The following is a 55,152-nucleotide window of genomic DNA, read 5'->3' on the forward strand; positions in this document are numbered from 1 at the left end:
CCCCCCCCCCCCCCCCCCCCCCCCCCCCCCCCCCCCCCCCCCCCCCCCCCCCCCCCCCCCCCCCCCCCCCCCCCCCCCCCCCCCCCGTCACGCGTTCGGTGCATCCCTGCCGTCGGATGGCGGACGGCGGGTCGTGGCGCCTTGCCAGTTCCCCGACCGGGGGGTTCCCTTCGAGGACCACCCACGGGCCGATGGCGAGGAGAGCCATGGACTTCCTGCAACCGACGACGTGGGCCGGGGCCCTGGCGCTGCGGGCCGAGCGGCCCGATGCGCTGCCGATCGCCGGGGGCACCGACGTCATGGTCGAGCTGAACTTCGACCGGCGCCGGCCGGGAGCCCTGCTCGACCTCGGCCGGGTGGCCGAGCTGCGGGAGTGGTCGACCGACGGCGCGCGGGTGCGGCTCGGCGCAGGGGTGACCTACGCGCGGGTGATCTCCGAGCTCGGCGGGCAGCTGCCCGGGCTGGCCATGGCGTCGCGGACGGTGGGCTCGCCGCAGATCCGCATGCGCGGCACCGTCGGCGGCAACCTGGGCGCGGCCTCCCCGGCCGGCGACTCGCATCCGCCGCTGCTGGCCGCCGACGCCGTGGTCGAGGTGGCCTCGGCCGCGCGCGGCAACCGAGAGGTGCCGGCCGCGGAGTTCTACACCGGCGTGAAGCGCAACGCGCTCGAGGCCGACGAGCTGATCGCCGCGGTGCTGGTGCCCCTCGCCGCCGGTCCGCAGCAGTTCTCCAAGATCGGCACCCGCAACGCGATGGTCATCGCGGTGACGGCGTTCGCGCTGGCGCTGCACCCCGACCGGCGCGCCGTGGGCACCGGCATCGGCTCGGCCGCGCCGACCCCCCGGCGGGCGGCCGAGGCCGAGCAGTTCCTCGCCGGTGAGCTCGACGCCGCCGGCCTGTGGGAGTCGCGCGGGCCGCTGCCGGAGTCGCTGCCCCGCGCGTTCGGCGAGCGCGTCGCCGCGGCGGCCGCCCCCATCGACGACGTCCGCGGCAGCGCGGCCTACCGGCGGCACGCGCTGTCGGTGATGGCCCGGCGCACCGCCACCTGGGCGTGGGACCAGTACCGAGAGGCGGCCTGAGCATGCGCGTCACCACCACCGTCAACGGCACCGAGCAGACCGTCGACGACGTCTGGCCCGGCGAGAGCCTGCTCTACGTGCTGCGCGAGCGGCTCGGCCTGCCCGGCTCGAAGAACGCCTGCGAGCAGGGCGAGTGCGGCTCCTGCACCGTCTACCTCGACGGCGAGCCGGTGTGCTCGTGCCTGGTCGCGGCCGGCCAGGCCATCGGCCGGGACGTCGTCACCGTCGAGGGGCTGGCGTCGGAGGAGGGTCTGCACCCGGTCCAGGAGGCGTTCGTCGAGGCCGGCGCCGTCCAGTGCGGCTTCTGCACACCCGGGCTCGTCGTCGCCGCGCACGACCTGCTGGCGCGGGTGCCGCAGCCCGACGACCTGGAGATCCGCGAGGCCCTGGCCGGCAACCTGTGCCGTTGCACCGGCTACGAGAAGATCCTCGACGCCGTGCGGCTCGCCGCGCGGAAGCAGGTGCCGGGGTGACCGAGCTCGCGAGGTCACGAGGAGATGGAGCACCGCCGGGCATCTGGCCGACGAGCGCCAGCGAGGAGGACTGATGACCGAGACCCGCACCCGCCCCGCGCCGCCGACCACCACCACCGGCCGGATCGGCGACAGCCCGCTCCGCCCCGACGGCACGCTCAAGGTCACCGGGGAGTTCGCCTACGCCAGCGACCTGTGGCACGACGACATGGTCTGGGGCGTCACGCTGCGCAGCCCGCACCCGCACGCGCGGATCAAGGGCATCGACGTCACCGAGGCGCTGGCGGTGCCGGGGGTCTCCGCCGTCCTCACCGCCGACGACGTCCCGGGGGAGAACGCCTACGGCCTCGAGCACGCCGACTCCCCGGTGCTCGCCGCCGACGTCGTCCGCTACGAGGGCGAGCCGGTGGCGCTCGTCGCCGCCGACCACCCGGAGACCGCCCGCCGCGCGGCCCGCCGGATCCGGGTCGACTACGAGCCGCTGCCGGCGGTCACCGACCCCCGGCGGGCCCTGGACGACGACGCCCCGCTGGTCAACCCGGCCGGCAACCTGGTGCGGCACCTGACGCTGCGCCGCGGCGACCCGGAGGCCACCGCGCCGGTCGTGGTGTCGCTGGACTTCGAGGTCGGCATGCAGGACCAGGCCTTCCTCGGCCCGGAGTCGGGGCTGGCCGTGCCGGGGGAGGACGGCGGCGTCGACCTCTACGTCGCCACCCAGTGGCTGCACGTCGACCAGCGCCAGATGTGCACGGCGCTGGCGCTGCCGCCGGAGAAGGTGCGGCTGACCCTGGCTGGGGTCGGCGGCGCCTTCGGCGGCCGCGAGGACCTGTCGGTGCACATCCACGCCTGCATGCTGGCGCTGCGCACGGGCCGGCCGGTGAAGATGGTCTACGGCCGCGAGGAGTCCTTCTACGGCCACGTGCACCGCCACCCCGCCTGGCTGCACTACGAGTTCGGCGCCGAGCGCGACGGCACGCTGGTCTACGCCAAGTCCGACGTCCTGCTCGACGGCGGCGCCTACGCGTCCTCGACGCCGGCCGTGGTCGGCAACGCCGGCACGCTGGGGCTGGGGCCCTACCGCATCCCGAACGTGTCGGTCGACGCCCGCGGCGTCTTCACGCACAACCCGCCGTGCGGCGCGATGCGCGGGTTCGGCTGCGTGCAGGCGGCGTTCGCGCACGAGGCGCTGATGGACGAGCTCGCCGACGTCCTCGGCATGGACCCGGTCGAGATCCGGCAGAAGAACGGCATGCGCGAGGGCGACCGCAACATCACCGGCCAGCTCATCGACTCGGCCGCGCCGGTCGCCGAGCTGCTGCAGAAGGTGAAGGACATGCCGCTCCCGCCCGAGCCGGAGGGGGAGCGGGACCTGCTCACCCTGCCCGGCGCGGTCAGCAACACCACGCACGGCGAGGGGGTGCGGCGCGGCGTCGGCTACTCGGTGACCTACAAGAACATCGGCTTCTCCGAGGGCTTCGACGACTACTCGACCGCCCGGGTGCGGCTGCAGGTGACCGGCGGCGAGGCGGTGGCCACCGTGCACACCGCGGCCGCCGAGGTCGGCCAGGGGCTGGTCACCGTGCAGCAGCAGATCTGCCGCACCGAGCTGGGGGTGGAGCGGGTCGTCGTCGTCCCGGCCGACACCGGGGTGGGCTCGGCGGGCTCCACGTCGGCGTCACGGCAGACCTACGTGACCGGCGGCGCGGTCAAGGCCGCCTGCGAGGCGGTGCGGGCACGCGTGCTGCAGCGCGCGGCGACCGCGCTCGACCTGCCGGTCGGGTCGCTGGTGCTCGACGGCGAGAAGGTCGTCGGCGTCTCCGGCGAGGTGCTGACCGGGCTGGCCGAGGTCCTCGGCGCGGACGCGGTCGAGGAGACCGTCGAGTGGCGGCACCGGCCCACCCACGCGATCGACCCCAGGACGGGGCAGGGCGACGCGCACGTGCAGTTCGCGTTCTCCGCGCACCGGGCGGTGGTCGACGTCGACACCGAGCTCGGCCTGGTCAAGGTGGTGGCGCTGGACACCGCGCAGGACGTCGGCAAGGCGCTCAACCCCGACGCCGTGATCGGCCAGATCCAGGGCGGCAGCACCCAGGGCATGGGGCTGGCGCTCATGGAGGAGGTCGTCGTCGCCGACGGGCACGTGCGCAACCCGTCGTTCACCGACTACCTGATCCCGACCATCCTCGACACCCCGCCGATGCGCATCGAGGTGCTCGAGTACGCCGACCCGCACGCGCCCTACGGCGTGCGCGGGGTGGGCGAGCCGCCCACCATCTCGTCGGGCCCGGCGGTGGCGGCGGCCGTGCGGGCGGCGACGGGGAAGAAGCTGCGCCGGGTGCCGATCCGCCCGGAGCACATCACGGAGACCTGAGTTCCACCGATGATCATCGTCATGTGGTTGCCCCCGCCGGTGTGTCGACCAGCCACGCGCCGATGATCAACGCCGACGTGCCCGTGCCGACGCTGGTCGGGCAGAGCGTGGTGGTGGAGGCGGACGCCGTCCGCATCCTCGACCGACGCGTGTTCCCGTTCGAGCGGGTGTGGGTGACCTGCCGCAGCGTCGAGGACGTGGCGAAGGCGATCGAGGACATGGTCACGCAGAGCCTCGGCCCGCCGTTCGCCGCCGCCGGCGGGATGGTGCTGGCCGCCCGCAGCGGCCGGCTCGAGGCCGTCCGCGAGGCCGCGCGGCGGCTGGTCGCCACCCGGCCGACGAACAACGGCATCCGGGACGTCGTCGCCGAGCTGCTCGCGGTCGCCGAGGCCGGTGGGGACGTCGAGCGCGCGGCCGCCGCGCTGGCCGACCGCGCCCGCGCCGGCTACCGGGCGCTCGGCGAGCACGCCGCGGCGCTGGTCCCCGACGGCGCCACCGTGCTCACCCACTGCTGGGCCGACGCCTACCTGACCGAGACGGTCGCCGCGGTGCTGCGCGCCGGGAAGCGGATCGACGCGGTGTGCACCGAGACGCGCCCCTACCTGCAGGGCGCCCGCCTGACCGCGGAGAGCCTGGCCGAGATGGGGGTGCCCACCCGCCTGGTCACCGACGGCATGCCCGCCCACCTCATGAGCCGCGGGGAGGTCACCGTGTTCATCAGCGGCGCCGACCGGGTGACGATGGACGGCGCCGTCGTCAACAAGATCGGCACCCTGTCCATCGCGGTCGCGGCGCAGGCCTTCGGGGTGCCGTTCGTCGCGCTGGTGCAGGCGCCGGACCGGCAGGCGCCCACCGCCGCCGACGTCGAGCTGGAGGACCGCGGCGGCGACGAGGTGCTGCACACCCTCGGCCGCCGCACCGCCTCGCACCGGGTGACCGGCGTCTACCCGGCCTTCGACGTCACGCCGCCGCGGTTCGTCAGCGCCGTCGTCACCGACCGCGGGCGGTTCGCGCCGATCGACGTCGCCTCCTACTGGTCGGCATGAGGACGGCGACCACCCGCGCCGAGGCGGTCGAGCAGCTGGTCGAGGTCGGCCGCCTCGCCGTGGAAGGCGGCCTGGTGCTGGCCAGCGGCGGCAACCTCTCGGCGCGGCTGCCGGGGGAGACCGGGTTCGTGGTGACCGCGGCCGGCACGTGGCTGGACCGGCTGACCCCCGGCGACTTCAGCGTGGTCGCCCTGGACGGCGAGGTCGTCGGCGGGGCGGCTCGGCCGTCGAGCGAGTGGAAGCTGCACCAGCGCACCTACCTCGCCCGCCCGGACGCCGGCGCCGTCGTCCACCTGCACCCGCAGCACACCGTGCTGGTCGACGCCCTCGGCCACCCCATCCGGCTGCTCACCCTCGACCACGCCGTGTACGTCCGCTCGGTCGGCACCGTGCCGTTCCACCCCAACGGCTCCGACGCGCTGGCCGACGCCGCCGCCGAACAGGCCCGGACCCACGACTGCGTCGTGCTCTCGCACCACGGCTGCTCGGCGCTCGGCCCGGACGTCGGCATGGCGTTCCGGAGGGCGGCGAACCTGGAGGAGGCGGCGACCGCCACCTACCGGATGCTGCTCCTCGGCGACACCACCACCGCCTTCCCCGCCGGGGTTGCCCACCACGCCGACGATTCACCGTGACGCTCCGAGAGACTTGACCGCGAGCGGGCGTCGGCCCCGGCGGAACGGAGTGCGCTCCGGCCGGGATCTCGCGATCAGAACCCCGCTCGAGCGCACTCCGACGCGGTTCCGGGAGCGATGTGCGCATCAGGTGCATCCGATCGCCTGAACTGCGCCGCGGGTGCACATCACCGGCCGTTGCCAGACGCCACCGGCGGCGCGATCCTGCGGGTGCTCCAGCGGGACGTCCCGGCCCCCAGCAGGTGGAGTTGAAGATGAACGAGAACAGGACTACCCCGACGCGAATGGGCAAGCTCGTCGCCGGCGACCTCCTCGTCCGGCAGGACATCGGAACCGTCAGGGTCATCCGGACCAGCAAGGTCGGCGAGGGGCGCCTGCTGCTCGAGTACGAGGACGTCGACGGTCGCGTCGGCAGGTACGAGACATGGCCGGCGACTCACGCGCGCGTCGTTCCGCGGCCCGAAGGTTGGGTGTTCTGCCGGGGTTGACCCGATATCACCCCCAACGACGGCCCCCGCGCTCTACCGCCCCCCGGGAGACCGCTCACCGCCCCAACTCCCGCACGGTCGACCACCGCGCGACCGATGACTTCACCCCCGTCCGGCGGTCCGGTAGGCAGGGACCCACCCGCGGAGGAGGAGCGATGGACTGGAAGCTGGAAGTGCTGGTCGTGCCGGTGAGCGACGTCGACCGGGCCAAGGAGTTCTACGGCGGGAAGCTGGGGTTCGCCGTCGACACGGACTTCGCGCCGAACGAGCACTTCCGGGTGGTGCAGGTGACTCCGCCCGGGTCGGCGTGCTCGATCGTGTTCGGCACGGGCATCCCGCAGAGCGCCGCCGGCTCGATGAAGGGGAACCAGTTCGTGGTCGGTGACATCACCGCCGCCGCCGAGCAGCTGGACGCGGCCGGGGTGGCGCACAGCGGCGTCGTCCACTTCGAGGACGGAGAGCAGAAGCCGGGCCGCGACCCGCAGGACGCCGACTTCAACTCCTTCCTCTTCTTCGACGACCCCGACGGCAACACCTGGGCGGTGCAGCAGGGCAAGCGCTGACCGCTCGCGCGGAACGGCGGGGTCGGCCAAGCTCGAGCCATGACCGACCGATCCGGCCCCCCGTTCCGCGCCGACCACGTCGGCAGCCTGCTGCGCCCGCAGGGCCTGCTCGAGGCCCGGGCACGGCACGCCGCGGGGGAGATCGACGACGCCGAGCTGCGCGGGATCGAGGACGAGGCGATCACCGACGTCGTCCGCATGCAGCGCGACGTCGGCCTGCAGACGGCGACCGACGGCGAGTTCCGCCGCGCGTCGTGGCACATGGACTTCATCTACCGGATCGACGGGATCACCAAGGTCACCGACCAGAACATCGTCGTCCACTTCAAGAACGCCGACGGCACGATCGACTTCACCCCGGCCGGGCTGCACGTCGACGGCCCGCTGGCGATCCCCGAGCCGATCTTCGGCGAGGACTTCGCCTACCTGCAGGGCGTGGTCTCGCCGGAGCAGACGGCGAAGCTGACCATCCCCTCGCCGTCGATGGTCCACTACCGCGGCGGCGCCGCGGCGATCGACCCGGCGGTCTACCCCGACGAGGACTCGTTCTGGGAGGCGCTGTCGGCGGCCTACGCCGCGCAGGTCCGGGGCATCGCCGCGCAGGGCTGCACCTACCTGCAGTTCGACGACACCAGCCTGGCCTACCTCAACGACCCGGCGCAGCGCGCGGAGATCGCCGCGCAGGGCCGCGACGCCGAGCACCTGCACGAGCGCTACATCCGGCAGATCAACGCCGCGCTGGCCGGCCGGCCCGAAGGGCTCACGGTCACCACGCACATGTGCCGGGGCAACTTCCGCTCCTCGTGGGTCGCCGAGGGCGGCTACGACTTCGTCGCCGAGGCGCTGTTCGGCGGGCTGGAGGTCGACGGGTTCTTCCTGGAGTACGACGACGCCCGCTCCGGGGGGTTCGAGCCGCTGCGGTTCGTGCCGCCGGGGAAGCGCGTCGTACTGGGCCTGGTGACGACGAAGCGGCCCGAGCTGGAGAGCAAGGACCACCTCAAACGGCGGATCGACGAGGCGGCGAAGTACGTCCCCCTCGACCAGCTCGCCCTCTCGGGTCAGTGCGGCTTCTCCTCGACGGTCGAGGGCAACGCGCTCACCCGCGACGAGCAGATCGCCAAGCTCGCGCTCATCGTCGAGACCGCCGAGGAGGTTTGGGGCTGATCTGTTCCGCTAGGTAGTGCATTCCGGCGCGCGGAGGAGCACTCTCCCCCGGGGGAACCTTGCTCAGCCCGGGGGACGTCATGCTCCACCAGCACGGTCGGCACCGACGCCGGTCCAGGCACATCGGTCTCGTGCTGCTCGTCGTCGTACTCGTGGCGTTGGTGGCGACCGGCGTCGCGGTGGGACTGGCACGGGGCGGGGACCCGGCCCCGGCCGCGGACCCGACCGCCGCCTCCGCCTCCACTTCCGCCCACCGGCACGGTGCGGACGACGACGGTCGACGATCGGCCAGGAGCACCAGCGCCCCACCCCCGGAGACCAGCGTCGCCACACCGGTGGTCGCCGCATCGCTCCCGCTCGGGGGCGCACCGCACCACGTCCAGGTCGCCCCCGACGGCTCCTACGCGTACGTCGCCGATCCCGCGGCGAGCCGCCTCGTCCGCATCGACAACGTCACCGGGCGGGTCACCGCGACCATCCCCGTACCGGACGCACCCCCTGAGCTGGTCACGTTCTCCCGGGACGGCGAGCGCGCCTACGTCAGCGCCTACACCGAGGACTTCACCACCAACGTCGTCGTGGTCGTGGACACCGCGACCGACCTGGTGGTCGGCCGGGTCCCGGTCGGCCGCGGGCCGTACGCGGTCGCCGAGGGCCCGGACGGCCGGGTCTACGTGCCGCTGTACGACGACGACCACCTCGAGGTCGTCGACCCGGACGCGATGGCGGTGGTCGCGCGTGTCCCCATGGCGGCGAGCCCGCACTGGATCGCGTTCAGCGCCGACGGGCGCACCGGCTACGTGACCAACCACTTCTCCGACCTGGTCTCCGTGCTCGACCTGGCGACCCAGCAGGTCACCGCGACGATCCCGGTCGGGGACGGTCCGCACGCCATCGCGATGTCGCCCGACGGCACGCGCGCAGCCCTCGTCAACTACATCAGCGGCGACGTCACGATCCTGGACCCGGCCACGAACACCGTGGTCGCGACGGTGCCCACCGTCGGGGTGGAGCCGCAGGACATCGTGTTCGCGCCCGACGGCCGCCACCTCTACACGGCCAACTCCGGCGACGGCACCGTGTCCGCCGTCGACGTGGCCGCCGGCACGGTGACGGCGCGGGTGCCGACGGGGACCACCCCGACCGGCCTCGCGGTCCTGCCCAGCGGCAACTCGGTCCTCGTCACCGACTTCGGGGCGGGCACGCTCACCATGCTGCGGACGTCCGCGTGACGGGTTCCGCTCAACCGCGGGCGGCGCGCGCCGAAAACCCAGGGGACACCGACCAGACCTGGAGTCCCCATGTACGTCGACGTTCCCGTCCCGGAGCAACTGCGCACCGCCATCGCCCTCCTCGGCAGCGCGGCATCCGACCTCGGCTGGGGCAACGGAGAGGTCATCCGGGTGCGCTCCGGCGGTCTGCAGATCGGCGACGAGCCGGCGCTGGTCGACGCGGCGACGGTCTACATGGCCGCGCGCGGGCTGGTCGCGGCGCTCGTCGACGACCTGGTGGCGGCCAGCGGCCGGGACATGGACGACGTCGTCGCGCCGTGGCTGCTCTCCCTCGAGCTGCGGTCCGCGCTGGCCGGGGTCGAGGAGGACGACGCCGCCTGAGCACGCCGGTGCGCCGACCTGCCGCGCGGGCGAGCGGAGCGGTTACGGTCCGCTGGTGACCAGCAAGCGGACCGCGCTGCCCGCCGTCGTCCTCGCGGCGGGGGTGCTCACCGGGTGCGGCCAGTCCGAGTGGATCGACCAGGTCGGCGGCGGGGCGCCGCCGACCGACGCCGCCGGCCTCGCCGAGCACCTGCGCGAGGGCGCGGCGGACATCGAGTCGGCGCACATCGAGCTGGAGGTCTCGGCGGCCGGCACGGAGATCACCGGCAGCGGCGACCAGCTGCTCGAGGACGGGCGCGCCGAGGCGTTCGACCTCACCCAGACCGTGCCCGGCGTCGGGGACATCCGCGTCGTCCAGGTCGACGAGCAGACCTACGTGCAGCTGCCCGAGGGCATCAACCCCTCCGACCGGCCGTGGCTGCTCGTCAGCGCCGACAGCAGCAACCCGCTGATCCGCGAGCTGGCCGCGTCGCTGGAGTCGACGCGGTCGAGCAGCGACCTCGCGCAGTACACCGCGTTCGCCGAGTCCTCGACCGTGGAGGTGGTCGGCGAGGAGGAGGTGGCCGGCGCGCCGGCGACGCACTACCGGCTCACCGTCGACGTCCTCCGGCTGCCCAACGACACCCCCGGGCGGGCGGACCTGCTCAGCTCCGGCCTGACGCGGCTGCCGGTGGACCTGTGGGTGGACGCCGAGGGCCGGCCGGTGCGGGTGCTCCAGGAGTTCACCGTGCAGGGCCAGGACGTCCGCACCCTCGTCGAGCTGAGCGACTTCGACGAGCCGGTCGAGATCAGCGCACCGCCGGCCGACGAGGTCGCCACCGAGTAGCGCGCCGGTTCCGGTCGGCGACCGTTCGGGTGAACTTCGCCGGAGCGTTCCCCCAGGTCTGGCCCGTGGACCGGTGGGGTCGCTCTACTCGACCCGTGACTTCCCCGCACGAGCCGCCCGAGCGCACCCAGCCGCCGGTTCCCCGTCCCTGGACGACCCGGCGCCGGGTCGTCGTCGTGCGCGAGGTCCGCTCCTAGGCCCTGCGGAACTGGCCCACCGGCACGTCGTCCTCGCGGGCCTCGAGCCCCGTCGCCGTCTCGACGACGTAGCTCACGGCGGCGCGCCAGCCGGAGCCGTCGTCGTACATCCGCCAGCCGCGCTGCACGCCGGGCCACCACCGGCCGTCGACCAGGATCTCAACCTGCCGCTGCGGGTCCACGAGGCGCTCGACCAGGTAGGGGGACGCGGTCACGTCTGCGCAGCGTAGGACGTGCGGGCGGTCGCCGTGCCGGGGAGTGGTCGGCCGGCTGCGTGTGGACCGGACACGCGGTGCGGCCGTCCGCCCGTCCCCGGCACCCGGCGTGGCGGGGCCGGCGTCCGGGGGCCGCTGCGCACGATCGGTCCGCCAGCCGGGCGCCAGGCTGCACTCCCGTGACGGACCGAGACGATCGGACGGTGCTCCATGCGACAGCCGCTCCCCACCCGTTCCCAGCCGGAACCGCGTCTGCGGCCGCTGACGAGGGACCTGCCCACCCCCCGCCGGGTGCCGCGGGACGGTTCGCGCGCCGAGCAGTACAGCCGCTGAACCGGACGGGCCGTGGCTCTCGACCTCGACCTGAGGTCGAGGGCCACGGTCAGCCCACGGAGGCGACGACGCGCGCGGCGGCATCCGCCGGGATCCGCCGGCCGACGAGCACCAGCTCGCGGGACACCGGCGAGGCCGGGCGGAGGGCGCGGACCGGCGCCCGCTGGTCGGCGGGGACCAGCTCGATCCCGCAGAGGGCGAGCGCGTCGGCGACCTGGCGGAGGGTGAGCGCGTCCGTGGTGGGTGCCGCGAGCCCGTGGATCCGCCAGCCCGGCGTCTGCGTGGCGAGCAGCTGCGCCCCGGCAGCGCCGGTGCGGAACGACCGGCGGGCACCCCGCGGGACGAACACGGCGGCACCGGGGCCGAGGTCGCGGTAGTCCTCGCACCCCGCCACGCTGAACGTCACCGTGCCGCTGAGCACGACGAACGCCTCGTCGGCCGCGTGGTGGACCCAGTCGGGCCGCCCGTCGCCCGGGGATGCGTCGACCAGGAAGGTCGAGAACGCGCCCGTGGTGAGGTTGGCCGGCACCACCTCGCGGAAGCGGTCGCCCCACGGCGTGACGGCACCGGTCGCCGGGTCGTCGGGGATGCACACCGGCTGCCTGCTCGTCGGCGTCACCGGAACTCCTTCCACTGCGGTGGCGGTACGACGTCGACTCTCCGGTGCGCACCCCGCGCGCGGAACGGTCAGCACCCACACACCACCCACACACCTGCTGGTGCGGGCGCCCGCGGCCGCCCCGCCGAGCGGCCTAGCATCGGGCCGTGTCGGGAACGGGGGCGGCAGAACCGGGAGATCCTCCCTTCGGGGAGCGGTTGCGGGCGCTGCGCGAGGCGGCCCGCATGACCCAGGCCGAGCTGGCCGCCCGGGCGGAGCTGAGCGTCAACGGGATCAGCGCGCTCGAGCGCGGCGTGCGGCGGCGGCCCTACCCGCACACGGTGCGCACGCTGGCCACCGCCCTCGGCCTCTCCGACGCCGACCGGGAGTGGCTGTTCGACGGGGAGCCCGCCGCGCACGAGGCCGCCGCGCCGCCGGCGCCCGCGGCACGCGGCCTGCCGACCCCGGCGACGTCCCTCGTCGGCCGCGGCGGCGACCTGACCGAGATCCTCACCCTGCTGACCGCACCGTGGCCGCGGCTGCTCACGCTCACCGGCCCCGGCGGTGTCGGCAAGACCCGGCTGGCCGTCGAGGCGGCGCGGCAGGCCGCGGCCGCCTTCCGGGACGGCGTCGCGTTCGTCCCGCTGGCCCCGGTGGCCGAGGCCGGCGCCGTCCCGGCGGCGGTGGCGCGGGCGCTGGGCGTGCGCGAGCTGCGGACGGGGGAGCCCGGCGACGGCAGCGCCGTGCCGGCGCTCATCGACGTCCTGCGCCCGCTCCAGCTGCTGCTCGTCCTCGACAACTTCGAGCACCTCACCGAGGCGGCCGGCACGGTCGCCGAGATCCTCGCGGGCTGTCCCGACGTGACCGTGCTGGTCACCAGCCGTGCCGCGCTCCGGGTGCGCGGCGAGCAGGAGCGCGTGGTGGAGCCGCTGCGGCTGCCGGCGTCCACCCAGGGGCCGGCCCCGGACGAGGTGACGTCGTCGGCCGCCGGCGAGCTGTTCGTCTCCCGCGCCCGTGCGGTGGTGCCGTCCTTCGCGGTCACGCCGGCCACCGCCGGCGACGTCGCGGCCATCTGCTGGCGGCTGTCGGGCCTGCCCCTGGCCCTGGAGCTCGCGGCCGCGAACGTCAAGCTGCTGTCCCCGTCGGCCCTGCTGCAGCGGCTGGACCAGGCGCTCGCGACCGGCTGGACGCTGGACCTGCCGGCCCGCCAGCGCGGCCTGCGCACCACGCTCGACTGGAGCTTCGACCTCCTGACGCCGGCCGCGCGGGCGCTGCTGCCCCGGCTGGCCGTGTTCGCCGGCGGCTTCGACCTCGAGGGCGCGGAGGCGGTCGCGCCGCCGTCCATTCCGCCCGCCGAGGTGCTGCCGGCCCTGGGCACCCTGGTGGACCACTCCCTCGTCGTCACGTCGCACGGCGCCGGGGGCGAGGTCCGCTACGGCATGCTCGAGCCGATCCGGCAGTACGCCGACTCCCTGCTCCCCGCCGGGGAGCGGCCGGCGGTGACGGCCGCCCACGCCGCCCGGTACCTGCGGCTGGTCGAGGAGGCGGAGCCGGCGCTGCAGACGGCGGCCGCCGTCGAGTGGCTGGACCGGCTCGCGACCGAGGACGGCAACGTCCGGCACGCGATCGCCGAGTCGCTGCGCGCGGGGGACGGCGAGACCGCGGCCCGCATGTGCTGGGCGGTGTGGCTGGCCTGGTGGCTGCGCGGTGGCGACCGCCAGGGACGGGAGTGGGTCGAGGCCGCGCTGGGCCTCGAGCTCTCCGACGCGGTGCGCGCCCGCGCCGCGACGACGGCGGCCTGCCTCGCCTACGTCGAGAGCGACTACGCCGCCGCCGCGGCCCGGTGGGCCGAGGGGCTCGCCCTCTCGCAGCGGACCGGCGACATCCAGATGCAGGCCAACGGTCACGGCGGCCTCGGCCTGGTGGCCATGGCGACCGGGGAGCTCGGCGAGGCCGAGGGGCACCTGCAGCGGGCGCTCGACCTCGCCGAGGAGGCCGACGCCGACTGGCTGCGCTCGCTCGGGCTCGTCTGGCTCGGCACCGTCCGCCTGGTCACCGGCGACACGGCCGCGGCGAGCGCCCTGTTCGAGCGGGGGCTCGCCGCGGCCCGGCGGCGCGGGGACCGGCTGGTCACCTACGTCGCCCTCTACAACCTGGCCCAGGCCGCCACCAGCGAGGGGCGGTTCGACGCCGCCCGCGACCTGCTGCACGAGGGCGTCGTCCTGTCCGGCGAGACCGGCGACCGGGCGAACACCGCCTACTTCCTCGACGCCCTCGCCGTCCTGGAGGGGCAGGACGGCCGGTGGGAACGGGCGGCGGTGCTGCTGGGCGCCGCCGAGGCCGCGCTCGGCAGCTCGTGGGGCAGTGGCTACAACTACTACCTGCCCGACCCGGAGCTGAAGGCCCGGACGCAGGACGGCGCCCGTGCGGCGCTCGGGTCGGCGTTCGACGACGCCGTCCGGCGCGGGCGGGAGCTCCCGGCCGATCTCGTGACCGACCTGGCGCTCGCCGGGGTCCTCGACGAGGTGCCCGCCGGGGACGTGCGGCCGTCGTAGCTCACCAGGCGCCGTCCAGCAGCCCGAGCCGCTCCAGGACCCCGACCAGGTAGAGCCGGCGCGGCCGGATCAGACCCGGCACGTTGCACCACCCGGCGCCGGCCACCTGCGCCATCCGGCCCAGGGCGGAGTCGACCGCTCCCCGCGCGTCCTCCGACAACCCGGCGTACACCGCGACGAGATCCTCGCCGGTCAGCTCTGGGAGGCTCGGGCCGGCCGGGGCCTGGACCGCCGCGGGACGGGCGGCCTCCGGCTCCGGCACGGCGGGCCGGACGACCGGGCGAGCCGCCGGGACCGACGGAGCCGGCGGGGCGGGCAGCGGGGGAGGGACGGCGGCGGCGCGGTCGCGCGGCGGGGTCGGCCCGCCGGTGGCCAGCAGCCGGCGCAGGTAGGCACCGGGGTTCTTGATCTCGCCGAAGCGCCCGGAGATCTCGCGCAGGGCCGCGTCGAGCGCCGCGGGGTCGGCGGTGCGGACGACGGACTCGGCGTCGAACACGCCCCACTGCTCGAGCAGGGCGACGACGTCGGCCACCGGCAGCCCGGCGACGACCGACGGCGGCGTCAGCCGCGCGTCGGGTGCCGGGGGAGATGGATGGTCTTCATCCATCCCATCTCCATGACGGTGACTGCGCACCCCGCCGTCGGAGAACCTGCCACCGGTGCGACCTGCGGGTCCGTCGCCGGTGTCAGGTCGGCTGACAGCGGTCGGCGTGGTGTCAGCTTCCGTGACACCGGTTCCCCGCGAACCGGTGTCAGCTCCCGTGACACCGGCGGGCGAGCCACCGAGCGGGCGCTCACTGTGCGTGAGGGACTGGCGGCGCTCCACCGCGCGGTACAGGTCGGGGCAGAGGACGTACCGGCCGCGGCCGAACCGGTCGGCACGGCCGCCGATGCCGCGGGCCTGCTGGCGGTCGAGGAACCCGGCCTGCTCCAGCTGGGTGACCATCTCGCCGGCCTTCTGGCGGCTGCAGCCGAGCTGCTCGGCGAGCTTCGAGGCGTTGGTGTCGACCACCAGGCGGGAGCCGTCGTCGCCGGCCATGCAGATCAGCGTGAACAGCGCCGAGAACAGCTTGACGCCGAGGGCCCGCTGCAGCTGCAGGGCGGCCTCGGGCACCACCGTCACCTTCAGCCCACCGCCGGGCGCGATGCCGTCGGTGGTGTAGGCGGCGATGGTCTTGGTGACCTCGAAGACGAGCGCCGGCCGGGCGGTGGTCGGCGTACCGGCCCCGACGGGCGGGGGAGGGGAAGCGGTCATGGTTCGGCAGCTCTCCGGGCGCAGGACGCGGACACCGGTGTCGCGAAACCTGACACCGGCGCCGAGGGAACAGCACGACAACCCGGCGGACCGCTGCTAGCCTTGTGGCGTCCATTCCGGAGGCTTTCGCAGGCCGTCGGGCGTGTACGTGGCATCGGCTGGCAGGCCGGTGCCACGTTGCGTTTCTGGGGTCGGTCAGCGCACGGCGCGCCTCCCCGGGGCGACGGGCCCGCTCACGCGGCAGCGTCCGTGACGATTTCCGGCACGCTCAGGGCGGTCACCAGCAGCGAGGCCACCGGCACGGGGTAGCGGCGGAGGTAGTCGCCGAGGCCGCCGGCGTCGTCGAGCAGCTCCACGTCCCCGTCGCCGTCGACGACGACCAGGCCGCTCCAGCCCGGCTGCAGCCGTTTGCGCTTGAGCCGCAGCGCGTCGCTGAGCCGGCGCAGCTGCTCGCCGCGGACACCGAGGCGGTGCGCGGCCATCGCGAAGCGGGCGACGGCGAGGTCGCTGGTCGAGTAGAGGACCGGGCGGGTGTCCCCGCGGCGGCGGCGCTGCTCGGCCCCCAGCACGCCGGCGCGCTCGAAGGTGTCCAGCTCGGTCGCCGTCAGCCCGAGGTCCTCCTCGACCTGCGCCCGGGTGTAGAAGCCGGGCTCTCGCGAGGTGCGGCGGGCGCGGGTGGGCGCCGCGGAGCTGGTCGGCACGTGGTCCTCCTCGAGTTGCACGCTGGTCATTTCGACGCCTGGATCCTGTCACGGCGCCGACGCCCGCCCGACGCGACTCGCGGGGTGCGTCCCGGGAGTCCTGGGCCCGCCGTCCCACTCGTCCCACTCGGGGGGTTCGCCCCGGGAGCGGGGCGACCGCGCGTGCGCAACTACGGGTGGGGTCACCGCAAGCCAGCCGATGCTCCACGTTTGCGCAACGACTCCCGTACTGCGGTACCCGAGTTGCGCAAACACGCCCAGCATCCATGTGCCCGGACGCTGAACCCGCCGGGAGGCGGCGATGTCGCTGCGAAACGCATTGCGCAAGCAGTCGGGGACGTAAGGTTGCGCAACATGACCGGTCCGCCGTTCGACGAGCTCGAGGACGACTTCCTCACCGTCGAGCAGCTGGCCCAGCTGCGCCAGGTCACCCCGGCGGCGATCCGGGCGCAGCTGCGCGCCGGCAACCTGGCGGGGGAGCAGGTCCTCCAGGGGCAGCGGACGGTGTGGCGGATCCCCGTCGAGGTGGCCCGGCGGTACCTGGAGCGCTCGGGCAATCCGTCACCGGCGGCAACGGGTGGCCGGGTCGTCCCGCCCGACGACGCCCGCCCGCCCGCCGCGGGACCCGCACCGGCACCCGAGCCCGTGCGGGCGCTCGCCGTCGGGCCGTCGGCCGCCGCGCCGCCCGGGCGGGTGGAGGCGCTCGAGGAGGAGGTGCGACGGCTGCGCCGGCAGCTGGCGGCCCTGGCCGATGCCCACCGCCGGTTGCTCGACGCGCTGACCGCGGACGGGGTCGACGACCGGGCGCCGTGACGGCGCCCGGTCGTCGGTGGGGTCAGGCCGGCAGCGGGACGGCGGTCCCGGTGACGCGGATGCCCGTGGCTCCCGCGGGGACGTCGACCTCGAGGACGCCGGGGCGGCCCATGTCGGCGCCCTGGTGGACGGTGAGCGTGACCGGCGCCGGGACGTGCCCGCCCTCGCGCAGGTAGCCGCCCAGGGCGGCCGCGGCCGCGCCGGTGGCCGGGTCCTCGACCACCCCGCCCGGTGGGAAGGGGTTGCGCGCGTGGAAGGTCGTGGCGTCCTCGCGCCACACGAGGTCGACGGTGGTCCAGTCGCGGGCGGCCATCAGGGCGCCGAGCGCGTCGAAGTCGTAGTCGAGGTCCCGCAGCCGGTCCCGGCCGGTCACCGCGAGAACCGGGTGCCAGGCGCCCGCGTACGCCACGCGGGGCGGCAGCGAGGCGTCGAGGTCGTCCTCCGACCAGCGCAGCGCGGCCAGCAGGGCCCGCCGGTCGGCGTCGGCGAGCGGCGCCGTCCTCGGCGGGACGCTGGTCAGGGTGGCCCGGACGGTCCCGTCGTCCGCGCGCCGGGTGACGACCTCCACCTCGCCGGCGGGCGTGTCGAACAGCAGCCGGCCGGGGCCGTGCCGCTCGGCCCACGCCACCGCCGAGGCGATGGTCGCGTGCCCGCAGAAGGAGACCTCGGCGCGGGGGCTGAAGTACCGGACGTCGAAGCGGCCGTCCCGCGGGGCGAGGAAGGCGGTCTCGGAGAAGCCGACCTGCGCCGCGGTGGCCAGCATCTCCTCCGCGGACATGCCACCGGCGTCGAGCACCACCCCCGCGGGGTTGCCGCCGTCCGGGGACGTGCTGAACGCGGTGTACCGGAGTACCTCGCGGTCGGTCGTCGGCACTGCTGCTGCTCCTCCCGCGCCGGGGGCGCCGTCCTGGTGGGACTCGATCCAGTACTCGGTGATCCGGCCGTGCCGGACGCGGTAGCCGGCCCGGCCGTGCTCGACCACGCGGCCGGTCTGCCGCCAGGTGGCCTCGACCAGCCCCGCCCGCCGCGTCAAGCCCAGCACCTCGAAGGTCCAGGGCCCGACGGCGGACAGCATCTCGCGCACGTGCTCGGCGTACTGCTCGGGGTCGCGGGTCACGACCGCGCGCGCCGTGCCGGGCCGGCCCTGGTGCGCGCGCACGCGCGGGGCCAGGTAGGTCCCCGCGCGGTGCGGGCGGTGCCCCGAGCGGACGTCGAGCAGGAAGCCGAGCACGACCTCCTCGGGCGAGCGCGCCATCAGAACTTCGCCGCCAGCCGGCGGGCCTCCTCGTGCGCCCGCTCGCGTCCGGCCGCGGCGTCGGCCGTGGCGAGGTTGGGGCGGAACGTGACCTCCTCGACGTCGAGCACGCCGGCCCAGTTCAGCCAGTCGCGCAGGTACGGCGACTGGAAGTCCGAGCCGAAGGTGGCCGGCCTCCCCACGCCGTAGACCGCGCTGGTGAGCAGCAGGACCGCCTTCTTGCCCCGCAGCAGGCCGGTGTACCCGGCGACCGGGTCGAACCCGAAGACCATGCCGGGCTGGCTGACCACGTCGATGAACTGCTTGAGGACGTACGGGATGCCGGCGTTCCACATCGGGACGCTGAACACGTAGCGGTCGTAGGCGTCGAACCGCTCGAACGTGGCGCGGGCGGCGGCCCACGCCTGCGCCTCGGCGCCCTCGGGCTGCCCGCCGCCGAAGATCGTCATCTTCGCCCCGGCGGCGGCCGGCCCGAACTCGGGCAGCGTGCCGTCCCAGAGGTCGTAGGTGTCGACGGTGTCGAGCGGGTTCAGCTCGCGGTAGGTGGCGAGGAACGTCGCCGCGAGGGCCAGCGACTCGGAGCGGGCGCCGCGCGGGGAGGCGGAGACGTGCAGCAGGCGGGACATCGGGGACTCCTGGGGATCGGCCGCGGCCCTTCGCCGCGTCTGGCCCCACCGTCGGCCGCGGTCGTGTCGCCGCCCTGTCGCGCGGCTGTCACCAGCCGCGGCGGCGCCACTCCGCCAGCGACGGGCGCTCCCGGCCGACCGTGGTGCCGGGCCCGTGCCCCGGGTGGACGCGGACCGCGTCGGGGAGCGCGAACAGCCGGCTCTCGATCGACGCCAGGATCGTGCCGAAGTCCGACAGCGGCCAGCCCGTGAGGCCGGGACCCCCGGGGAACAGCGTGTCGCCGGTGAGCAGGTCGGCGCCGAGCCGCAGGCAGACCGAGCCCAGGGTGTGGCCCGGGGTGTGCAGCACCTCGAGGTCCAGCTGCCCGATCCGCAGGTGGTCGGCGAGGCGGTGGTCGACCCGCCCGTCCCACCGCGGCACCGGTGCCGCCGCGCCGGCGGGCGGGTGCTCGAGCCCCCAGTCCCACTGCCCGTGAGCGCGCAGGTGGGCGAGCTCGTGCGCCCACACCGCGTCCTCCGCCGGGTGGGCGAGCACGGGGCACCCGTGCCGGGCGCGGACGGCGTCGGCGGCCTGCACGTGGTCCCAGTGCGCGTGGGTCAGCACCACGGCGACGGCCCGGCCGCCGCGCAGCGCGGCGGTGATCCGCGGCTCGTCGTCCCCGGGGTCGACGACGGCGGTGTCCCCGGTGCGCGCGCAGGTCACCAGGTAGGTGTTGGTCCGCAGCGGCCCGACCACGAGCCGGGAGAGGACGACGTCGTCGTCGCGCCGCAGGACCTCGACGGTCACCGCTCGACGTGCCGGGCCTGCGGCGGGTTGGTGTACACCCGCTGCGGCCGGACCAGCACCGCGGTGCGGCGCTCGGCCAGCATGACCCGGTCGTACTCGTCGAGGTCGTCGTGCGTGCCGCCCGCCGCGGCGAAGACCCGCCGGAGCAGCAGGCGGACCTCCTCCGCGCTCAGGCCGAGATCGGCGTCGTCGGGACCGGCGAGCTCGACGTCCCCCTCGACGGCGACCCACTCCCAGCCGGCGCGCAGCACCAGCGTCAGGTGGGGGCGCCGGCGCAGGTGGGCCAGCTTGCGGGTGCCGCCGCGGGCGGCGAAGGCGACCACCGGCTCGCCGCCGACCGGGTGGGGGAGGACCCCGGCGTTGACGACGGAGGCCTGGACGCCGCCGTCGGCCCGGGTGGTGGACACCACGGCGAGGCCGTGCTCGGCCGCGACGAGCCGTCGGACCAGCTCCAGATCAGCGTTCACGGGGGGTAGCTTCGCGCCCGTCGCTGTCATCCGTCTGTCGTCCGGGGGCCGGTCGGTGAACCTGCTGGTGCTGGGCCCGCTGGAGGTGTGGCACGAGGGCCGCCCGGTCGAGGTGCGCCGCGGGCGGCCGCGCCGGCTGCTGCTGTCGCTGCTGCTCCAGCGGGGTGACCCGGTGGCCCAGGCGACGCTGGTCGACCAGCTCTGGGGCGACGAGCCCCCGGTGAACGCCGACAACGCCCTGCACCTGCTGATCTCCTACCTGCGGCGGACGCTCCCCGGCGCCGGCGTGCGGGTCGAGCGCGGCCCCGCCGGCTACCGGCTGGCGGTCGCCCGGGACGAGGTGGACCTGTTCCGCTTCGAGGAGGCGGTCCGGACGGTGACGGCCGCCGGGACGGGCCCGGCCGAGCAGGTCCGCCTCGCCAGGGAGGCGCTGGCGCTCTGGCGCGGTCCGGCGCTGAGCGAGGCGGCCGATGACGCCTTCGCGCAGGGGGAGATCGCCCGGCTCGACGAGCTGCGGGTGCAGGCGTACGAGGTCCGGGCCGCCGGGCTGCTGGCCATGGGCCGGCACGACGAGGCGCTGCCCGACCTCGGCCCGCTGGTGCGCGAGCACCCGTTCCGCGAGCGGCTGCACGGCCTGCACGCCCTCGCGCTCTACCGGGCCGGGCGGCAGGCCGACGCGCTGCGCGCACTGGAGGCCACCCGGACCGCCCTTGTCGACGAGCTCGGCCTCGACCCGGGGCCGGCCCTGCAGCAGCTCGAGCAGCAGATCCTGCGCCAGGACCCCGCGCTCGACCCGGCGCCGCCCGGAGCGGTGGCCGCCGCTCCCGAGCCGGTCGCCGTCCACCCGACCCCGGCGCCGCCCGCACCGGCGGCGGCGCCCGAGCTCCCGGTGCCGCTGACCACGCTGGTCGGGCGCGAGGAGGCGATCCCCGCGGTGCGGCGGCTGCTCGCGGCGCACCGGCTGGTCACCCTGACCGGGCCGGGCGGTGCCGGTAAGACGCGGCTCGGCGTGGAGGCGGTGCGCGACCGGCAGGACGTCGTCCGGTGGGCCGACCTCGCCGCCGTCGGTCCGGGACCGGGCGTCGAGGTCGCGGTGGCGGCCGCGGTCGGCACGGGGCTGTCCACGGCCGACGCGGTTGCGGAGCTGCGGGCGTGGATCGGCGGCCGTGAGGTGGTGCTCGTGCTCGACACCTGCGAGCACGTCGTCGAGGAGGTCCACCGGCTCGTCGCCGGGTTGCTGCCGGCCTGCCCCGCGCTGCGGGTGCTGGCCACCAGCCGCCGGCCGCTGGGCCTGCCCGGCGAGGTGTCGTGGCCGGTGCCGCCGCTGCCGGTCGCCGATGCGGTGCGGTTGTTCGCCGACCGGGCGGCGGCCGTGCGGCCCGGCTTCGCGCTCACCGCGGCCAACGCCGACGACGTCGCGCGGGTGTGCCGGCTGCTCGACGGGCTGCCGCTCGCCGTGGAGCTCGCTGCCGGCCACGCCGCGGCGCTAAGCCCGGCGAAGATCGCCGAGGTGCTGGGCGACCGCCTGCGCCTGGTCGGGGAGGGCGACGGGGCCGCGGGCCGGCACGCCGGGCTGCGGGCGGCGGTCGAGTGGAGCTACGGGCTGCTCTCCGACGAGGAGGCGGCCTTCCTCGACCGGCTGTCGGTCTTCGCCGGCCCCTTCCTGCTGGAGGCCGCGGTCGAGGTCGCCGGCGCGGGGCTGCCGACCGACGGTCTGCGGCTGCTGCTGAGCCTGGTCCGCCAGTCGCTGGTGGCCCCGGCCGAGGACGACCACTTCCGGCTGCTCGACACGATCCGGGCCGCCGCCGGCGAGCGCCTGGCGGCCGACCCGGCCGAGCTCCGGGCCGCCCGCGACCGGCACGCCCGCTGGTACGCCGCGTTCGCCGAGGAGGCCGACCGCGGCATCCGCGGCGCCGACCAGCCCGGCTGGTTCGCCGAGCTGCGGACGGCGGCCGCCGACCTGCGCGCGGCGCTGCGCCACTGCCTGGGCGGGCCGGCGCCGCGCCCGGAGCTGGGCGCGCAGCTGGTCTGCTCGCTGTCCTGGTTCTGGTCCTACGAGGGCTCCTTCGCGGAGGCCCGGCGGTGGATCGCCGAGGCGCGGGCGGCCGGCCCGCACGGCCCGCGCCTCGACGCGGGCCTGCACCTCGCCTCCGGCATGCACGCCGAGTCGGTCGGTGACCTCCGTACGGCCGAGGCGGAGTGCCGGCGGGCGGCCGCCGGTTTCGCCGCCGTCGGCGACGTGCGGGGCGAGGCCTTCAGCTCGCTGCACCTGGGGACGGCGACCTGGGCGCTCGGCCGGCTCGACGAGGCGGCCGCGGCGCAGGACCGGGCCGTCGCGCTGTTCCGGGCGGACGCCTTCGACAGCGGTACGGGCCTGGCGCTGGTCCTGCGCGCCCGGACCGCGCTCGACCGGGGCGAGACCGGCCCGGCCCGGCAGCTGCTGCTCGACGCCCGGCACGTGCTGCGCCGGGCGGGGGACCGGCACCTCGTGGCGCTCTGCCTCGACCAGCACGCCCGCACCTGCCTCGCCGCGGGCGACCCGGCCGAGGCCGGTGCGCTGGCCCGCGAGGCCCTCGCGATCTACGAGTCGGTCGGCAACCCAGAGGGCCTCGCGGCGGCGCAGCAGACCCTGGGCCAGGTCGCGCTGGCCGAGGGCGACCGGGCCGCGGCCACCGAGCTGTTCCTGCGGGCGGCCGGCGGCGCGCGCGAGCTCGGCCAGACGGCCGCACTCGCCGAGAGCCTGGAGCTCCTCGCCGAGGCCCTCGCGCCCGACGACGCCGACGCCGCCGCGCGGCTGCTCGGGGGCGCGGAGCAGCTGCGCGACGACGTCGGCGTCCCCCGGACCGCGCTGCAGGGCCGCCGGCTGGCGAGCTGGTGGCCGGTGCTGCGCGAGGCTCTCGGCGACCGCTCCGACCCGGCCCTGCGGGCGGGGCGTCAGAGCTCGGCCGACGAGCTGCTGACCGGGATCGCCGCGGCACGTGTCGCGGGCGCGGCCTGCTGACCTGCCGCGACGACCCGGGGGAGCTGCACCGCCAGCGCCGCGGTGGCCAGGGCCAGGGCGAACCCCGTGGTGGCCTGGGCCGACGGGAGGACGAAGCCGGTCAGCGCGAACAGCGGGACCAGGACGGCGTAGGCGACGCCCGGCCACCGCAGCCGGGCGTCGGTGCGCGCGACCGCCGTCCCCAGCACCACTGCCGACACCATGAGCGAGAAGGTGGCCGTCAGGGCCGTGGCGACGAACGCCGGCCCGTAGGCGGTGTCGGCGTTGAGCTCCGCCATGCCCGGGACGCCGGCGAGGTGCGCCCGCCCGATGCCCGGCTGGACGAACGCCGCGCTGCCGAACGTCGCGGCGAGGAAGACGTTGGACACGGTGGTGAGCACCAGCCCGGCCACGGCGGTGCGCGCGGCCCGGCCGCGGACGAGGTGGGCGGTGACCGCCACCGCGCCGAGCACCGCCAGGGCGGCGCCGAGGATGCTCGCGCCCAGGTGGCTGACCAGGAACACGTCGGTGGTGACGTAGCGCGCGTAGGCGTCGAAGTCGTCCACGGACGGCTGGTGGGTGAGCGTGCTCAGGCCCAGGAGGACGCCGTAGGCCGGCAGGGCGAACAGGCCGAGCCGGGCGGCCCGGCCGGGGGACGGACGTGCAGCTGTGGAGGACATCAGGGGTCATCTCCGGATGCGGGTGGACGGCGGCGGGTCCGTCGCCGTGGCACACGCTCGGGCCGGCCGGTGTCGCGCCCCTGTCGGCCCGCTGTCACGGCGGCATCCGCGGGTCGTGGGAGGGATCGGCGTGGGGGAGTGGGCACCCCCGACCGATCGCGTGCCCACCCTGAGCCGGGGGTGAACGACGGCCGCTGGCCGGTTGATCGTCCCGTCGTCCCGCTGGGTCACCATGGGCCGACGCTGCGCGCGCAAGGTCAGCCGGCGCGGCGGTGAGCGAAGCCGCACCGCCGCGTGTGGCCGACCTGTTGTTCACATGGCTGACCTCGATCCGTCCCCCGTCGGGTGCTCCAGCACGGCAGCCCTCGGGAGGACGTCGCGCACGGCGTCGGCGACCGCGTCGGGGCGGTCGAGGGGCACGAACGTGAGCGCGTCGTCGAGCCAGGTGACGGTGGTGCCGAGAAGGGCCGCCAGCCGCTCGGCGTCCCGGGGCGGGAAGACCCGGTCGCGCCGTCCCCACACGACCGCAGCCTGGCCGGGGAGGTCGGCCAGCCGATCGCTTGCCTGGAGGAGGGTGCGCGGGCGGATCGTGCGCACGAAGGCGCGCAGGTCCTCCCGGACGGCAGGGTCGGTGCGTGCCGGACGGAGCAGGTCCGCGGTCCACCGCCGGCCGAATCCGCGCGCGGTGAAGAGGTTGAGCCGGCCGGGATCGGCGAGCAGCGGGGGGACGGCGAGCGCGCGCACGAACGCGCGGGTGACGCCGGGGAGCGCGACCAGTGCGGGCAGGGGTTTCAGGAGTGGTGGCGGGAAGTGCTCGAAGGCGTCACAGCCGGCGAGGACGAGTCCGGCCACGCGGTCCGGCCGTCGGCTGGCCGCGATCTGGGCCAGTGCCCCACCGGTGTCGTGCCCGAGCAGCACGGCGCCCCGGAGCGTCAGGTGGTCCAGGACGTCGAACAGCGCGTCGGCGATGTCGACGGGAGTGAGCCGAGACCGGTTCGGCACGGGCCGCCGGTGGGCGCCGAGCGGCAGGTCCGGCATGACCAGCTGCACGGTGTCGCGGAGGTGCTCGGCGACTCCGTCCCACAGGCGGCCGTCGACCAGCAGGCCGTGGACGGCGAGCACCGGCGGCCCCGTGCCGGCGATCCGTACGGGCACGGGTCCGACCCGGGTGGGGACCTGGAGCTGCTGGGTCATCTCATCCTCCTGGGTGTGTAGCGACTGCTACAAGCCATGGTCAATGTAGCGTCTGCTACATGGATCCGTCCAGAGGATCAGACGGGCTCGGCCGTGGCCGGCCCGAACAGCGAGCCGCCTTCCTCGCCGGCGCGGTGGAGCACGTCCTCGACCGCGGGGTGACGACGCTGTCGCTCCGCCCCCTGGCGGCGTCCCTCGGGACGAGCGATCGGATGCTGCTCTACTACTTCGGCAGCCGGGAGCAGCTCCTCGCGGCTGTCCTCGCCGAGGTGAGCACCCAGTTGCAGGACCATCTGTCGGAGATCCTTCCGGAACGAGCCCTGTCGCCCGCCGCGCTGCTGAGGGCAGCCGAGGCGGCGCTCCGTTCGGACCGGGTCGACCGCCACCTGCGGCTGTACGTCGAGATCAGCGGCCTCGCCGCACACGGCCAGGAGCCGTTCCGCACGGTGGCGGCCGCGGTCGCCGAGGGCTGGCGGACGTGGCTCGAGGAGCGCCTGGACGTGGCGGACGACGATCGGGCGGCGGCCGCGGCCGGTGTGCTCGCCACGATCGACGGTCTGCTGCTGCTGCGCTTCCTCGTGGCGCCCGACGTGGCCGACCGCGCGGTGGCGTGGTTGGCCGCGGAGATCGGACGCTGACCGCGCGGTTGCGGCGCAGCGCACCGACGATCGTCCCGGCGGATCAGGCCCGCGGTGATGGGCCGGCGCCACGGGCCTGGCTCGGGACGGCGTCCGGCTGCTGCTGTCAGGGCCGGTGCGGCCAGGTCGGCCGGCGGTGTCTCCTCCCGGGCGTGTCGTGCGTCGTCCGTCATGACGGCGACGGCTGGTGTCGGTGTCGGGGATCGCGAGGCTCGGGGAGGTGGGTCAGGTCCGCGGTGGCGGACCGTCCGCGTCTCCGTCGGGGGTCAACGCGGCCGTGACGTCGGCCAGCAGGCGTGCAGCCGTGGCGAGTTCGTCGTCGGTGTAGTCCGCGAGCGCCGCCCGGGTGCGGGCGAGGAAATCGCCCAGCACCGCATCGGCGGCGGTGTGCGCGGTCTCGGTGACCTGCAGGTGGATCTGCCGGCGGTCGCCCTCGCTCCGCACCCGCTGGACGTGCCCGGCCTGTTCCAGGCGGTCCACCAGGCTGGTCGTCGCGGCCCGCGACAGGCCCATCTCGCGGCTCAGCTCGCTGACGGTCAGTGGACGGTCGGCCCGTCGCGCGAGCACCGAGACGGCGGTGAGGTCGGTCGGATGGGTGCCGCTCTCCTCGGCCAGGCGCTGGGCGAGCCGGGTCATCGCCTCGCTGGTCTCGTGCAGCAGTGCCAGGACGCGCTTGACTCCGGGGTGGTCGGAGGTATGCTCGGTCATCGAATCATTCGATGATCGAATTATTTGATCGAGCGTCACACTGGCCCAGCCTAGCGGGGGATCCACACTCCGGAGGTCGTCATGCCGAACGCGTCATCCCGTTCCATCGGTCCCCGCCTGGCGGTCGCCGCCGCAGCCGTCGGCCAGGTCGCGCTCCCCTCCCTGCTGGCGCGACGGCTGGCCACCGTCACCGGGCCGGTGGTCCCCGACACGCGGGTGATGCCGGCGGCCGGGACCTTCGCGATCTGGGGGCCGGTCTTCGCGTCCTCGCTCGGCTTCGCCGCCTACCAGGCGGGCGGCTCCCGGCCACTGCCACCGCGACTGGGCTGGGCCCCGGTCGCTGCGTTTGGGAGCACCGCGGTGTGGGCGCCGCTGGTGGCGACCCGCCGGTTCTGGGCCGCCCAGCTGGCCCTGACCGGAATCGCTGGAGCGGCCGGGACCGCCTGGCGAAGGGTGAACGCGGTGGAGCGGACTCGGGGGCTCGACAGCGCCGAGCGCTGGCTGGTCGCCCCGCCGTTCAGCCTGCTCGCCGGTTGGGGGGCCGCAGCCACCGGCGTCAACCTGGTCGCGATGCTCAAGGCCCGCGGGATCGGCGCGACGGGCCGTGCCGAGCGGTCGACGGCGACGGCGGCGGTGACCGCCCTCGGCGCGCTCGGCGCTGCCGCGGTGCGCGCCGGGGATGCCCGCACGCTGACCGCCCGGCTGCTCGGTGCCATCGTCCTGTGGGCCCTCGGTGGCATCGCGGCCGGTCAGCGCCGGCGCCCGGTCGCCGCCGGGGTGGCGGCCGCAGCAGCGGTGCCGACGCTGGTCGCGCTCCGCTCCCGCCGTGGCTGACGGCCATCTCCGCCCGGCGTCCGGGACGCCGTCCGCCCGACCTTCCTGGAGTCCGTCATGTCCGTCTTCTCGACCGGCACCATCCAGCGCGGGTCCACCTCCTTCCTCCGGGGTCGTGGTCTTCCCGCCGTGACCGGCGCCGTCACCGCCAACCTTGGTGCCTATCTGCTGCTACGCGGGCCGTTCGACGTCGACCTGCGCGTGGCCCGGCCCGGCGAGGGCCTCCGGTCGCTGGAGGCAGGGCCGGTGGTCGCGGTCACCCTCGTCCCTGCCGTGGCCGCCACCGGCCTGGCGGCGCTGCTCCGGGACCGGCCGGGGCAACTCCGTCGGCTCTCGGTCGCGGGATGGGCGTTCGCCGTGCTGTCGCTGTGGGCGCCCCTCTCGCTGGACGTCGAGACCGAGACGAAGGCCGGGCTGGCTCTGCTGCACCTGCTGCCCGCCGCCGTGGTCCTCCCGGCCGTCACCGGCCGGCGCTCCCGCGGACGGGACGAGCAAGGCGGTGCCCCGCAGGGCCAGGTCGACCCGGCTGGCCCACGCCGCCAGCCCGGTCGGACCCGGCGGCGGCCTCGGCGTGCACAAGGCCCTGGGCCAGGTCGGCGCCTTCGCCGGTCCACTGTTGGTGGGGGGGCGTTGGCGTCACCGGCGCGCTGTGGCCGGCACTGCTGGCCCTCGCCCTGCCCGCCGCCGCCGCGATGGAGGTTCTGCTGCGGCTCCCGTCGCCTCAGTGGATCGTTGGAGCCGGGCCCGGCGGCGCGGGCATCAGACCGACCTGCATGAGGAAGCCGGCCATGTTCCAGTAGTCGCGCTGCTCGACCACCTTGCCGTCGCGCAGCCGTCCGATCGAGACACCGGGAACCCGGAAGCGGCGTCCAGTTGCGGGAACCCCGGCCTGTTCGTCCCCACGGTCTTTGGTGCCCGACATCGTCCAGACCAGCGCGAATGACTCCCCGTCGAGGAGGACCTGCTCGTTGTCGAAGCGGTAGTCGGTGGAGACGCTCGTCGCCATGCGGCCGAGGAACTCACCGGTCGCGGCGCGGCCCTCCATGCGCTCGCCGACGGCCATGTCCGTGTAGACGACGTCATCGGTCATGAACTCGAGCACGGCCGGGATGTCGTGCGCGTTCAGGGCGGCGAGGTAGGCGTCGAACCAGGCTGTGAGTTCCTCGCGTCCCCCCGTACTGCTCAACTCCACCACTCCCTCCCACGTCTGTCGTCGGGCCTGCGATCCCGTCGTCACCGCGCGTCCACCTCGCCCGTCGGGCTACAGCCAGGCCAGTGCCGCCACCACCAGGGCCTGCGTGCCGGTGTCCAGGGTCGGTTGGACGGCGGGTGCGAAGGCGGCGGAGTGGTTGACCGGGATGTCCTGGTTGACCCGGCCGGCCTGCTCGGCTGCGCCGAAAGCGCCCGGGTCGGTGCCGCCGATGGCCCAGTAGGTGTAGGGCGCGCCGAGCGCGGTGGGGATCTCGCCGAAGTCCTCGCTGGCGGGCAGTTGCGGGATGGGGACGGCCCTGTCGCCGAAGAAGGCGGTGAACGCCTCGGCCACCCGAGCGGTGGTGGCCGCGTCGTTGTCGGTGACCGGGAACCGGTCGTACAGCTGGAACTCGGGGTCCCGCGGGGAACCGGATGCGGCGCACTCGGCGGTGACGATGCGGCGGATGGCGTCCAGCGTCGCCGTGCGCGTCGACTCGCTGAAGTTGCGGATGTTGACCCGCAGTTCCGTGGAGTCGGGGATGACGTTGCTCTTGCTGCCGGCGTGGATGCTGCCGACGGTGAGGACGGCCGTCTCCCCGGGCTCGGTCTCGCCGCGACGATCGTCTGCAGCCGCAGCACGATGGCCGCGGCCTGCACCACCGGATCGACCGTCGTGTGGGGTGTGGAGCCGTGGCCGCCCCGACCGTGCACGGTGATGCGGAGGCTGCCGGCGGCGGCGAGCATCGGGCCGGCGTGGGTGCCGACCACGCCGGCGGGGAAGGGCAGCACGTGCTGGGCCAGGGCGACGTCCGGAGCGGGGATGAGGGCGGCCAGCCCGTCGTCGAGCATGCTTCGCGCGCCCTTGCCGGTCTCCTCGGCCGGCTGGAACAGCGTCACGAGAGTCCCCTGCCAGGCGTCCTGGGCGGCGGCGAGCAGGCAGCAGACGTGCAGGTCGTGGCCGCAGGCGTGCATCACCGGTACGTCGTTGCCGTCCGGGTCGGTGGCGGTGGCCGTGCAGGCGTAGGGCAGGCCGGTCGCCTCCGGCACCGGCAGGGCGTCCATGTCGGCTCGGAGCAGCACCGTGGGGCCGGCTCCGTTGCGGAGGACGCCGACCACGCCGGTGCCGCCGACCCGCTCGTGGACCTCGAACCCGGCCGTCCGCAGCCGCACGGCCACCTGCTGCGCGGTGCGTCGCTCCTGGTGCGACAGCTCCGGGTGCCGGTGCAGATCCCGGTAGAGCCCCTCCTGCCTGCCGCGCACGTCGTTCAGCCCGGCGAGCACCGTGGCGACGCGGGCGGTAGGGGTCTGCGTGGCGGTCATCGGTGCTCCGCGGGTTCCGGCTCCCTGCTTCCGCGCGGCTCAGTCCCCGGTACCACGGCGACCGTCTGGGACGCGTCCTGGGACCGGTGCACACCGCGGTGCCTGCTGCCGGCGACCGCCGCGGCGGGGCGGATCAGTGCGCCGGTGATCCACCGCCCGGGGTGGGTACGCGCGGGCTGCTTCTCCGCGGACACCGACTGCAGATCGACGTGGACGGTCACCGTCCCGCTGTCGGGATCGCGGCCGAACACCACCTGCATGGGAATGGTGGCCATGCCCAGCCCGCCGAACTCGATGCGGAACGCGTAGGGGTCGGTCTCGTCGTCCGGGTGCAGCGCGAAGCCCCTGTAGAGCGGCGGTATCGGGCTCAGGAACCGGAGGTGGAGCCGGCCGCCGCGGACCAACACCTCGAATCCCGCGCCGAGGAAGGCCTTGATCCGCACGTCGGAGAGCGGGACGGCGACGGGGTACCGGCCGCAGAGCTCGCCCCAGACCTCGGGATGCTGGGGAACGTCGCCTCGCACGGCTGCCGGGGGCGCGCCGATCAGCTCGCTGAGCAGCCGGCTCGTCTCGACCGGCAGCCATGTCTCGCCGCGGATGGTGCCGTTGCTGAACGCCATGACCCCGATCCGGTCGTCGGGGGCGAGGAAGATCTGCGACTTGAACCCGGGGAGGGTGCCCTGGTGCTCCACCGTCAGGTGGCCTCCGGCGTCGCCGCGGAGGAACGCCAGGCCCACACCCGCGAGCCGCGGATCGGGTCGGTACTGGGCCTCGAACATGCCGGCCAGCGTCGCCGGCTCGAGCACCGAGCCGTGCTCGTTGCCGCCGCCGCCGAGGAGGGCCTGCAGGTAGCGGGCCATGTCCCGGGGCGTGGAGTAGGCGGAGCCGGCGGCGGCGGTCAGGAACTGGCGCTCGGTCACCGCCCGGGGCCCGTGGGCGCGCAGCACGTAGCCGGTGGCGACCCGGGGCCGGACGATCTCGGACCGCAGCAGGTCGGTGGAGGTCATGCCGAGCGGCAGGAAGACGTGCTCGCGCAGGTACCGGTCCAGGGGCACCCCGGTCACGTCCTCGACGATCTGCCCCACCGTGGCCGGGCCGTGGTCGGTGTACCGGAACCGGGTGCCGGGCTCCGTGTCGAGCGGGACGTGTCCTCGGTAGTGCTCGGCCAGGGTGGGAACGGGGCGGCCCATCGGGACGGTCACGCCGAAGTCCCGCCGCAGGGCGGCGGCTCGGGGGACCTGCTCGCCGATGCCTGCGGTGTGGGTCAGCAGGTGCCGGACGGTGGCCGGTCGCCAGTCGGGATCGGCTGGGACCAGCCGGTAGGCGCGCAGGTACTCGTCGGCGGGTGCGTCGAGGTCGACGAGGCCCCGCTCCACCAGCTGCATCGCCGCGACGGCGGTGAAGGTCTTGGTGATCGAGCCGATCCGGAAGACCGTGTCCTCCGCGATCGGGGTCCGAGTCTCGATGTCGGCGAGGCCGTGCGCGGAGAAGAACTCCAGGGATCCGTCGCGCACGACGCCGAACGCGAGACCGACCGACGGCCAGCGGTTGAGGATCTCGCCGACCCAGGACTTCATCTCCGCCTGGCTGACCTGCGTCACGGTTCCTCCTCCACCCCAGCCGGGCCGACAGCCCGTGTCACCGGAGAGCCCGCACCCTCCCGGGCGCCCACCTTGCTCGGGCATGGCCGGGAGGGCAGGGGGCGAGCGACCCCGACCGGCAGGGCCGACGTGCCTGTTTCCCCCGCCGCGACCAGGGGAGCAGTTCACGGGCCCAGCCGGCGGGGTCCACGGTTCGGATCGGGTCTCGCACAGGCAGGACGGCGGCCCCGTGGGTCAGCCTGGCACGGGCGAGTGACCTTGGTCGTGCAGGCCGACGGCCGTGATCCCGGCGGATGGGACGACCACCTCGCGGTACACGTCGGGGCGTTGGACGGCGTTGAGCAGGCGCTGCGCCGTCGTCCGGGTCCCGGCACGGATTCCATCCGGAAGCATGACCCGTCGGCCCCGCGCCGGTGCCGACGAGGGTCCCCAGCACGTACGTCAGGGCGGCGCCGGAGCCACCGATCAGCAGCTGCCGCATCCCGGTCCACCACCACGAGCGCGTGGTCACGCGGGACACCAGCGCCCCGGCGGCGAACAAGCCGACCGCCGAGACGACCAGCGCGGGCAGGAGGCTCGCCGCACCGAGCAGGTACGGGACCAGCGGCATCAGCGCGCCGGCCGCGAAGGCCGGAAAGGACGCCACCGCAGCGAGGATCGGAGAGGGCAGGCCGCCTGGATCCCCGCCCAGCTCGTCCCGGGCGTGGACGACCCACGCCTCCTCCGGCTTCCTGGACAGCTGGCGGGCGAACTGCTCCGCCACCTCGACGTCGACGCCCAGGGCGACGTACCGCTGCGTCGGCTCTTCCTGCTCCGCCTACGGATTCGTGCTCAGTTCACGCCGTCCACGTCCAGCTCAGCTCGGGCGAGCTCCGCCCGCGCGGCGACAGAGGTGTACTCGCCCGCGGCCACCGAGAAGGCCAGCCCGGCCAGCCCGGCCAGCCCGGCCAGCCCGGCCAGCCCGGCCAGCCCGGCCAGCCCCGCCAGCCCCGCCAGCACCAGGTTCCGCTCTCCCCGCCCGCGCCGGCCACCCCGGCGATCAAGGCGAAGTTCGACAGTCACGGGGCGGGGACGGTCATCCGACCACGGCACCGGGGCGTAGGTCCCCTCTCGGCGCCATCAGCCAGACCCCGGTCGGTGGTCATCGCTCCCGTCCTGTCGCCGGTCGATCCGGGACCAACGGCGCACCGGGGTGGTGCCGTGAGCCACTGCCCGGGCCTCTCGACGGCGGCCACGCTGCTCCTGCCGAGGGGGAGGAGGGCGGAGGTGGCCGGAACGCGCACCGAGGTCGCCCGGTGGCGGCGCCGGTTGTACCGGGGGAAGCGGCCGCACCGGCTGGCCGGCCTGCTCAACCGGGCTCAGGCGGCACTGGCGGCGCGCGGTATCGGCCCGTCGCGCATCGTCGTGCTGGAGGTGGTCGGGCGGCGCAGCGGCCGGACCGTCTCGTTGCCGGTGGTGGTGGCCGACGTCGACGGCGAGCGCTACCTGGTCTCCATGCTGGGCGAGGACAGCAACTGGGTGCGCAACGTCCGCGCGGCGCACGGCCGCGCCGTGCTGCGCCACCGGGGCCGGCAGGAGGTCCTCCTCGACGAGGTCGAGCCCGACCGCCGAGCGCCGGTCCTGCGCCGGTACCTCGATCGCGCCCCGGGTGCCCGGGCGCACGTCCCGGTCGACCGCCGGGCGCCGCTGGAGCAGTTCGAGCGGATCGCCGCGGACTACCCCGTCTTCCGCATCGTCGCGCCACCGCCGGAGCGCACAGGGCCGGTCTGACCAGCACCTCGCGGGAGACGCAGCCATGACGTCCACGACCACCGAGCTGTGGCAGCTGGGAGCAGTGGAGGTGGCCGCGGCGGTCCGGTCCGGGCGGGCCTCCTGCCGCGAGGTCGTCGAGGCGCACCTGCGGCGGATCGAGGCGGTGAACCCGGCTGTCAACGCCGTCGTCGTCGTCCTGGGTGAACAGGCGCTCGACGCGGCGGACGCCGCCGACCGGGCGGTCGCCGCCGGCGACGAGCTGGGGCCGCTGCACGGTGTGCCGTTCACCGTCAAGGGGCTCGTCGACCTCGCGGGTACGCCGACCACCCAGGGTCTGCGGGCGCTGACCGGGGCGTACCCGGCCCGGGACGCGCCCGCCGTCGAGCGGCTGGAGGCCGCCGGCGCGATCCCGATCGGCCGCACCAACCTGGCCTCCTTCGGGGTGCGCTGGCACTGCGAGAGCGAGCTGTGGGGCGCCACGGTCAACCCGTGGGACCGCTCGCGCACCGCCGGCGCCTCCAGCGGCGGGGACGCCGCGGCGGTGGCGACCGGGATGACCCCGCTCGGCCTGGGCGGTGACGGCCTCGGGTCGCTGCGCTCCCCGGCGGAGTGCTGCGGGGTGAGCACGCTGAAGCCCACCCTGGGCCGCATCCCCGACGCGTCGAGCGTCCCGGGCCCCGGGTTCACACCGATCGGCGCCCAGCTGACGGTCGTGGTCGGCCCGATGGCCCGGCGGGTGGCGGACCTGCGGACCGCGCTGGAGGTGGTGGCCGGGGAAAGCTGGCGCGACCCGTGGTCGGTACCGGCACCTCTGCGCGGCCCGGAACCCGCACGACCGCTCCGGGTGGCCCTGGTGCTCGACCCGGCCGGACAGGGCACGGCCGAGCAGGTGCAGGACGGCGTGCGGACGGCGGGCCGGGTCCTCGAGGAGGCCGGCTACGTCGTCGAGGAGGTGGAGCCGCCCTCGATCGACCTGGCGGCGAGAACCGATCTGGACATGCTGAACACGCCGGAGGTGCGGGCGGCGCTGCCGGGGTTGGCGCCGTTGTGGCCTGCCGAGACCCGGCGGTTCCTGGCGGAGTTCTACGACGTCCTGGGGGAGCTGGACCCCGTGGCCGCGATGGACGCCTTCGCCACCCGGCACGCCCTGCTGCGCAGCTGGGGCGAGTTCCAGCAGACCCATCCCCTCGTCGTCGCCCCGGTGTCCACCGAGGTCCCCTTCCGGGTCGGCACCGATCTCGGCGACGGGGCCGTGGCCGACACCGTGCGCGGCATGCGCATGGCGATCGCCGTCAACGCGCTCGGCCTGCCTGCCGCGGCCGTCCCCGTCGGCGTCGCCGACGGCCTGCCGCAGGTGGTGCAGGTGATCGGCCCGCGCTACCGCGAGGACCTGTGCCTGGATGCCGCGGCAGCCCTGGAGGACCGGCTGGGGGTCCTCACGCCCATCGACCCGCGATAGGCCCGCCGGACCGGCGCCGCCGAGAGGAGCAGCAGCATGACCACCACCCTCGACCTGGACCGCAGCGGACCGGCCGTGGCGGAGCCCGACCTCCACCGCGCCGTCGCCCAGGCGCTGCGCCGCTGGCCCTCGGCCGGACTCGCGGTCGCCGTCGTCCGTGCCGGCTCCCCGCCGCTGTTCCTCGGTCACGGCGTGGCCGACGTCCCCTCGGGACGCCCGGCCGGCGAGCGGACCGTGTTCCGTGTCGGCTCCCTGACGAAGGTCCTCACCGCGGTCGCGGTGATGCAGCTGTGCGAGCAGGGGCTGGTCGACCTCGACGCCCCGGCCGCCGACCGCCTGCGGGCCTTCCGGCTCGTCCCTGCGGACGCCGGCTTCCGGCCGGCCACGGTGGCCCACCTGCTCACCCACACCGCCGGCGTCGGCTACTGGCGGCGGCGCTCCGACCTGCTTCTGCACCCCGGCGTCGGCTCGGGGAACCTCGCCCGCTCGATCGTGCCGATGGCCGAGTTCTACCGCGGCGGGCTGCCCGTCGACGTCGAGCCGGGGACGAGATGGGCGTACAGCAACCACGGCTTCGCCGCGCTCGGCCAGATCGTGGAGGACGTCTCCGGCGAACCGCTGGACCGGTACCTGCGTGCGCACGTCTTCGGCCCGCTGGGGATGGAGGACACCGACCTGGTGCTCTCCGAGCGGCTGCGGGCGCAGCTGGCCACCGGGTACACGCTCCGCCGCGGACGGCTCGCGGCGGTCCGGTACCGGGAGGTGCCCACACCCGGCAGTGGCGGCGTCCACTCGACCGCCCGGGACATGTCGCGCTTCGTGGCGGCGATGCTGCACGGTGGCGCCGGCGAGCACGGCCGCGTGCTCACCGCGGAGAGCGTGGCCTCGATGTTCCACGCTCACTTCCGGCCCGATCCGCGGGTGGCCGGCATGGGCCTGGGCTTCGACCGGCACGAGGAGCGGGGCCGGACGTTCATCGGCAAGACCGGCATCGTCTCGGGCTTCCTGTCGGCGATCGGGATGGCGCCGGACGAGGGGGTCGGCGTCGTCGTCCTGGGCAACACCGGCGGACTGGACGCCCGGGGCGCCCCCGCGCCGCTCGCCGACGCACTCGTGCGGCTCCTGGTCGGGCTGCCGGAGGACCCCGTCCGCGACGACGTCGCCCCTTCCCCGGAGGTGTGGCCGGCGCTGTGCGGCTGGTACGCCGCGGACGCCGGTCCGAACACCAACCTGTTCACCCGGCTGGCGATGGGGGCGGGCATCGAGGTGGGCGTCCGGCACCGTGAGCTCGTGCTGACCCCGCTGACGCCGGTCCCCGGGATGCGTGCCGGGATGGTGCTGCACCCCGACGACCCCTCCGACCCGCGGGTGTTCCACGTCGCGCACCCGCAGTACGGCTGGAACATGCGCGTCGTGTTCACCGAGGGCTCCCCGCCGCGGCTGTTCTACGACCTGATGTCGTTCGAGAAGCGACCCGCCCGGGAGAACCCCAGGAGGTGGGCCATGGGCACCGCGGCGGCCGCAGTAGCGGCCACCGCCGCCGTCCGCCGGTCCCGCGCCCCGTCCACGGGCGGGCGGTCCGGCCCGGTCCGCTCCAGCCGGCGGTAGGAGGCGGGGCTGCCCCGATGTGGGGTCCGGGGCGGTGCCGCCCATCGGTCGTGAGGTCGGCAGCGGGCGATGACGCCGGGGTGCCGCCTCCCGGACGCGGGTCTCGTGACCTGCCGCGCCCCTCACGGGCTTCGGTCCCGCAGACCCGGGTCACTGGTCCGCAGCGGCCGGCCCAGGGCGGCGGTTGGCTTCGTGGGGACGCCGGAATCACCGGCGGCGCTCGCCGAGAGGAACCGCCATGTCGACCCCAGCCACTCCAGATCCTCCGCCGTACGAGCGGCAGGCGCCGGGCACTCGGTACGGGCAGCAGCCGCACAGCGAGGCGCAGCCCGATGGATACCGACCGATGCCGGGTGTGCCGGATGTCGCCCAGCCCGCGCAGCCGACCGGGGAGCTGGGCCGGATGCGCCCGACCGGCATGACGATCCTGCTGGTCATCGTCACCTTCGGGATCTGGGCCTTCGTGTACTACTTCCAGGTCTTCGAGGAGATGCGCCGGCACAGCGGGCGAGGGCTCGGCGGTGTGTGGGCCCTCGTCATCTCCATCTTCTTCAGCGTGGTCACGCCGTTCTTGTTGAGCAACGAGGTCGGTCAGCTCCACGAGCGTCGCGGCCTCCAGAAGCCGGTCAGCGCGCTCACCGGGCTCTGGTTCTTCCCCGGCATGCTCATCCTGGTCGGCCCGTTCATCTGGTTCGTCCGGACGAACAACGCGCTCAACCAGTACTGGCAGGGGCTCGGCGTCCGCGAGACGACGCTCGTATGAGCCCCGCCGGGCGGGCGGGCCTCCTCGCGAGCACCGCAGTCGGCCTGATGGGGCTGGGCACGGTAGCGGTGGGCACGAGCCGCGTCGCCTTCGAGCGTCGGATGGCCGGGGAGATCGACGCGTTGCTCGCACAGGCGCGGCCTCCCGCCTCGGCGACGGTGACCGAGGGGGACCTCGCGCCGCTGCCGGAGCCGGTCCAGCGCTGGCTGCGCTACTCCGACGTCGTCGGGACGCAGCGGCCGACCACCGTGCGTCTGCGCCAGGAGGGCGACTTCCAGATGGACGGGCGGGGGTGGCGGCCGTACCGGGCGGAGCAGTACTTCACCACGGATCCCCCCGGGTTCCTCTGGAAGGCGGCCTTCCGGATGGCGCCGCTGGTCTCGGTCCTGGGGCGTGACCGGTACCAGGGCGGTCAGGGGAGCCTGCAGATGCGCGTGCTGTCCCTTCTCCCGGTCGCGGACAAGACCGGCGGTGGCCTCGACCAGGGCGATCTCCTGCGCTACCTGGGGGAGCTGCAGTGGTTCCCCGCGGCGGCCCTGGCCGACCACGTCACCTGGGAGCCGCTGGAGGAGGACGCCGCCCGGGCGACCATGAGCCACGGCGGACTGACGGCGTCGATGACGTTCCTCTTCGGTGCCGAGGGGCGGCTGATCGAGACCCGGGCGCTCCGGTACAACGACGCGCACGGCCGGAACGAGTCGTGGGCGAACAGGAACGACTCCGACGGGGAGTTCGGCGGCATCCGCGTTCCTGCGGTCGGCGAGGCGCGCTGGGAGTACGACGCGGGGCCGTATCCGTACATCCGCTGGCGGGTCACCGACGTGGAGCAGGACCGGCCGGCGCGCTACTGAGCGCCGGCTCGCGGTTGCACCGACCACGTCGTCCGGCCGCCCGCCGCAGGGATGGGGGCACGAGCACCGAAGGAGGAGGAGATGGTCGTCCTCTCAAGGATCGGATGCCGGTCCGTGCACCGAGAGGCCGAGGAACGGTCGCGGCGCCTGGCCGGGCTGGTGGGTCCGGCCCTGATCGCGATCACCGCATCGGAGGCGGTGAACCTGGACCTGGTGCGCGAGCAGTACCGCTTCGACAGCTACCTCGACGGCTCGGTCGTGTTCGTCGCCGGCCTGTCCCTCGTACGGGGTCACAACCGGTGGGTGCCGAGGTGGCCGGTGCTGCTCACCCTCACCGGTTGGGCGGCCATGCTCGGCGGGCTGGTCCGGATGTTCACCCAGCCGGCGGAGACGGGCCGTGCGGGGCCGGCCGCGTACGCCGGGATCGCGGTTCCGTTCGGGGTCGGCGTCTTCCTGACGGTCAAGGCCTATGCACGCGGACCGCACGAGGCGTAGGCCGAGATTTTCCAGTGAGGGAGACCAGGTAGCCGTCGTGTTCGGCCAGCACGACGTTGGTCCGTCGGATCACACCGCTGCGGCGCCCGGGTCGCCCAGCGGCGCCAGGAGGCGATGGACGGTGCGCCGTCCGCCACGGCCGACGTCTTGGCGCGCGAAGGCGCGCAGCGCCTGTGCCGCACCCTGCCGCCGGCGGCGCCGCTCAGTTGACGATGGCGGTCTCGGTGTCCCACAGCTCGTCAGCGGTGCCGGCCCAGCGGTACTGCCCGCCGACATGGCGGCCGTCGGGCGTGTGCTCGCCGTACTCCACGGACGCCGGGATGAAGCCGGCTGCGGCCACCAGGGCGCGTGCCAGGTCCGGTCGACCGGCAACGGCCATGCTCAGCGGCCCCTGTCGTAGCGCAGGGGCCACCCGGCGGCGAGGTCGGCGAGCACCCAGCCCAGGGCGTCCCGGTGCCCGCCACGACGGTGGGCCTCGTCGTCGGCAACGGCGGCGACGAAGTAGGCGCGCCCGCCCGCTGGCGCGTCCTGCGACCTCCCGGGCATGAGTGCCTTCCTGCTCCGCGGGTGGGACAGCCCTGCGACCCGGACTGTCTCCGGATCTCATGGCGAGCACCGTCGCAGCCGGCGGGGCGTGTCCCTGGTGGTGGCGCGTGCTGAGGCGGAGCATTCGGATCGACTGTCACCGGATCACAGGCGGTGGTGGTGATGGACCGGCTGACTGCGCAGGACCGGATGGGCCTGTGGCCCGATGAACTGGGCTGGCCGTTGGACATCGGTGCCGTGGCCGTCCTGGACGGCACCCGGCTGCTGGATGCTGACGACCGGCTGCGCCTCGACGCGGTCCGGGAGGCGATCACCCGCCGCCTGCCCGGGGTGCCTCGATTCCGCCAGGTCCTGCACACCCCGACGTGGGGGCTGGGCGGCCCGCTGTGGGTCGACGCGCCGGCGTTCGCTCTGGCGGACCACGTGAACGAGATCAGGCTGCCAGCGCCGGGCGACGAAGGTCAGCTGCTGGGTGCGGTGGAGGACCTGCGCGCCCGGCCGTTCGACCGGTCCCGGCCGCTGTGGCAGATGTGGTTCCTCACCGGGCTGCCGCAGCGGCGGGTGGGCGTGTACATCCGTGTGCACCACGCGCTCGCCGACGGCGTGGCCGGGGTGGCGACGCTGCGCGCGCTGCTCGACGCAGAGCCGGACCCGCCGCTGCCGCCCGCGCTGGAGTGGACGCCGGCGCCCCCGCCCACGGACGGAGAGCTGCTGCGGGACAACCTGCGCCGGCGCGGCCGCACGGTGCGCCGCGCGTTGCACGCAGCGGCGCACCCGGTGGCCACCGCCCGGCGGGTGCGGCGCGCCTGGCCGGCGGCGACGGGCAGCGTCCTCGGGGAGCGGGCACCACGGACGAGTCTGAACCGGCCGATCGGTGCCCATCGGCGGCTCGCCGTCGTTCGTACCGGGCTGGACACGGCCAGGCGGATCGCGCACGGCCACGACGGCAAGGTCAACGACGTGCTGCTGGCCGCCGTCGCCGGTGGCCTGCGGGAGCTGCTGCTGTTCCGCGGCGAACCCGTCGACGGCGTGGTGCTGAAGGCGTTCGTGCCGGTGTCGCTGCACACCGAGGGCACCGGGGCTGCGCGGGGCAACCAGGACGCGGTCATGGCGGTACCGCTGCCGGTCGGCGAGCCTGACCCGGTGCGGCGGCTGCAGATGATCGCCACCGACACCCGCGCCCGCAAGCAGCGCACCCGCTCACCGGGCCTCAACGCGCTGCCCTCAGACGTCCTGCAGCGGGCCGCCTGGCGGCTGGGCACACGCCAGTGGACGTACAACGTGTCCGTCACCAACGTGCCCGGTCCGCCCCAGCAGCTGTTCCTGGCCGGCGCGCCGCTGCTGGAACTCATCCCGGTCGTGCCGATCACCGGCAACCTCACCCTCGGCGTCGGCGCGCTGTCCTACATCGGGCAGCTGTCCCTCATCGCCGTGGCCGACCGGGACGCCTGCTCGGACGTCGGGGTCTTCGCCGACGGGGTGCGTACGGCGCTGCAGGACCTGGCCACCTCCGCGACACCGTCCCCCGTCCCGACGCCCCGGGACCGGAGCGACCGGGCCCCCGAGCAGGCGGCGGACCGTCGAGTCCCACCGTCGCGTGGTCCGTCGTCATGACCTCCGGACCGCTGAGTGCTCGGCGCGCACGGGGACGTCGGCCTGACGGTCGGGCTGGCGATCGTCGTCGTGGCGCGCGTCGGTCATCGGTGGATGGGGCCGCGCCAGCACGGGATGTGCAGCAGATGACCACCGCACCACAGCCTGGACGTGCACGACCTGGGTCGATCCGGGAGGGGTCGGTGTTCATCCGAACCGAGCCACGGCACCAGTGCGCTGCGACCCGGCACCGGGAGGACGTGCGATGAGCTCGACAGCACAGCGCCCTACGGAGGTCGGCCCTACGAGGGCCGACGACGTTCGGCAGATGGCCGTCGCCGCGGCCGTCTACTCGGCGCTCACCGGGCTCGCCTACTGGCGGCCGGTCGTGGGGCGGCCCGCCTGGGGCATCTTCTTCGCGATCATGGGTCTCGCCTGGAACGGGACCGTCACGGTCAAGGCGCCGGAACAGTTCCCCATGCTCGCCCGGCGTGCTCCCTGGGGGTGGTACCGGCGCGCCGGGCTCGCCCTGACGGAGCCTGCCCCCCGCGTCTTCGGGACGGTCATGACCGTGGCGGAGACGGGGGTGGCCGCCGCGATCCTGAGTCCCGACCCGGCTGCCCGGCTCGGCCTGCTGGCCACGGCCGCCTTTTCCCTCGGTATCACCCCACTGGGCCTCTTCACGTCGGGCAACCCGATTCTGGCGATGGGGGCCTTGCACCTGGCCCGGCAACCCTGGCCAACGGCAGCCTTCAGCCGCAGGCAGGGCTGAAGGCTCGCGCTCCCCACCGCACTGCTCGCCCTCGGACCCGCCTGTTCCGACGGGGTGCGGCGGCGATGGAGGGGCGTCCTCGTCGCGGACGTACTCCTCGTGCTCGCCGACGCGGCGGGCACGGGGCCGGCGCTCGGGCATCGGCGTGCCCAGGATCGAGGGGCCGGCTGGGCGGCCCCCCTCGGGCACGCCGGACGCAGCGCAGCCCCCGCCAAGGGGAATCCGGGGGAATCCCTGGCGGGGGCTGCGCGAACGTGCAGGTCAGGGGCGGTGTCGCCCCCTCGACTCAGATGTCGTAGTACATCGCGAACTCGTGCGGGTGCGGCCGGAGGCGGATCGGGTCGATCTCGTTCTCCCGCTTGTACTCGATCCACGTCTCGATCAGGTCGGGGGTGAACACCCCGCCGTCGATCAGGTACTCGTGGTCGGTCTCGAGGTTGTCGAGGACGGCGTCGAGGGAGGCCGGCACCTTCTCGATGCCCAGGGCCTCCTCCGGCGGCAGCTCGTAGAGGTCCTTGTCGACCGGCGCCGGCGGCTCGATCTTGTTCTTGATGCCGTCGAGGCCGGCCATCATCATCGCCGAGAAGGCGAGGTAGGGGTTGGCCGACGGGTCGGGCACGCGGAACTCGATGCGCTTGGCCTTGGGGTTGTCGCCCGAGATCGGGATGCGGCAGCAGGCCGAGCGGTTGCGGGCCGAGTAGACCAGGTTGATCGGGGCCTCGTAGCCGGGCACCAGGCGGTGGAAGCTGTTCACCGTCGGGTTGGTGAAGGCCAGCAGCGACGGGGCGTGGGCGAGCAGGCCGCCGATGTAGTGGCGGGCGGTGTCGGACAGGCCCGCGTAGCCGGTCTCGGCGTGGAAGAGCGGCTCGCCGTCCTTCCACAGCGACTGGTGCGTGTGCATGCCGGAGCCGTTGTCACCGAAGAGCGGCTTCGGCATGAAGGTGACGGTCTTGCCCGCCTGCCAGGCCGTGTTCTTGATGATGTACTTGAACAGCATCAGGCTGTCGGCCGCGCGCAGCAGCGTGTCGAACTTGTAGTTGATCTCGGCCTGGCCGGCGGTGCCCACCTCGTGGTGGCCGCGCTCGAGCTCCAGCCCGGCGTTGGTCAGGTTGCGCATCATGACCGAGCGCAGGTCGCTGTAGTGGTCGTAGGGCTCGACCGGGAAGTAGCCGCCCTTGGGGCGGGTCTTGTAGCCGAGGTTCGGGCCGACGCCGTCCTCGCCGGTCAGCGCGCCGCTGTTCCAGGAGCCCTCGACCGAGTCGATGTGGTAGTAGCCCTCGTTGATGCCCGTGTCGTAGCGGACCGAGTCGAAGATGTAGAACTCGGCCTCGGGACCGAAGTACGCGGTGTCGGCGATGCCCGACGACGCGAGGTAGGCCTCGGCCTTCTTCGCCACGTTGCGCGGGTCGCGGCTGTAGGCCTCGCGCGTGATCGGGTCGTGGATGAAGAAGTTGACGTTCAGCGTCTTCGCCGCCCGGAACGGGTCGACGAAGGCGCTCTTCGCGTCGGGCAGCAGCAGCATGTCCGACTCGTTGATGGCCTGGAACCCGCGGATCGACGAACCGTCGAAGCCGAGGCCCTCGGAGAACGTGTCCTCGCCGAACGTCGACGCCGGGATGGTGAAGTGCTGCATGACGCCGGGCAGGTCGCAGAAGCGCACGTCGACGAACTCGACGTCGTTGTCGCGGATGTAAGCGGCGACCTCGTCGGGACTGTTGAACATCGATCCTCCGGTAGTGGGCGGACAGCCGGTGGCGACGCTACGAGCGAGGAGTTGCCCTCGGGTGTCCCTCGTGTTTCGGAGCGGTAACACCGGCCCCGGCGTGTCGCCGGTGGCTGCTCGTCGGCGCGCGGGGCCTGGCCGCGCGCGGGTCTTACGCTGGCTGGCATGGTCAGGGAAGCAGAGCCACCCTCTCAGGCGCGCGCTCGCGGCGCCTCACTGGGGCTCCCGGCGGAGGGGCCCGGCTCCCTGGCGCCCTTCAGCACCCGCGTGGTGCAGTACCTCGTCGACGCGATCGCCTCGGCGTTCCTCGCCGGCCTGTTCACCGCACCCGAGCTGCCCGGCCTGTGGAGCTTGGTGAGCTTCGCGGCGATCACGGTCGTCACGCTCGTGCTCTTCGGCCAGACGCCCGGCATGCGGCTGCTCGGCCTGCGGATGGCGCACCCGCGCGAGGGGGAGCGGCTGGCCCCGTGGCGCGCCGTCGTCCGGACGGCGCTGCTGATGCTGCTGGTGCCGGCGCTGGTGGTCGACGCCGACGGCCGCGGCCTGCACGACCGCCTCACCCAGACCGCCGTCGTCCGGGTCTAGCGGTGCGGAGTCCCACGACCGGGGGAACCGCGCCGTGGGACTCCGCGAACCTCAGCGGCGGCGGACCTGGCGCTGGCTGATCGTCATCTGCCGACCGCCGGGCAGCGGACCGCCGGGCACCGGCATCTTCGGCCCGCCGAGCGCGCCCATGCGGCGGCGCAGCGCGTTGACCTCGCCACCGCTGAGGTTGCGGGGCAGCTTCATCACGTGTGCCGACAGCTTGCGCAGCGGCACCTGGCCCTCGTCGTCGCCGACGACGATGTCGTAGATCGGGGTGTCGCCGACCACGCGGGCGATCTTCTTCTTCTCCTGCGCCAGCAGGTTGCGCACGCGGTTGGGCGCGCCCTCGCCGACCAGGATGATCCCCGGCCGGCCGGTCACCCGGTGGACGGCGTCGAGCTGCGGGGTGCCGGCGACACCCGAGGTGACCTGCCAGTCGCCGCGCATGCCGTCCAGCACCCACGACGCGGCGCCGGGCTGGCCCTCGACCTGCCGGTAGGCGGTGCCCTGCGCGCGCCGGCCGAAGACGATCAGCGCGACCAGCGCGGCGAGCAGGACCGCGATGGGCAGGAACAGGAACGGCGAGCCCACCAGGATCGCGATCACCTCGATGACCGCGAAGACCGCGACGAAGGTGATCAGCAGGATCCAGGGCAGCTTCGGGTCGTTCTTGCGGGTCAGCGAGTACGCCTGCTTGATCATGCCCAGCTGGCGGCCGAACCGCTTCAGCCGACCCGGCTTCTTCTCGCCCTTGCCGCCGCCCTTGCCGGCCTTGCCCGACGCCGCCGACGACCCGGAGGACGCAGCGCCGCGCCCCCGCCCGCCGGCCCCCGGGCCACGCCCGGCCTTGCCGCTGGGAGCGGGGTTGTCTGTGGGCTTGCTGCGTGCCATGCCCCTAGGATAAGGGCGCGGCGACGCCGTCCCGGGGATCAGGCCTGCGCGGACATCCCGCGCGCCTCGACCGCCAGCTGGTACAGCCGGCCGGCGCGGTACGAACTGCGGACGAGCGGCCCGGCCAGCACCCCGGCGAAGCCGATCTCCTCGGCCTGCTCGCGGAAACCCACGAACTCGTCGGGCTTGACCCAGCGGACGACGGGGTGGTGGCGCACCGACGGGCGCAGGTACTGCGTGATCGTCAGGAGGTCGCAGCCGGCGTCGTGCAGGGCCTGCATGGTCTCGACGACCTCGTGCGGCTCCTCGCCCATGCCCAGGATCAGGTTGGACTTGGTGACCAGGCCGGCCTCGCGGGCGGCGGTGAGCACCGACAGCGACCGCTCGAAGCGGAAGCCGGGGCGGATGCGGCGGAAGATCCGCGGCACGGTCTCGACGTTGTGCGCCAGCACCTCGGGCCGGGAGCCGAAGACCTCGGCCAGCTGGTCGGGGTCGGCGTCGAAGTCGGGGATGAGCAGCTCGACGCCGCAGCCGGGGACGGCGGCGTGGATCTGCCGCACCGTCTCGGCGTACAGCCACGCGCCGCCGTCGGGCAGGTCGTCGCGGGCGACGCCGGTGACCGTGGCGTAGCGCAGACCCATGGTGGCGACGCTCTCGGCGACCCGCCGGGGCTCGTCGGCGTCGAAGGCGGCCGGCTTGCCGGTGTCGATCTGGCAGAAGTCGCAGCGCCGGGTGCACTGGTCGCCGCCGATGAGGAAGGTCGCCTCGCGGTCCTCCCAGCACTCGTAGATGTTGGGGCAGCCGGCCTCCTCGCAGACCGTGTGCAGCCCCTCGCGGCGGACCAGCGACTTCAGCTCGGTGTACTCCGGCCCGGTGCGCAGCCGGGTCTTGATCCACTCGGGCTTGCGCTCGATCGGGACCTGGCTGTTGCGGACCTCGAGGCGCAGCAGTTTGCGGCCGCCCGGCCCGATCGGAGAACCCGGATCAGTGGTCGGTACGGCCGTCTCCGTCATGGTCGCCACGGTACCCCCGACGTGCGAACGCCCCGGACGAGCGCGGGGGCTCGTCCGGGGCGTTCGCCCGTTCGGGGCTGCTTACGCGGGGTCCTGCGGGTTCAGCTTGTCGGTCTTCCCGGAACCCGTGGCGCCGCCGGTGCCCCCGGCGGTGCCCGCGCTGCCGGCGCCGCCGCTGCCGGTGGCGTCCGGCGCCGTCTGCGGCTGGTCCTCCGGGGCCGCGGTGGCGGTGGTCAGCGTCGCGTCGTTGCTGGTGCTCGACGCGGGCTCCGGCGTGCTCTCGTTCTCGGCGCCGCCGTACGCCAGCTGCTGGGGCTGCTCGCCGAGGTCGCTGTCGGCCGGGGTGGCGTCGCCGGGCGTGGTGTCGGCCGTGGACACGGCCTTGCCGGCATCGCCGCCGGACGTGCTGGGGCTGCTGGGCACGGGGTCCTCCCGGTAGCTGGGCACCGGGCCGTCACCGGCCGGCGCGGGGGTCCAGGAGTCGTCGGACCCCCGGAGCCGGCGGAGCACCGCGAACGCGGCGGCGCCGACGGCCAGGGCGGCGAGCAGCCACGGCCAGCGCCGCGGCTCCGGCTCGACGCCCACCTTGCGCTTGACCGTGGTGGCGGTCCTCGCCGCCTTCTTCTCGAGCTCCCGGCGCTGCTTCTTCGCCTTCTTCGCCGCCTTCTTGCGCGCCTCCGCGGTGGTGGCGGCGAGCTCCTCGCGGCGGGCCTCGAGCTCGTGCAGCGCCGACTCGGCCGCGGCCGTCACCGCCTCGCGGGCCGCGAGCACCTTCGGCGTCGCGTAGGCCAGCGCGGCCGCCTGGGTGGTGACCAGCTTGGGCAGGACGTCCTTCTCCAGCGCCTCGCGGGCGGCCTCGACCCGGGGGCCGAGGTCGGCCGCGGCCTTGACCGCGGCGGCACGGGCGGCCTCCACGCGCGGGGCGGCGGCCCCGCGGGCGGCCTCGTAGCGGGGCGTGAGCGCCTCCATCGCGGCCTCGACCCGGGGGCCGACCGCCTCCCGGGCGGCCTCGACCCGCGGGGCGATGGCCTCGCGGGCGCTGGTGACCACCGGGGCGGCGGCGGCGACGGCGGCGGCCACCTTGGGCGCCGCGGCCCCGCGGGCCGCCCCCACCCGGGGAGCCAGCTCGTCCGCGACCGCGTGGGCGGCCTCGGTCACCGCCGTCCCGAGGTGGCTGAGGCCTTCCTGCAGCTCGGCGCTGATGACCTCGCCTCGCGTCTTCTTGCGGAACACGGCATGCACCTCTCGAAAAGATCGACTTGTCGCCATCCTGCCCGGTCCCGGCGGCGAGCACACCCCGGGACGGCCCGGTGCGCGGCCGGGGCCGGGGCTGGCTAGCGTCGGGCCGTGCAGCTGCGGATCTTCACCGAACCCCAACAGGGCGCCACCTACGACGACCTGCTCGCCGTCGCGCGGCGGACCGAGGAGACGGGCTTCGACGCCTTCTTCCGCTCCGACCACTACCTGGCCATGGGCGGCGACGGCCTGCCCGGCCCGACCGATGCGTGGGTCACCCTCGGCGGTCTCGCGCGCGAGACCTCGCGGATCCGGCTGGGCACGCTGATGACCGCGGCGACGTTCCGGCTGCCCGGTCCGCTGGCCATCGCGGTCGCGCAGGTCGACCAGATGAGCGGCGGCCGGGTGGAGTTCGGCATCGGCGCCGGCTGGTTCGAGGCCGAGCACACCGCGTACGCCATCCCGTTCCCGGAGCTGGGGGAGCGGTTCGACCGCTACGAGGAGCAGGTGGCCCTCATCACCGGCCTGTGGCGCACCCCGCAGGGGCAGACCTTCGACTTCGACGGCCGGCACTACCAGGTGTCCGGCTCGCCGGCGCTGCCCAAGCCGGTCCAGGACGGCGGGATCCCGGTGATCATCGGCGGCAAGGGCGCCAAGCGGACGCCGCGCCTGGCCGCCCGGTACGCGGCCGAGTTCAACGTGCCGTTCGAGTCGGCCGAGACCAACGCCCGGCTGTTCACCGGCGTCCGCGCGGCCTGCGAGGAGGCCGGTCGCGACCCGGGCTCGGTGGTGTACAGCTCGGCGCTGGTGCTCTGCGTCGGCAAGGACGACGCCGAACTCGCCCGACGGGCCGCGGCGATCGGCCACGACGTCGACGAGGTGCGGGCGAACGGGGTCGCGGGCACGCCGGCCGAGGCCGTCGACACCCTCGGGCGCTTCGCCGAGGCAGGGGCCTCGCGGGTGTATCTGCAGGTGCTGGACCTCGCCGACCTCGACCACCTCGACCTGGTGGCCGCCGAGGTGGCGCCCCAGCTCGGCTGAGGCGCCACCGGCGCGCTCAGGGGGTCCAACGCGGGTCGCGGCCCTGCCAGGCGACCAGCCGGTCGATGCCGGCCGCGTCCTCCGCGGTCGGCACGACGTCGCCGAACGGCACCTCCGGGCCCCGGCGGTCGGCGGGGAGCGCCCGCTGCGCCGCGGCGAGCGCCCGGGCCACCACGTCGTCGTCCCAGGCCGGCGTCTGACCGGTGGCGACGGCGACGTCCCAGGTGTGGGTCGTGACCTCCCCGGTGTAGGTCGCCAGCGCGGCGGCGCCCGGGAAGGTGCCGAACGGCAGCACGAGCTGCCGCCCGAGCAGCGCGTCGTCGGCCCAGACGGCGAGGACGTCGTCGGCGGCGGCGCGTGCGGCGGCACCCCAGCCGTCGTCGGGGACGCCGGTGGTCACCTGCGGCACCGAGAAGGGGTGCTCGCCCCGGCCGACGGCAGCGACCCGTCGCAGCACGGAGACGAGGTGGCCGACCAGCGCCCGGACGTCGTACTTCGGGCACGGGGTGCGGCCGGCGAGCTGGTCGGGCCGGACGGCGGCGAGGACGGCGACGGCGGTCGCGGTCGCCGTGGCGAAGGCCGGGCGGGGATCGGTCAGGGGAGCGGTGGAGGTCGTCATGCGGCCACCCTCGCGCGGAAACCGGCCACCTCCTGGCCAGTTTCCGCGATAGTCCTCGGACGTGCGCGCCGACCGCCTGATCGCCGTCCTCCTGCTGCTGCAGTCGAAGGGCCGGGTGACCGCCGCGCAGGTCGCCCGGGATCTGGAGATCTCGGAGCGGACCGCGCGCCGCGACCTCGAGGCGCTCGGGCTGGCCGGCGTGCCGGTGTACAGCTCGCCGGGCCGCGGCGGTGGCTGGTCGCTGGTGGGTGGGGCCCGGACCGACCTGACCGGGCTGACCGTGGACGAGGCGCGGGCGCTGTTCCTGGCCGCGGGCTCCGCGGTGGCGGCCGCCCCGGCCGTCGAGGCGGCGCTGCGCAAACTGCTCGGGGCGCTGCCGGCGCCGCTGCGCGAGGGCGCCCGGGCGGCGGGCGAGGCCGTCGTGGTCGACGCCGCCTCGTGGGGGCGGTCCGCGCCGCCGGAGCCGCCGCACCTGCCGGCGCTGCAGCGGGCCGTCGTCGACGGCGAGCAGGTCGTCCTCGGCTACGCCGGGAGGGCGAAGGCGCCGTCCACCCGGACCGTCTCACCGCTGGGGCTCGTGACCAAGGCCGGTGTCTGGTACCTGATCGCGGGGACCGAGGCGGGGGTGCGCACGTTCCGGGTGGGCCGCGTCACCGCGGTGACGCCGACCGGCGCCCCGGTGCGGCGACCCGACGGTTTCGACCTGCGCGCCGCCTGGGAGGCCAGCGCGGGGGAGGTGGAGCAGCGCCGGGCCGGGGCGCGGGTGCAGGCGCTGGCCGACCCGTCGCTGGTGCCGCTGCTGCGCCGCTGGTCCGGCCCGGCCCAGGTGGCCGTGGGCGAGCCGGACCCGGACGGGCGGGTGGCCGTGGAGCTCGCCGGCCCGTCGGTGGAGGTGCTCGCCGCGCAGTTCGCCGGCTTCGGGCACCGGCTGGAGATCACCACGCCCGAGGCCCGCCCGCACCTGCGGCGCGTCGCCGACGACCTGCGCCGGCTCTACGGCGACCCGTGACGGCTCAGGCAGGGGCCTCGTCGAGCAGCGCGGACCGCCGGGCGGCCAGCCACCCGGGGAAGTCGGCCGGCGGCATCGGCCGGGCGATCCCGTACCCCTGCGCGGTGTCGCAGCCCAGGCGGGCGAGCACCTGGCCGGTCGCGTCGTCCTCGACCCCTCGGCCACCAGCCGCAGGCCGAGGTCGTGGGCGAGCGCGGCCGTGTGCCGGACGATCGCGGCGGCGTGCAGGTCGTGGTCGACGTCGGCGGTGAGACTGCGGTCGAGCTTGAGCTCGTCGGCCGGCAGGTACCGCAGGTACCACGCCGTCGGGGAGGCGGACCTGGGGCTGCAGGTGCACCAGGATCTCGTCGCGGTCCAGCGCGGTCCGCAGCTCGTCCATGGTCCGCAGCCGGTCGCCCAGGCCGGTCGAGGGGTCGGGGACGTGGACGCGGACGCCGTCACGGGCGGCCTTCGCCGCGTACATGGCCACGTCGGCGCAGCGCAGGAGGTCGTGCACGGTGGCCGGCGGCACCGGGGCGGTGGCCACGCCGATGCTCACGCCGACGCGCAGCCGCACGCCCTCCACCGTGAACGGCTCGCGCAGCCGCGCGTGCAGCCGCCGCGCCAGCTCCTGGGCCCGGTCGACGTCGGCGTCCGGCAGCAGGACGGCGAACTCGTCGCCGCCGAGCCGGGCGAAGACCAGACCGGTGCCCATGGCAACCCAGGTGAGCAACACCCCACGGTCAGCAGCACGAGCCGGCGCGACACCCGCTCGGATGCCCCACCCCGTCGCGGCTCGCTGGTCACGGAGGAGCGATCCGGCACGAATCCGGACGGAACCGAACGGCGGGGGTGACGGGCTCCTCCGAAAGGGGGGAGGGCGCCGTCCCGGGCGTGCGTCGTCGGCCGGGCCGGGGGAGCGGTACGCTGGTGCCGTGTCCGGTGGACTGCTTCTTCCGCGGCCGTGCTGACCTGACCAGTTCGGACAGCACGGCGACCCCTCCTGCGCGAGGGGTTTTTTTCTGCCCACCCACCGGATCCAGAAGGAGCGCAGGACGATGAGCCAGACGGCGAGCCAGGCGAGCGCCGAGCAGAACGGTGAGGTCCCGCCGCACCGCTACACCCCGGCGCTGGCGCAGCGGATCGAGCTGGCCTGGCAGAACCGCTGGGAGGCCGAGGGCACGTTCCACACGCCGAACCCGACCGGGCGGCTGTCGGCCGGCTTCGACGCCGTGGCCGGCCGGCCCAAGTTCTTCGTGATGGACATGTTCCCGTACCCCTCCGGCGCCGGGCTGCACGTCGGCCACCCGCTGGGCTACCTGGGCACCGACGTCACCAGCCGGTTCCGCCGGATGGACGGCGACAACGTGCTGCACCCGATGGGCTACGACGCCTTCGGCCTGCCGGCCGAGCAGTACGCGGTGCAGACCGGGCAGCACCCGCGGGTCACCACCGAGGCCAACATCGCCGCGATCAAGGCGCAGCTGCGCCGGCTGGGCGTCGACCACGACGACCGGCGGTCGTTCGCCACGATCGACCCCGGCTACTACAAGTGGACGCAGTGGATCTTCCTGCAGATCTTCGGCTCCTGGTTCGACGAGGACGCCGGCAAGGCGCGTCGCATCGAGGAGCTGGTGGCCGAGCTGGACGCCGGCACCCGCGAGCCCGGTGAGGGCACCAACCCGTTCGGCCGCCCCTGGGCCGAGCTGGACGACGTCGAGAAGCGCAAGGTCGTCGACGCGCACCGGCTGGCCTACCTGCACGAGGCGCCGGTGAACTGGTGCCCCGGCCTGGGCACCGTGCTGTCGAACGAGGAGGTCACGCCCGACGGGCGCTCCGAGCGCGGCAACTTCCCGGTGTTCCGCCGTCCGCTGACCCAGTGGATGATGCGGATCACCAGCTACGCCGAGCGGCTGCTGGACGACCTGGACCGGCTGGACTGGTCGGACTCGCTGAAGCAGATGCAGCGCAACTGGATCGGCCGGTCCGCCGGTGCCCGGATCGGGTTCTCGTGCGGCGACGAGACGATCGAGGTCTTCACCACCCGCCCCGACACGCTGTTCGGCGCCACCTACATGGTGCTGGCGCCGGAGCACCCGCTGGTCGAGGCGCTGACCGCCGACGCGTGGCCGGACGGCACCGACCCGCGGTGGACCGGCGGCGGGGCTACCCCGCGCGAGGCGGTGGCCGACTACCAGCTGCAGGCGTCCCGGCGCTCGGAGCTGGACCGGCAGAACGAGGCGCGCGAGAAGACCGGCGTCTGGCTGGGCACCACCGCCGTCAACCCGGTCAACGGCCGCGAGCTGCCGGTGTTCATCGCCGACTACGTGCTGACCGGCTACGGCACCGGCGCGATCATGGCCGTCCCCGGCGAGGACACCCGCGACTGGGAGTTCGCGCGGAAGTTCGGGCTGGAGATCATCCCGACCGTCGAGCGCCCCGAGGGCTTCGACGACGAGAGCGGCGCGTACACCGGCCCCGGCCGCATGATCAACTCCGCCAACGACGAGGTGTCGCTGGACGGCCTGGACAAGGCCGCCGCCATCGCCCGGATCACCGACTGGCTGGTGGCGAAGGGCTCCGGGCAGGCGACGACCACCTACAAGCTGCGCGACTGGCTGTTCAGCCGGCAGCGCTACTGGGGCGAGCCGTTCCCCGTCGTCTACGACGAGGACGACCTGCCCATCGCCGTCCCCGACTCGCTGCTGCCGGTGCTGCTGCCCGAGGTCGACGACTACTCGCCGAAGACCTTCGCCGACGACGACGCCGACTCCAAGCCCGAGCCGCCGCTGTCGCGCGCCACCGACTGGACGACGGTCGAGCTGGACCTGGGCGACGGCCCGAAGAAGTACCGGCGCGAGACCAACACGATGCCCAACTGGGCCGGCTCGTGCTGGTACTACCTGCGCTACCTGGACCCGGGCGACGACGAGCGCATGGTCGACCCCGAGCTGGAGGCGTACTGGCTGGGCCCGCGCGGGGCCGGGGACGTCGGCGGCGTCGACCTGTACGTCGGCGGCGTCGAGCACGCCGTGCTGCACCTGCTGTACGCCCGCTTCTGGCACAAGGTGCTGTTCGACCTGGGCTACGTCAGCAGCGAGGAGCCGTTCCGGCGGCTGGTCAACCAGGGCTACATCTCGGCCTACGCCTACACCGACGAGCGCGGCTTCTACGTGCCCGCCGCCGAGGTGGAGGAGAAGGACGGGCAGTTCTTCTTCGAGGGCAAGCCGGTCAACCGCGAGTACGGGAAGATCGGCAAGAGCCTGAAGAACATGGTCACCCCCGACGAGATGATCGGGCAGTACGGCGCCGACACCTTCCGCGTCTACGAGATGTCGACCGGCCCGCTGGACCAGTCGCGGCCGTGGGAGACCAAGGCGGTCGTCGGCTCGCAGCGGCTGCTGCAGCGGATCTGGCGTGTGGTCGTCGACGAGCAGACCGGTGAGGTCCGCGCCGCCGACGTCGAGCCGGGCGAGGAGACCCTGCGAGCGCTGCACCGGGCGATCGCCGGGGTCCGCGACGGGTTCTCGACGCTGCGGTTCAACATCGCGATCGCACGGATCACCGAGCTGACCAACCACCTGACGCAGGTGTACGGGGCGGACTCGCCGGTGCCGCGGTCGGTGGCCGAGCCGCTGGTGCTGATGCTGGCGCCGCTGGCCCCGCACGTGGCCGAGGAGATGTGGGCACGGCTGGGGCACGCGCAGTCGCTGGCCTGGCACGCGTTCCCGGTGGCCGACGAGCGCTGGCTGGTCGAGGACACCGTTGAGGTGGCGGTGCAGGTCGACGGCAAGGTGCGGGCGCAGGTGCGGGTGCCGGCCGACGCCGACGCCGCGGCGCTGGAGGCCGCGGCGCGGGCCGACGAGAGGGTCGCCGGCTACCTCGACGGGAAGTCGGTGCGCCGCGTCGTCGCCGTCCCCGGCCGCCTGGTCAACTTCGTCCTCGGCTGAGGCGCGGAGTGGATCCGTGCGGGTTACCCGCGCGGATCCACTCCGGTCAGCACCTCGCGCATCGCGGCCTCGACCGGGTCGATGACCTCGGCCACGGGGACGTCGCGGCCGAGCTCGGCGGTCAGCGACGTCGCGCCGGCGTCGACGATGCCGCACGGGATCATGTTCGCGAAAGCGCGCATGTCGGGGTCGCAGTTGAGCGCGAAGCCGTGCATGGTCACGCCTCTGGCCACCCGGACGCCGATCGCGGCGACCTTGCGGTCCGGCCCGCGCTGGTCGGCGCGCACCCAGACGCCGCTGCGCCCCTCGACCTGCTCGGTGGCGACGCCGAGGCCGGCGCAGACCTTCATCAGCGCCTCCTCCAGGCGCCGGACGTGCGCGACGACGTCGACCGGGTCGGTCAGCCGCACGATCGGGTAGCCGACCAGCTGGCCCGGGCCGTGCCAGGTGATCTTGCCGCCGCGGTCGACGTCGATGACCGGCGTCCCGTCGAACGGGCGCTCGTGCGGCAGGGTGCGCTTGCCCGCGGTGTAGACCGGCGGGTGCTCCAGCAGCAGCAGGGTGTCGGGTGCGGTGCCCGCGACGACCTCGGCGTGCAGCTCGCGCTGGCGCGCCCACGCCTCCTCGTAGTCGATCAGGCCCAGTCGCCGCACCTGGAGGTCACGCACCCGGAGCTCGGTCACGCCGCCAGGGTAGGCCGCGATCAGCACCCCCGGAATCCGAGGCGGGACCTGCGCCCCTGTCCGACCGCCGACCGGCCGCAGGACCCTCGACACGGTGTGCGAGCAGGTCACCCCCGCGTGGTCGACGTCTCGGCACCGCCATCGCCGGGAGGAGATCCGCATGCTCCCCACCCATCGAGGACGGCGTGGCGCCGTGGCGGCGGGGCTCGTCACGTGCGCGGTGCTCCTGGGGTCGCTGTCGTCGCCTGCGATCGCCGAGCCGCCCGGCGCTGACGGCAAGGACAAGCTGACGGGCACGGCCTCGGGCATCGCGGTCCACCCGGTCTTCGGCTTCTTGCCGTTCACGGACACGACCGACGGTCAGAGCGACGGTGTCGCCCCCAAGGGTGGTGGCACGATCCAGTTCGATTTCAGCCAGCTGGGGCTCGGCGTCGTCGAACTGACGTACCGGTACACGTGCCTGACCGCCATCGGCGGCGTCTCGATCCACCGGTTCGTGGTCATCGCGTCCTCGAACGAGGTGATCGCGCCCCCCGGAACGCTCGGCTTCAGCTCCGTCGTGGACGGCAAGGGCACCGGCGGACCGGATACCGACCGCGCGCTCTTCCCGGCGCCCGACCCGGCTCCGGGCACCGTCCCCTGCAGCCTCGACGACCGGCGGGTCCTGCTGGAGGACCCGTCGGCCATCACGTTCACGGTGACCTCGGGCAACTGGACCGTCCACGACGGTCTTCCCACATCCCCCTGACCAGCCGTCTGGGGAGGCCGGGCCGGGCGTCACCGCAGTCGGCGCGGCTCCAGGCGGGTCTCGACGACGGCGCCGTCCGCACCCTTCGCCACCCGGTAGGCGGCCTTGCCCGGCCGGTCGGCGACCGCCTCGACCAGCTCGGTCCGGCGGTAGACCAGGCCGACGCCGTCGTCGGTCGCGTGCCCGGCCGGCAGCGTGCCGTCGGCGACCAGCCGGTGGTACAGCGGCCGGCGCTGCTCCTCGGAGTCGTAGTGGACGCCGTTGGAGGTCGGGATGAGCCCGAGCCCGTTGGTGACCGGCCGCAGGTCGGGGCCGTAGGAGTCCGTCGTCCCGCCGACGTGCCAGCACAGCGACCCCGCCGACACCCCGCCCAGGACGACGCCGGCCCGCCACACCTCGCGGAACACCTCGTCCAGGCCGTGCACCCGCCAGACCGCGAGCAGGTTGGCCACGCTGCCGCCGCCCACCCAGACGACGTCCTGGGCGAGCAGGTGGGCCCGCACGTCGGGCACGGTCGGCATCGTGAACAGGCTGAGGTGGCTGACCTCCACGCCGCTGCCGGCGAACGCGCCGTACACGCCGGCGATGCGCACCGGGTCGTCGCCGGTCGCGGTGCCCAGGTAGCAGAGC

Annotated in this window: 54 protein-coding genes and 5 pseudogenes (1 of these 59 only partly in view); 30 read left to right on the forward strand and 29 right to left on the reverse strand. The window is 74.8% G+C overall.

Going from position 1 to position 55,152, the window contains the following annotated elements:
* Positions 1-206: 206 nt before the first annotated feature.
* From ACI797_RS22530 to ACI797_RS22580, 11 genes are all read left to right on the forward strand, one after another.
* Entirely contained in the window at positions 207-1,079 is an 873-nt protein-coding gene (locus ACI797_RS22530; RefSeq protein ID WP_456861603.1) for an FAD binding domain-containing protein, read from the forward strand.
* A gap of 2 nt (positions 1,080-1,081) precedes the next feature.
* Positions 1,082-1,552 (forward strand): (2Fe-2S)-binding protein, encoded by a 471-nt coding sequence (locus tag ACI797_RS22535; RefSeq protein WP_456861605.1) that lies wholly within the window; start codon positions 1,082-1,084, stop codon positions 1,550-1,552.
* Between the two features lie 73 nt (positions 1,553-1,625).
* Entirely contained in the window at positions 1,626-3,923 is a 2,298-nt protein-coding gene (gene pucD / locus ACI797_RS22540) for a xanthine dehydrogenase subunit D (RefSeq protein WP_456861607.1), read from the forward strand.
* Between the two features lie 23 nt (positions 3,924-3,946).
* Positions 3,947-4,969, forward strand: a complete 1,023-nt coding sequence (locus ACI797_RS22545; protein WP_456861609.1) for a methylthioribose-1-phosphate isomerase — start codon at positions 3,947-3,949, stop codon at positions 4,967-4,969.
* On the forward strand, positions 4,966-5,604 hold the full coding sequence (locus tag ACI797_RS22550; RefSeq protein WP_456861610.1) for a class II aldolase/adducin family protein: 639 nt from the start codon (positions 4,966-4,968) through the stop codon (positions 5,602-5,604). The genes ACI797_RS22545 and ACI797_RS22550 overlap by 4 nt, the downstream gene beginning before the upstream one ends.
* 284 nt (positions 5,605-5,888) lie before the next feature.
* Positions 5,889-6,092: a hypothetical protein gene (locus ACI797_RS22555; RefSeq protein ID WP_456861612.1), complete on the forward strand. Its 204-nt coding sequence runs from the start codon at positions 5,889-5,891 to the stop codon at positions 6,090-6,092.
* A gap of 155 nt (positions 6,093-6,247) precedes the next feature.
* Positions 6,248-6,655 (forward strand): VOC family protein, encoded by a 408-nt coding sequence (locus tag ACI797_RS22560; RefSeq protein WP_456861614.1) that lies wholly within the window; start codon positions 6,248-6,250, stop codon positions 6,653-6,655.
* A 39-nt stretch (positions 6,656-6,694) separates the two neighbouring features.
* Positions 6,695-7,819: a 5-methyltetrahydropteroyltriglutamate--homocysteine S-methyltransferase gene (locus tag ACI797_RS22565; protein WP_456861616.1), complete on the forward strand. Its 1,125-nt coding sequence runs from the start codon at positions 6,695-6,697 to the stop codon at positions 7,817-7,819.
* A 335-nt stretch (positions 7,820-8,154) separates the two neighbouring features.
* Positions 8,155-9,051: a cytochrome D1 domain-containing protein gene (locus ACI797_RS22570; RefSeq protein ID WP_456861618.1), complete on the forward strand. Its 897-nt coding sequence runs from the start codon at positions 8,155-8,157 to the stop codon at positions 9,049-9,051.
* Between the two features lie 69 nt (positions 9,052-9,120).
* A complete protein-coding gene (locus ACI797_RS22575; RefSeq protein WP_456861620.1) occupies positions 9,121-9,432 on the forward strand; it encodes a hypothetical protein in 312 nt (103 codons plus the stop codon).
* A gap of 55 nt (positions 9,433-9,487) precedes the next feature.
* Positions 9,488-10,258, forward strand: coding sequence for a hypothetical protein (locus ACI797_RS22580; protein ID WP_456861622.1), 771 nt, complete (start codon positions 9,488-9,490; stop codon positions 10,256-10,258).
* 193 nt (positions 10,259-10,451) lie between these two features.
* On the opposite strand, the gene ACI797_RS22585 is transcribed toward ACI797_RS22580, so the two are convergent.
* Both ACI797_RS22585 and ACI797_RS22590 read right to left on the reverse strand, forming a co-directional pair.
* Positions 10,452-10,670: a hypothetical protein gene (locus ACI797_RS22585; protein WP_456861624.1), complete on the reverse strand. Its 219-nt coding sequence runs from the start codon at positions 10,668-10,670 to the stop codon at positions 10,452-10,454.
* Between the two features lie 382 nt (positions 10,671-11,052).
* Positions 11,053-11,622 carry a cupin domain-containing protein gene (locus ACI797_RS22590; protein ID WP_456861626.1) on the reverse strand — a complete coding sequence of 190 codons (570 nt, stop codon included), beginning with the start codon at positions 11,620-11,622 and terminating at the stop codon, positions 11,053-11,055.
* A gap of 146 nt (positions 11,623-11,768) precedes the next feature.
* Here ACI797_RS22590 and ACI797_RS22595 point away from each other — a divergent pair, with 146 nt between their 5' ends.
* Positions 11,769-14,156, forward strand: coding sequence for an ATP-binding protein (locus tag ACI797_RS22595; protein WP_456861628.1), 2,388 nt, complete (start codon positions 11,769-11,771; stop codon positions 14,154-14,156).
* 1 nt (position 14,157) lies between these two features.
* Here the strand turns inward: ACI797_RS22595 and ACI797_RS22600 are convergent, their stop codons facing one another.
* Both ACI797_RS22600 and ACI797_RS22605 read right to left on the reverse strand, forming a co-directional pair.
* The gene (locus tag ACI797_RS22600) at positions 14,158-15,411 is read right to left on the reverse strand and encodes a hypothetical protein (protein WP_456861630.1); all 1,254 of its coding nucleotides are present in this window, start codon (positions 15,409-15,411) and stop codon (positions 14,158-14,160) included.
* Between the two features lie 233 nt (positions 15,412-15,644).
* Positions 15,645-16,142: a hypothetical protein gene (locus ACI797_RS22605; RefSeq protein ID WP_456861632.1), complete on the reverse strand. Its 498-nt coding sequence runs from the start codon at positions 16,140-16,142 to the stop codon at positions 15,645-15,647.
* 324 nt (positions 16,143-16,466) lie between these two features.
* Between ACI797_RS22605 and ACI797_RS22610 the strand changes: the two genes are divergently transcribed.
* Positions 16,467-16,925 (forward strand): hypothetical protein, encoded by a 459-nt coding sequence (locus ACI797_RS22610; RefSeq protein ID WP_456861633.1) that lies wholly within the window; start codon positions 16,467-16,469, stop codon positions 16,923-16,925.
* A 22-nt stretch (positions 16,926-16,947) separates the two neighbouring features.
* On the opposite strand, the gene ACI797_RS22615 is transcribed toward ACI797_RS22610, so the two are convergent.
* From ACI797_RS22615 to ACI797_RS22630, 4 genes are all read right to left on the reverse strand, one after another.
* Positions 16,948-18,180: a PhzF family phenazine biosynthesis isomerase gene (locus ACI797_RS22615; RefSeq protein ID WP_456861635.1), complete on the reverse strand. Its 1,233-nt coding sequence runs from the start codon at positions 18,178-18,180 to the stop codon at positions 16,948-16,950.
* Entirely contained in the window at positions 18,180-18,806 is a 627-nt protein-coding gene (locus tag ACI797_RS22620) for an FMN-dependent NADH-azoreductase (protein WP_456861637.1), read from the reverse strand. The genes ACI797_RS22615 and ACI797_RS22620 overlap by 1 nt, the downstream gene beginning before the upstream one ends.
* Before the next feature lie 88 nt (positions 18,807-18,894).
* Positions 18,895-19,593 (reverse strand): MBL fold metallo-hydrolase, encoded by a 699-nt coding sequence (locus ACI797_RS22625; RefSeq protein WP_456861639.1) that lies wholly within the window; start codon positions 19,591-19,593, stop codon positions 18,895-18,897.
* A complete protein-coding gene (locus ACI797_RS22630; protein WP_456861641.1) occupies positions 19,590-20,060 on the reverse strand; it encodes a TIGR03618 family F420-dependent PPOX class oxidoreductase in 471 nt (156 codons plus the stop codon). The genes ACI797_RS22625 and ACI797_RS22630 overlap by 4 nt, the downstream gene beginning before the upstream one ends.
* 55 nt (positions 20,061-20,115) lie before the next feature.
* Here ACI797_RS22630 and ACI797_RS22635 point away from each other — a divergent pair, with 55 nt between their 5' ends.
* Entirely contained in the window at positions 20,116-23,061 is a 2,946-nt protein-coding gene (locus ACI797_RS22635) for a BTAD domain-containing putative transcriptional regulator (protein ID WP_456861642.1), read from the forward strand.
* Here the strand turns inward: ACI797_RS22635 and ACI797_RS22640 are convergent.
* Both ACI797_RS22640 and ACI797_RS22645 read right to left on the reverse strand, forming a co-directional pair.
* Positions 22,995-23,720 (reverse strand): hypothetical protein, encoded by a 726-nt coding sequence (locus ACI797_RS22640; protein WP_456861644.1) that lies wholly within the window; start codon positions 23,718-23,720, stop codon positions 22,995-22,997. The two genes, ACI797_RS22635 and ACI797_RS22640, sit on opposite strands and share 67 nt — an antisense overlap.
* 312 nt (positions 23,721-24,032) lie before the next feature.
* Positions 24,033-24,914: an alpha/beta fold hydrolase gene (locus ACI797_RS22645; RefSeq protein WP_456861648.1), complete on the reverse strand. Its 882-nt coding sequence runs from the start codon at positions 24,912-24,914 to the stop codon at positions 24,033-24,035.
* 59 nt (positions 24,915-24,973) lie between these two features.
* Here ACI797_RS22645 and ACI797_RS22650 point away from each other — a divergent pair, with 59 nt between their 5' ends.
* The gene (locus ACI797_RS22650; protein ID WP_456861650.1) at positions 24,974-25,552 is read left to right on the forward strand and encodes a TetR/AcrR family transcriptional regulator; all 579 of its coding nucleotides are present in this window, start codon (positions 24,974-24,976) and stop codon (positions 25,550-25,552) included.
* Between the two features lie 225 nt (positions 25,553-25,777).
* Here ACI797_RS22650 and ACI797_RS22655 read toward each other — a convergent pair whose 3' ends face one another.
* Entirely contained in the window at positions 25,778-26,299 is a 522-nt protein-coding gene (locus ACI797_RS22655; RefSeq protein WP_456861651.1) for a MarR family winged helix-turn-helix transcriptional regulator, read from the reverse strand.
* Between the two features lie 42 nt (positions 26,300-26,341).
* On the opposite strand from ACI797_RS22655, the gene ACI797_RS22660 reads away from it, so the two are divergent.
* Complete coding sequence (locus tag ACI797_RS22660; RefSeq protein ID WP_456861653.1) at positions 26,342-27,094, forward strand: hypothetical protein; 753 nt, start codon at positions 26,342-26,344, stop codon at positions 27,092-27,094.
* A gap of 57 nt (positions 27,095-27,151) precedes the next feature.
* Positions 27,152-27,871 carry a DUF6069 family protein gene (locus ACI797_RS22665; RefSeq protein ID WP_456861655.1) on the forward strand — a complete coding sequence of 240 codons (720 nt, stop codon included), beginning with the start codon at positions 27,152-27,154 and terminating at the stop codon, positions 27,869-27,871.
* Here ACI797_RS22665 and ACI797_RS22670 read toward each other — a convergent pair.
* The 7 genes and pseudogenes from ACI797_RS22670 to ACI797_RS22700 form a co-directional block, all read right to left on the reverse strand.
* Entirely contained in the window at positions 27,816-28,331 is a 516-nt protein-coding gene (locus ACI797_RS22670) for a nuclear transport factor 2 family protein (protein ID WP_456861657.1), read from the reverse strand. The genes ACI797_RS22665 and ACI797_RS22670 overlap by 56 nt on opposite strands.
* Positions 28,332-28,355: 24 nt before the next feature.
* On the reverse strand, positions 28,356-28,637 hold the full coding sequence (locus ACI797_RS22675) for a hypothetical protein (RefSeq protein WP_456861707.1): 282 nt from the start codon (positions 28,635-28,637) through the stop codon (positions 28,356-28,358).
* Between the two features lie 147 nt (positions 28,638-28,784).
* Positions 28,785-28,853, reverse strand: a pseudogene (locus ACI797_RS22680) (hypothetical protein); the annotation flags it as partial.
* Positions 28,854-28,942: 89 nt separating this feature from the next.
* A pseudogene (locus tag ACI797_RS22685) lies at positions 28,943-29,605 on the reverse strand (M20/M25/M40 family metallo-hydrolase); the annotation flags it as partial.
* Positions 29,602-31,206, reverse strand: a complete 1,605-nt coding sequence (locus ACI797_RS22690; RefSeq protein WP_456861659.1) for a serine hydrolase domain-containing protein — start codon at positions 31,204-31,206, stop codon at positions 29,602-29,604. The gene ACI797_RS22690 and the pseudogene ACI797_RS22685, both read right to left, overlap by 4 nt.
* Before the next feature lie 37 nt (positions 31,207-31,243).
* A pseudogene (locus ACI797_RS22695) lies at positions 31,244-32,008 on the reverse strand (VIT1/CCC1 transporter family protein); the annotation flags it as partial.
* A 29-nt stretch (positions 32,009-32,037) separates the two neighbouring features.
* Positions 32,038-32,205, reverse strand: coding sequence for a hypothetical protein (locus ACI797_RS22700; protein WP_456861661.1), 168 nt, complete (start codon positions 32,203-32,205; stop codon positions 32,038-32,040).
* A 267-nt stretch (positions 32,206-32,472) separates the two neighbouring features.
* On the opposite strand from ACI797_RS22700, the gene ACI797_RS22705 reads away from it, so the two are divergent.
* The 6 genes from ACI797_RS22705 (at position 32,473) to ACI797_RS22730 (ending at position 38,134) form a co-directional block, all read left to right on the forward strand.
* The gene (locus tag ACI797_RS22705) at positions 32,473-32,976 is read left to right on the forward strand and encodes a nitroreductase/quinone reductase family protein (protein ID WP_456861663.1); all 504 of its coding nucleotides are present in this window, start codon (positions 32,473-32,475) and stop codon (positions 32,974-32,976) included.
* Between the two features lie 25 nt (positions 32,977-33,001).
* Complete coding sequence (locus ACI797_RS22710) at positions 33,002-34,417, forward strand: amidase (RefSeq protein ID WP_456861665.1); 1,416 nt, start codon at positions 33,002-33,004, stop codon at positions 34,415-34,417.
* Positions 34,418-34,453: 36 nt separating this feature from the next.
* Positions 34,454-36,025, forward strand: a complete 1,572-nt coding sequence (locus ACI797_RS22715) for a serine hydrolase domain-containing protein (RefSeq protein ID WP_456861667.1) — start codon at positions 34,454-34,456, stop codon at positions 36,023-36,025.
* A 346-nt stretch (positions 36,026-36,371) separates the two neighbouring features.
* Positions 36,372-36,788: a DUF4234 domain-containing protein gene (locus ACI797_RS22720; RefSeq protein ID WP_456861669.1), complete on the forward strand. Its 417-nt coding sequence runs from the start codon at positions 36,372-36,374 to the stop codon at positions 36,786-36,788.
* Positions 36,789-36,856: 68 nt separating this feature from the next.
* The gene (locus ACI797_RS22725; RefSeq protein ID WP_456861671.1) at positions 36,857-37,639 is read left to right on the forward strand and encodes a DUF6544 family protein; all 783 of its coding nucleotides are present in this window, start codon (positions 36,857-36,859) and stop codon (positions 37,637-37,639) included.
* A 114-nt stretch (positions 37,640-37,753) separates the two neighbouring features.
* Entirely contained in the window at positions 37,754-38,134 is a 381-nt protein-coding gene (locus tag ACI797_RS22730; RefSeq protein ID WP_456861673.1) for a hypothetical protein, read from the forward strand.
* Positions 38,135-38,336: 202 nt separating this feature from the next.
* On the opposite strand, the gene ACI797_RS22735 is transcribed toward ACI797_RS22730, so the two are convergent.
* Entirely contained in the window at positions 38,337-38,513 is a 177-nt protein-coding gene (locus ACI797_RS22735) for a hypothetical protein (RefSeq protein WP_456861675.1), read from the reverse strand.
* Between the two features lie 2 nt (positions 38,514-38,515).
* The gene (locus ACI797_RS22740) at positions 38,516-38,680 is read right to left on the reverse strand and encodes a hypothetical protein (RefSeq protein ID WP_456861676.1); all 165 of its coding nucleotides are present in this window, start codon (positions 38,678-38,680) and stop codon (positions 38,516-38,518) included.
* Positions 38,681-38,842: 162 nt separating this feature from the next.
* Here ACI797_RS22740 and ACI797_RS22745 point away from each other — a divergent pair, with 162 nt between their 5' ends.
* Both ACI797_RS22745 and ACI797_RS22750 read left to right on the forward strand, forming a co-directional pair.
* The gene (locus tag ACI797_RS22745) at positions 38,843-40,294 is read left to right on the forward strand and encodes a wax ester/triacylglycerol synthase family O-acyltransferase (protein WP_456861678.1); all 1,452 of its coding nucleotides are present in this window, start codon (positions 38,843-38,845) and stop codon (positions 40,292-40,294) included.
* Between the two features lie 307 nt (positions 40,295-40,601).
* The gene (locus tag ACI797_RS22750; RefSeq protein ID WP_456861679.1) at positions 40,602-41,045 is read left to right on the forward strand and encodes a hypothetical protein; all 444 of its coding nucleotides are present in this window, start codon (positions 40,602-40,604) and stop codon (positions 41,043-41,045) included.
* Between the two features lie 286 nt (positions 41,046-41,331).
* Here the strand turns inward: ACI797_RS22750 and glnA are convergent, their stop codons facing one another.
* On the reverse strand, positions 41,332-42,768 hold the full coding sequence (glnA, locus tag ACI797_RS22755; protein ID WP_456861681.1) for a type I glutamate--ammonia ligase: 1,437 nt from the start codon (positions 42,766-42,768) through the stop codon (positions 41,332-41,334).
* A 267-nt stretch (positions 42,769-43,035) separates the two neighbouring features.
* Here glnA and ACI797_RS22760 point away from each other — a divergent pair, with 267 nt between their 5' ends.
* Complete coding sequence (locus tag ACI797_RS22760; RefSeq protein ID WP_456861683.1) at positions 43,036-43,353, forward strand: RDD family protein; 318 nt, start codon at positions 43,036-43,038, stop codon at positions 43,351-43,353.
* Positions 43,354-43,404: 51 nt separating this feature from the next.
* Here ACI797_RS22760 and ACI797_RS22765 read toward each other — a convergent pair whose 3' ends face one another.
* The 3 genes from ACI797_RS22765 to ACI797_RS22775 all read right to left on the reverse strand — a co-directional run bounded on the left by ACI797_RS22765 (position 43,405) and on the right by ACI797_RS22775 (position 46,490).
* Positions 43,405-44,244 (reverse strand): DUF4191 domain-containing protein, encoded by an 840-nt coding sequence (locus ACI797_RS22765; RefSeq protein ID WP_456861685.1) that lies wholly within the window; start codon positions 44,242-44,244, stop codon positions 43,405-43,407.
* A 38-nt stretch (positions 44,245-44,282) separates the two neighbouring features.
* Positions 44,283-45,257 (reverse strand): lipoyl synthase, encoded by a 975-nt coding sequence (gene lipA, locus ACI797_RS22770; RefSeq protein ID WP_456861687.1) that lies wholly within the window; start codon positions 45,255-45,257, stop codon positions 44,283-44,285.
* 81 nt (positions 45,258-45,338) lie between these two features.
* A complete protein-coding gene (locus tag ACI797_RS22775; protein WP_456861689.1) occupies positions 45,339-46,490 on the reverse strand; it encodes a hypothetical protein in 1,152 nt (383 codons plus the stop codon).
* Between the two features lie 114 nt (positions 46,491-46,604).
* On the opposite strand from ACI797_RS22775, the gene ACI797_RS22780 reads away from it, so the two are divergent.
* Complete coding sequence (locus ACI797_RS22780; protein ID WP_456861691.1) at positions 46,605-47,534, forward strand: LLM class F420-dependent oxidoreductase; 930 nt, start codon at positions 46,605-46,607, stop codon at positions 47,532-47,534.
* Positions 47,535-47,550: 16 nt separating this feature from the next.
* Here the strand turns inward: ACI797_RS22780 and ACI797_RS22785 are convergent, their stop codons facing one another.
* Complete coding sequence (locus ACI797_RS22785; RefSeq protein ID WP_456861692.1) at positions 47,551-48,153, reverse strand: TIGR03086 family metal-binding protein; 603 nt, start codon at positions 48,151-48,153, stop codon at positions 47,551-47,553.
* A gap of 61 nt (positions 48,154-48,214) precedes the next feature.
* On the opposite strand from ACI797_RS22785, the gene ACI797_RS22790 reads away from it, so the two are divergent.
* Positions 48,215-49,162: a helix-turn-helix transcriptional regulator gene (locus ACI797_RS22790; RefSeq protein WP_456861694.1), complete on the forward strand. Its 948-nt coding sequence runs from the start codon at positions 48,215-48,217 to the stop codon at positions 49,160-49,162.
* Between the two features lie 213 nt (positions 49,163-49,375).
* Here the strand turns inward: ACI797_RS22790 and ACI797_RS22795 are convergent.
* Positions 49,376-49,603 (reverse strand): annotated as a pseudogene (locus ACI797_RS22795) (hypothetical protein); the annotation flags it as partial.
* A 10-nt stretch (positions 49,604-49,613) separates the two neighbouring features.
* Positions 49,614-49,856, reverse strand: a pseudogene (locus ACI797_RS22800) (GGDEF domain-containing protein); the annotation flags it as partial.
* A gap of 343 nt (positions 49,857-50,199) precedes the next feature.
* Between ACI797_RS22800 and leuS the strand changes: the two are divergent.
* Positions 50,200-53,091, forward strand: coding sequence for a leucine--tRNA ligase (gene leuS, locus ACI797_RS22805; RefSeq protein ID WP_456861696.1), 2,892 nt, complete (start codon positions 50,200-50,202; stop codon positions 53,089-53,091).
* 23 nt (positions 53,092-53,114) lie between these two features.
* On the opposite strand, the gene lipB is transcribed toward leuS, so the two are convergent.
* Positions 53,115-53,774 (reverse strand): lipoyl(octanoyl) transferase LipB, encoded by a 660-nt coding sequence (lipB, locus tag ACI797_RS22810; RefSeq protein ID WP_456861698.1) that lies wholly within the window; start codon positions 53,772-53,774, stop codon positions 53,115-53,117.
* Positions 53,775-53,868: 94 nt separating this feature from the next.
* Between lipB and ACI797_RS22815 the strand changes: the two genes are divergently transcribed.
* The gene (locus tag ACI797_RS22815) at positions 53,869-54,522 is read left to right on the forward strand and encodes a hypothetical protein (protein ID WP_456861699.1); all 654 of its coding nucleotides are present in this window, start codon (positions 53,869-53,871) and stop codon (positions 54,520-54,522) included.
* A gap of 29 nt (positions 54,523-54,551) precedes the next feature.
* Here ACI797_RS22815 and ACI797_RS22820 read toward each other — a convergent pair whose 3' ends face one another.
* Positions 54,552-55,152 carry the 3' portion of a Type 1 glutamine amidotransferase-like domain-containing protein gene (locus ACI797_RS22820; RefSeq protein ID WP_456861701.1) on the reverse strand. 134 nt of this gene lie beyond the right edge of the window, so only the last 601 of its 735 coding nucleotides appear in the window; its start codon lies off the right edge, out of view; the stop codon is at positions 54,552-54,554.

It is taken from the genome of Geodermatophilus sp. SYSU D00691, from assembly GCF_054050275.1.

What these genes read in the sequence shown, in the direction of transcription:
- ACI797_RS22600 (WP_456861630.1), bottom strand. Translation starts at nt 15,411, where the DNA reads ATGACCGCTTCCCCTCCCCCGCCCGTCGGGGCCGGTACGCCGACCACC.
- ACI797_RS22610 (WP_456861633.1), top strand. Translation starts at nt 16,467, where the DNA reads ATGACCGGTCCGCCGTTCGACGAGCTCGAGGACGACTTCCTCACCGTC.
- ACI797_RS22785 (WP_456861692.1), bottom strand. Translation starts at nt 48,153, where the DNA reads ATGACGACCTCCACCGCTCCCCTGACCGATCCCCGCCCGGCCTTCGCC.
- ACI797_RS22620 (WP_456861637.1), bottom strand. Translation starts at nt 18,806, where the DNA reads ATGTCCCGCCTGCTGCACGTCTCCGCCTCCCCGCGCGGCGCCCGCTCC.
- ACI797_RS22565 (WP_456861616.1), top strand. Translation starts at nt 6,695, where the DNA reads ATGACCGACCGATCCGGCCCCCCGTTCCGCGCCGACCACGTCGGCAGC.
- ACI797_RS22575 (WP_456861620.1), top strand. Translation starts at nt 9,121, where the DNA reads ATGTACGTCGACGTTCCCGTCCCGGAGCAACTGCGCACCGCCATCGCC.
- ACI797_RS22750 (WP_456861679.1), top strand. Translation starts at nt 40,602, where the DNA reads ATGGCCGTCGCCGCGGCCGTCTACTCGGCGCTCACCGGGCTCGCCTAC.
- ACI797_RS22535 (WP_456861605.1), top strand. Translation starts at nt 1,082, where the DNA reads ATGCGCGTCACCACCACCGTCAACGGCACCGAGCAGACCGTCGACGAC.
- ACI797_RS22615 (WP_456861635.1), bottom strand. Translation starts at nt 18,180, where the DNA reads ATGGCGCGCTCGCCCGAGGAGGTCGTGCTCGGCTTCCTGCTCGACGTC.
- ACI797_RS22665 (WP_456861655.1), top strand. Translation starts at nt 27,152, where the DNA reads ATGTCCGTCTTCTCGACCGGCACCATCCAGCGCGGGTCCACCTCCTTC.
- ACI797_RS22645 (WP_456861648.1), bottom strand. Translation starts at nt 24,914, where the DNA reads ATGACCCAGCAGCTCCAGGTCCCCACCCGGGTCGGACCCGTGCCCGTA.
- ACI797_RS22765 (WP_456861685.1), bottom strand. Translation starts at nt 44,244, where the DNA reads ATGGCACGCAGCAAGCCCACAGACAACCCCGCTCCCAGCGGCAAGGCC.
- pucD (WP_456861607.1), top strand. Translation starts at nt 1,626, where the DNA reads ATGACCGAGACCCGCACCCGCCCCGCGCCGCCGACCACCACCACCGGC.
- ACI797_RS22560 (WP_456861614.1), top strand. Translation starts at nt 6,248, where the DNA reads ATGGACTGGAAGCTGGAAGTGCTGGTCGTGCCGGTGAGCGACGTCGAC.
- glnA (WP_456861681.1), bottom strand. Translation starts at nt 42,768, where the DNA reads ATGTTCAACAGTCCCGACGAGGTCGCCGCTTACATCCGCGACAACGAC.
- ACI797_RS22715 (WP_456861667.1), top strand. Translation starts at nt 34,454, where the DNA reads ATGACCACCACCCTCGACCTGGACCGCAGCGGACCGGCCGTGGCGGAG.
- leuS (WP_456861696.1), top strand. Translation starts at nt 50,200, where the DNA reads ATGAGCCAGACGGCGAGCCAGGCGAGCGCCGAGCAGAACGGTGAGGTC.
- ACI797_RS22530 (WP_456861603.1), top strand. Translation starts at nt 207, where the DNA reads ATGGACTTCCTGCAACCGACGACGTGGGCCGGGGCCCTGGCGCTGCGG.
- ACI797_RS22550 (WP_456861610.1), top strand. Translation starts at nt 4,966, where the DNA reads ATGAGGACGGCGACCACCCGCGCCGAGGCGGTCGAGCAGCTGGTCGAG.
- ACI797_RS22735 (WP_456861675.1), bottom strand. Translation starts at nt 38,513, where the DNA reads ATGGCCGTTGCCGGTCGACCGGACCTGGCACGCGCCCTGGTGGCCGCA.
- ACI797_RS22605 (WP_456861632.1), bottom strand. Translation starts at nt 16,142, where the DNA reads ATGACCAGCGTGCAACTCGAGGAGGACCACGTGCCGACCAGCTCCGCG.
- lipA (WP_456861687.1), bottom strand. Translation starts at nt 45,257, where the DNA reads ATGACGGAGACGGCCGTACCGACCACTGATCCGGGTTCTCCGATCGGG.
- ACI797_RS22720 (WP_456861669.1), top strand. Translation starts at nt 36,372, where the DNA reads ATGCCGGGTGTGCCGGATGTCGCCCAGCCCGCGCAGCCGACCGGGGAG.
- ACI797_RS22740 (WP_456861676.1), bottom strand. Translation starts at nt 38,680, where the DNA reads ATGCCCGGGAGGTCGCAGGACGCGCCAGCGGGCGGGCGCGCCTACTTC.
- ACI797_RS22660 (WP_456861653.1), top strand. Translation starts at nt 26,342, where the DNA reads ATGCCGAACGCGTCATCCCGTTCCATCGGTCCCCGCCTGGCGGTCGCC.
- ACI797_RS22710 (WP_456861665.1), top strand. Translation starts at nt 33,002, where the DNA reads ATGACGTCCACGACCACCGAGCTGTGGCAGCTGGGAGCAGTGGAGGTG.
- ACI797_RS22640 (WP_456861644.1), bottom strand. Translation starts at nt 23,720, where the DNA reads ATGTCCTCCACAGCTGCACGTCCGTCCCCCGGCCGGGCCGCCCGGCTC.
- ACI797_RS22745 (WP_456861678.1), top strand. Translation starts at nt 38,843, where the DNA reads ATGGACCGGCTGACTGCGCAGGACCGGATGGGCCTGTGGCCCGATGAA.
- ACI797_RS22555 (WP_456861612.1), top strand. Translation starts at nt 5,889, where the DNA reads ATGGGCAAGCTCGTCGCCGGCGACCTCCTCGTCCGGCAGGACATCGGA.
- ACI797_RS22650 (WP_456861650.1), top strand. Translation starts at nt 24,974, where the DNA reads ATGGATCCGTCCAGAGGATCAGACGGGCTCGGCCGTGGCCGGCCCGAA.